The 57,671-nt window shown below is 62.5% G+C and carries 40 protein-coding genes and 1 other RNA gene (1 of these 41 running past the window's edge); 24 read left to right on the top strand and 17 right to left on the bottom strand.

Annotation, left to right across the window (positions count from 1 at the left end):
- Positions 1-315: 315 nt before the first annotated feature.
- Positions 316-4,794, top strand: a complete 4,479-nt coding sequence (locus VJZ71_12325) for a LamG domain-containing protein (protein ID HKQ48848.1) — start codon at positions 316-318, stop codon at positions 4,792-4,794.
- 58 nt (positions 4,795-4,852) lie between these two features.
- Here VJZ71_12325 and VJZ71_12330 read toward each other — a convergent pair whose 3' ends face one another.
- The 4 genes from VJZ71_12330 to VJZ71_12345 form a co-directional block, all read right to left on the bottom strand.
- A complete protein-coding gene (locus VJZ71_12330; protein ID HKQ48849.1) occupies positions 4,853-6,433 on the bottom strand; it encodes a DUF3971 domain-containing protein in 1,581 nt (526 codons plus the stop codon).
- A gap of 26 nt (positions 6,434-6,459) precedes the next feature.
- Positions 6,460-6,711 (bottom strand): 50S ribosomal protein L27, encoded by a 252-nt coding sequence (rpmA, locus tag VJZ71_12335; GenBank protein HKQ48850.1) that lies wholly within the window; start codon positions 6,709-6,711, stop codon positions 6,460-6,462.
- Positions 6,712-6,799: 88 nt separating this feature from the next.
- Positions 6,800-7,507, bottom strand: a complete 708-nt coding sequence (locus VJZ71_12340; protein HKQ48851.1) for a hypothetical protein — start codon at positions 7,505-7,507, stop codon at positions 6,800-6,802.
- Between the two features lie 187 nt (positions 7,508-7,694).
- The gene (locus VJZ71_12345; GenBank protein HKQ48852.1) at positions 7,695-9,674 is read right to left on the bottom strand and encodes a DsbA family protein; all 1,980 of its coding nucleotides are present in this window, start codon (positions 9,672-9,674) and stop codon (positions 7,695-7,697) included.
- A gap of 182 nt (positions 9,675-9,856) precedes the next feature.
- On the opposite strand from VJZ71_12345, the gene rnpB reads away from it, so the two are divergent.
- The 10 genes from rnpB (at position 9,857) to VJZ71_12395 (ending at position 21,241) form a co-directional block, all read left to right on the top strand.
- Positions 9,857-10,278: RNase P RNA component class A (rnpB, locus tag VJZ71_12350), an RNA gene on the top strand.
- Between the two features lie 96 nt (positions 10,279-10,374).
- Positions 10,375-11,763: a metallophosphoesterase gene (locus VJZ71_12355; GenBank protein ID HKQ48853.1), complete on the top strand. Its 1,389-nt coding sequence runs from the start codon at positions 10,375-10,377 to the stop codon at positions 11,761-11,763.
- Positions 11,764-11,965: 202 nt separating this feature from the next.
- Positions 11,966-13,000, top strand: a complete 1,035-nt coding sequence (locus VJZ71_12360) for a hypothetical protein (protein HKQ48854.1) — start codon at positions 11,966-11,968, stop codon at positions 12,998-13,000.
- Positions 12,997-14,469 carry an MBOAT family protein gene (locus tag VJZ71_12365; protein ID HKQ48855.1) on the top strand — a complete coding sequence of 491 codons (1,473 nt, stop codon included), beginning with the start codon at positions 12,997-12,999 and terminating at the stop codon, positions 14,467-14,469. Before VJZ71_12360 ends, VJZ71_12365 begins: the two co-directional genes overlap by 4 nt.
- Positions 14,470-14,553: 84 nt before the next feature.
- Positions 14,554-15,051 (top strand): DinB family protein, encoded by a 498-nt coding sequence (locus VJZ71_12370; GenBank protein ID HKQ48856.1) that lies wholly within the window; start codon positions 14,554-14,556, stop codon positions 15,049-15,051.
- A 158-nt stretch (positions 15,052-15,209) separates the two neighbouring features.
- Entirely contained in the window at positions 15,210-18,932 is a 3,723-nt protein-coding gene (locus VJZ71_12375; GenBank protein HKQ48857.1) for a chemotaxis protein CheB, read from the top strand.
- 11 nt (positions 18,933-18,943) lie between these two features.
- Entirely contained in the window at positions 18,944-19,603 is a 660-nt protein-coding gene (locus VJZ71_12380; protein ID HKQ48858.1) for a response regulator transcription factor, read from the top strand.
- Between the two features lie 181 nt (positions 19,604-19,784).
- The gene (locus tag VJZ71_12385) at positions 19,785-20,150 is read left to right on the top strand and encodes a DUF2934 domain-containing protein (GenBank protein HKQ48859.1); all 366 of its coding nucleotides are present in this window, start codon (positions 19,785-19,787) and stop codon (positions 20,148-20,150) included.
- A gap of 24 nt (positions 20,151-20,174) precedes the next feature.
- A complete protein-coding gene (locus VJZ71_12390; GenBank protein ID HKQ48860.1) occupies positions 20,175-20,771 on the top strand; it encodes a hypothetical protein in 597 nt (198 codons plus the stop codon).
- Positions 20,772-20,797: 26 nt separating this feature from the next.
- Positions 20,798-21,241 carry a hypothetical protein gene (locus VJZ71_12395; protein ID HKQ48861.1) on the top strand — a complete coding sequence of 148 codons (444 nt, stop codon included), beginning with the start codon at positions 20,798-20,800 and terminating at the stop codon, positions 21,239-21,241.
- A gap of 645 nt (positions 21,242-21,886) precedes the next feature.
- Here the strand turns inward: VJZ71_12395 and VJZ71_12400 are convergent.
- A complete protein-coding gene (locus VJZ71_12400; protein ID HKQ48862.1) occupies positions 21,887-22,582 on the bottom strand; it encodes a hypothetical protein in 696 nt (231 codons plus the stop codon).
- A gap of 367 nt (positions 22,583-22,949) precedes the next feature.
- Between VJZ71_12400 and VJZ71_12405 the strand changes: the two genes are divergently transcribed.
- Positions 22,950-23,663 carry a hypothetical protein gene (locus VJZ71_12405; protein HKQ48863.1) on the top strand — a complete coding sequence of 238 codons (714 nt, stop codon included), beginning with the start codon at positions 22,950-22,952 and terminating at the stop codon, positions 23,661-23,663.
- An 89-nt stretch (positions 23,664-23,752) separates the two neighbouring features.
- On the opposite strand, the gene VJZ71_12410 is transcribed toward VJZ71_12405, so the two are convergent.
- Together VJZ71_12410 and VJZ71_12415 are read right to left on the bottom strand one after the other, a co-directional pair.
- Positions 23,753-25,483 carry a DNA topoisomerase VI subunit B gene (locus VJZ71_12410; GenBank protein ID HKQ48864.1) on the bottom strand — a complete coding sequence of 577 codons (1,731 nt, stop codon included), beginning with the start codon at positions 25,481-25,483 and terminating at the stop codon, positions 23,753-23,755.
- Positions 25,484-25,838: 355 nt separating this feature from the next.
- Entirely contained in the window at positions 25,839-26,510 is a 672-nt protein-coding gene (locus VJZ71_12415) for a hypothetical protein (protein ID HKQ48865.1), read from the bottom strand.
- Positions 26,511-26,767: 257 nt separating this feature from the next.
- Here VJZ71_12415 and VJZ71_12420 point away from each other — a divergent pair, with 257 nt between their 5' ends.
- Together VJZ71_12420 and VJZ71_12425 are read left to right on the top strand one after the other, a co-directional pair.
- Complete coding sequence (locus tag VJZ71_12420; protein HKQ48866.1) at positions 26,768-28,045, top strand: tetratricopeptide repeat protein; 1,278 nt, start codon at positions 26,768-26,770, stop codon at positions 28,043-28,045.
- A gap of 13 nt (positions 28,046-28,058) precedes the next feature.
- Positions 28,059-29,753 carry a tetratricopeptide repeat protein gene (locus VJZ71_12425; GenBank protein ID HKQ48867.1) on the top strand — a complete coding sequence of 565 codons (1,695 nt, stop codon included), beginning with the start codon at positions 28,059-28,061 and terminating at the stop codon, positions 29,751-29,753.
- Between the two features lie 3 nt (positions 29,754-29,756).
- On the opposite strand, the gene VJZ71_12430 is transcribed toward VJZ71_12425, so the two are convergent.
- The 4 genes from VJZ71_12430 to VJZ71_12445 form a co-directional block, all read right to left on the bottom strand.
- Positions 29,757-30,773: a sialidase family protein gene (locus VJZ71_12430; protein HKQ48868.1), complete on the bottom strand. Its 1,017-nt coding sequence runs from the start codon at positions 30,771-30,773 to the stop codon at positions 29,757-29,759.
- 189 nt (positions 30,774-30,962) lie between these two features.
- Positions 30,963-32,342: a DUF1501 domain-containing protein gene (locus tag VJZ71_12435; protein HKQ48869.1), complete on the bottom strand. Its 1,380-nt coding sequence runs from the start codon at positions 32,340-32,342 to the stop codon at positions 30,963-30,965.
- 32 nt (positions 32,343-32,374) lie between these two features.
- The gene (locus VJZ71_12440) at positions 32,375-33,919 is read right to left on the bottom strand and encodes a DUF1800 domain-containing protein (GenBank protein HKQ48870.1); all 1,545 of its coding nucleotides are present in this window, start codon (positions 33,917-33,919) and stop codon (positions 32,375-32,377) included.
- Positions 33,920-34,082: 163 nt separating this feature from the next.
- The gene (locus VJZ71_12445; protein ID HKQ48871.1) at positions 34,083-34,829 is read right to left on the bottom strand and encodes a YebC/PmpR family DNA-binding transcriptional regulator; all 747 of its coding nucleotides are present in this window, start codon (positions 34,827-34,829) and stop codon (positions 34,083-34,085) included.
- A 229-nt stretch (positions 34,830-35,058) separates the two neighbouring features.
- Between VJZ71_12445 and VJZ71_12450 the strand changes: the two genes are divergently transcribed.
- From VJZ71_12450 to VJZ71_12465, 4 genes are all read left to right on the top strand, one after another.
- Positions 35,059-36,441: a DUF1573 domain-containing protein gene (locus VJZ71_12450; protein ID HKQ48872.1), complete on the top strand. Its 1,383-nt coding sequence runs from the start codon at positions 35,059-35,061 to the stop codon at positions 36,439-36,441.
- A 109-nt stretch (positions 36,442-36,550) separates the two neighbouring features.
- Positions 36,551-37,066, top strand: a complete 516-nt coding sequence (locus VJZ71_12455; GenBank protein ID HKQ48873.1) for a rhodanese-like domain-containing protein — start codon at positions 36,551-36,553, stop codon at positions 37,064-37,066.
- Positions 37,063-37,599 (top strand): MauE/DoxX family redox-associated membrane protein, encoded by a 537-nt coding sequence (locus tag VJZ71_12460; protein HKQ48874.1) that lies wholly within the window; start codon positions 37,063-37,065, stop codon positions 37,597-37,599. The genes VJZ71_12455 and VJZ71_12460 overlap by 4 nt, the downstream gene beginning before the upstream one ends.
- A 47-nt stretch (positions 37,600-37,646) precedes the next feature.
- Positions 37,647-38,015 carry a cupin domain-containing protein gene (locus VJZ71_12465; GenBank protein ID HKQ48875.1) on the top strand — a complete coding sequence of 123 codons (369 nt, stop codon included), beginning with the start codon at positions 37,647-37,649 and terminating at the stop codon, positions 38,013-38,015.
- Positions 38,016-38,042: 27 nt separating this feature from the next.
- On the opposite strand, the gene VJZ71_12470 is transcribed toward VJZ71_12465, so the two are convergent.
- Both VJZ71_12470 and VJZ71_12475 read right to left on the bottom strand, forming a co-directional pair.
- Complete coding sequence (locus VJZ71_12470; protein ID HKQ48876.1) at positions 38,043-39,866, bottom strand: response regulator; 1,824 nt, start codon at positions 39,864-39,866, stop codon at positions 38,043-38,045.
- Positions 39,867-39,879: 13 nt separating this feature from the next.
- On the bottom strand, positions 39,880-46,686 hold the full coding sequence (locus VJZ71_12475; protein ID HKQ48877.1) for a HAMP domain-containing protein: 6,807 nt from the start codon (positions 46,684-46,686) through the stop codon (positions 39,880-39,882).
- Between the two features lie 609 nt (positions 46,687-47,295).
- Between VJZ71_12475 and VJZ71_12480 the strand changes: the two genes are divergently transcribed.
- A complete protein-coding gene (locus tag VJZ71_12480) occupies positions 47,296-48,114 on the top strand; it encodes a 6-carboxytetrahydropterin synthase (protein ID HKQ48878.1) in 819 nt (272 codons plus the stop codon).
- 148 nt (positions 48,115-48,262) lie between these two features.
- A complete protein-coding gene (locus VJZ71_12485; GenBank protein HKQ48879.1) occupies positions 48,263-49,576 on the top strand; it encodes a homoserine dehydrogenase in 1,314 nt (437 codons plus the stop codon).
- Positions 49,577-49,580: 4 nt separating this feature from the next.
- Here the strand turns inward: VJZ71_12485 and VJZ71_12490 are convergent, their stop codons facing one another.
- From VJZ71_12490 to VJZ71_12500, 3 genes are all read right to left on the bottom strand, one after another.
- Positions 49,581-51,254, bottom strand: coding sequence for a beta-N-acetylhexosaminidase (locus VJZ71_12490; protein HKQ48880.1), 1,674 nt, complete (start codon positions 51,252-51,254; stop codon positions 49,581-49,583).
- A 53-nt stretch (positions 51,255-51,307) separates the two neighbouring features.
- Positions 51,308-51,985, bottom strand: a complete 678-nt coding sequence (locus VJZ71_12495; GenBank protein HKQ48881.1) for a hypothetical protein — start codon at positions 51,983-51,985, stop codon at positions 51,308-51,310.
- Positions 51,986-52,102: 117 nt separating this feature from the next.
- Entirely contained in the window at positions 52,103-53,674 is a 1,572-nt protein-coding gene (locus VJZ71_12500; GenBank protein ID HKQ48882.1) for a cellulose synthase family protein, read from the bottom strand.
- Positions 53,675-53,875: 201 nt separating this feature from the next.
- On the opposite strand from VJZ71_12500, the gene thyA reads away from it, so the two are divergent.
- The 3 genes from thyA to VJZ71_12515 all read left to right on the top strand — a co-directional run bounded on the left by thyA (position 53,876) and on the right by VJZ71_12515 (position 55,688).
- Positions 53,876-54,715, top strand: a complete 840-nt coding sequence (thyA, locus tag VJZ71_12505; protein ID HKQ48883.1) for a thymidylate synthase — start codon at positions 53,876-53,878, stop codon at positions 54,713-54,715.
- Between the two features lie 8 nt (positions 54,716-54,723).
- A complete protein-coding gene (locus VJZ71_12510; protein ID HKQ48884.1) occupies positions 54,724-55,233 on the top strand; it encodes a dihydrofolate reductase in 510 nt (169 codons plus the stop codon).
- An 89-nt stretch (positions 55,234-55,322) separates the two neighbouring features.
- Positions 55,323-55,688: a hypothetical protein gene (locus tag VJZ71_12515; protein ID HKQ48885.1), complete on the top strand. Its 366-nt coding sequence runs from the start codon at positions 55,323-55,325 to the stop codon at positions 55,686-55,688.
- A gap of 22 nt (positions 55,689-55,710) precedes the next feature.
- Here VJZ71_12515 and VJZ71_12520 read toward each other — a convergent pair whose 3' ends face one another.
- Complete coding sequence (locus VJZ71_12520; protein ID HKQ48886.1) at positions 55,711-56,565, bottom strand: hypothetical protein; 855 nt, start codon at positions 56,563-56,565, stop codon at positions 55,711-55,713.
- 585 nt (positions 56,566-57,150) lie between these two features.
- On the opposite strand from VJZ71_12520, the gene VJZ71_12525 reads away from it, so the two are divergent.
- Positions 57,151-57,671, top strand: the 5' portion of a protein-coding gene (locus VJZ71_12525) for a prepilin-type N-terminal cleavage/methylation domain-containing protein (protein HKQ48887.1). The gene runs 184 nt beyond the window's last position; the window shows 521 of its 705 coding nt (coding positions 1-521); its start codon is at positions 57,151-57,153; the stop codon falls past the right edge of the window.

Here is a 57,671-nt window from a genome sequence, read left to right on the forward strand (position 1 = left end):
GGCTGCGGGGCGAGGAACAGGAGGGCAGGAGAACAGGTGAGCAGGAGACAGGTGAGGTCACAGGCTCGAGACTTGAGGCTTGAGGAAGAGCCAGGGGCGGGGATTTGGCGATCCTTAGTACTGGCGGGGGAAGGGGTTAGAAAAAACAAAAAATTTCGCAAATCACCCGTTGCGCGGGCGGGGGTAGGGGGACTGCTGGGAGAGCGAAGATGGGGTTGCGCCTTTGGCAAGTCCAGCCCGCTGATGGTCCGGTCCTGGTGGCGACGCTGCAATCGCCCGACCGAGTCATCTCGACCCTTGAGATGGAGTTGAGAGATGAAGAGCGAATCCAAAACTAGTGGCGGTCGGCGGAAGCTGGTGTGCGGGCAAGCGGTTCTTGGCGTCGCGATGGTGCTCTCCCTGTTTTCCTACGCTGCACCGATGGCGCGGGCCGTGGATTGCAATACCAACGGGATCGAGGATGCGTGCGACATCGATTGCGGGACGCCGGGCGGGGCGTGCGATGTGGCAGGATGCGGCTTGAGCGAGGATTGCAACACCAACGGTGTGCCGGATGAGTGCGATCCGCCACCGTCTGACTGTAACTCCAACGGAATCCCGGACTCCTGCGATCTTGCGGGAACTAACAACAGCCTGAGCTTCGACGGTATTAATGACGTCGTGCGCGTCCCGAGATCCGCCGGTCTTGAACCCGCAAGCGAATTCACGATCGAATTGTGGATCCGCCCGGCCGGCGTCGGTCCACAGAGCAGTCGGATCTTCCGTACCACAAACTCCTTCGGCTACATCCTTGCGTGGCAGCAGGGGAACGATCGGCGCCTTCAACTCCGGTTGGACCAACCCCAAGGCGGCCTCATCCTCAAGGACAACGTGAACACCTCGACCTATATAGGCCAATGGATGCACGTCGCGGCCGTTTATTCGGCAAGCCAGAACAAATCGTGGCTTTATGTGAATGGCGTCGTCAAGGCCCAAGGAGGATCCGTCGGAACGCTGTCCTACAGCAACGGCGATCTTCAGATTGGGAATTGGAATCCGCTGGTGAATAACGATGAGGGATTCCCGGGACAAATCGATGAAGCCCGCCTTTGGAATGTCGCCCGATCAGGCGCGGAGATCAACACCTGGATGAACCATTCGCTGCGCGGCAACGAGACCGGCTTAGCTGGCTACTGGCGGTTCACTGAGGCTTCCGGCCAATCGGCGCTGGATTCAACGGCTTTTGGCAACCATGGAACGTTGGGTGAAACGCCGGGAGCGGATGCCAACGATCCGAGTTGGCAAACCAATGGCTCGCCTGTTAGTGAGACGGACTGCAACAACAACGGCGTTCTCGACACCTGCGACCTGTGGGATCTTGGAGGGCCGGACTGCAACCTGGACCTCATTCCCGATTCCTGCCAAGTGGCAGGGAACGACTGCAACAGCAACGGCGTCCCGGATGACTGTGAAGGCGACTGCGATGCAGACGGAACGTCGGATGCGTGCGAAATCCAAGCGGGAGCGGCCGACTGCAACTCAAATGGGCTGCCCGATATATGTGACGCCGTTGCGCTCAATACCGCCCTGGATTTCGATGGTGCCAACGATTACGTGAACATCGGAGACCATGCGGTTCTCAATCTTTCCAACGGCTTTACCCTCGAAGCCTGGGTGCGGTCGGATTCGATCGCCGGGGTCCAACGGGTAGTTTCCAAGGGCATTTCGGGAGTCAACGGCTATGGATTCGGCCAGGTTGATGGCAAGCTTACGTTCGTCACCTATGGCATTTTCGATTACACGACTTCGGGCGTGTATCTGACGGCGGGCACGTGGTCACACATCGCGGTCGTCTTTGACGGCTCCAATGACGCGCACTTCTACGTCAACGGGCAGTTCGCACAGTCCGTCAACGGAAATAGCGCTGTTTCGGCAGGCCCCAACCCCTTAAATATCGGGCGGACGGGACCGTTGAATGCGCAGTACTGGAACGGAGCGATCGACGAAGTGCGAATCTGGTCCGTGATGCGGACCGCGCAGGAGTTGGCCGACGCTCATGCGCTTCGACTGGCCGGTACGGAAAGCGGCCTCATCGGATATTGGAGACTTGACGAAGGGGCGGGCCAAATCGCGAGCGACTCAACGGCGAATGCACTCGATGGTATTTTGGGGAGCGACGCCAATTCCGCCGGGGACGCTTCCGATCCACTGTGGACGATGCCAGGTGGGCCGATCCCCGCTGGGGATTGTAACGACAACGGCGTTCTCGATGTTTGCGACATCGATTCGGAGACGAGCAACGATTGTAACATGAACGACATTCCAGACGAGTGCGAGTCGCAAGCGGACTGTAACAACAACAGCATACAGGACATCTGCGAGCCAGGCGGTGATGATGATTGTGACGGCGACGAAGTCACCGACTTGTGTGAAATAGATGCGGGCGCGCCAGACTGCAACACCAATGAAATACCGGACAGTTGCGACACCTTAAACCCCAATCGCGCTTTGAATTTTGATGGATCCAATGACCTGGTGCGGGTGCCTCACTCCGCATTACTGGATCCTGCGAATAATCTAACGGTCGAATGTTGGATTCGCCCAGACTCCGTTGGGTCGTACAACAGCCGTATCGTCCGGAATCAAAGCGGACAAGGATACCTCCTCTCGTGGCGCCAAGAGGGAGGGAGCCGTCTGCAACTTCGAATCGACAAAAGTACAGGGAGCCTCGCCGTGACCGACACGGTCGATACCAATACGTATTTTGACACATGGATTCATGTGGCCGGCGTCTATTCGGCCACCAACAACTTTGCCGGTCTCTATGTGAACGGCGTCCTAAAGGCCTCCACGACGGCAAGCGGACCGCTTCTTTACTCCAATGCCGACGTGGCCATAGGGAACTCCACGGCTGCGAGCGAGGGATTTGACGGCCTGATCGACGAAGTGCGAATCTGGAACGTGGCCCGCACCGGTACGCAGATTGCGGCGAACATGAACCGATCGCTTATCGCTCCCCAGAATGGGTTGGTCGGCTATTGGAGGTTTGACGAGGGCAGCGACCAAGTCGCCGCGGACTCCTCGGGCCTGGGTCAAAACGGAATACTCGGCAGTACGACGAGCGCTGACACGAACGATCCGAGCTGGGTATCTCCCGGGACAGGATCCGCGTCGGCGGCCGATTGCGACGGCAATGACGTTCCGGATACGTGCGATCTCGCCGGCGGCGCGACCGATTGCAACACCAACGGCGTCCTCGACGCCTGCGAAGCGGACTGTAACGGCAACGGCATCGCAGACGAATGCGACCTGACCGGTGGCGCGCCGGATTGCAACAGCAACGGCTCGCCCGATGCATGCGATATTGCGAACGGGACGAGTACAGATGTGAACACCGATGGCATTCCGGACTCCTGCCAGCCCGACGTTCATGTCGCGCCGGTCGTGACGCTGATCAATCCGTCCTCCACGACGGAAACGCGCACCAGCCTTCCCACTTCCGCGAGCGCGATCGTGCGCGGAGGCACCTATTACGTGGAGATCTGGGCCAGCGATGTCGGAACGACGAATACGGGATTGACGGGCGTTTATGTCGATCTGGCGTTTTGCTCCCAATCGACGGCGAACGCGGTATTTCACGGAAACACCTACACGGTTTTCTCCAGTGGAACGATTTCGAGCGGCCTGGTCGATGAATTCGGCGGCTCGACGGTTGCCGGCGGCATTGGCAACGAGCCGCAGTGGGTACGAATTGGTTGGATAGAAATGACCTCCGGGTCCGAGACGGCGTCCTGTACCCTTACCCTTCAACCGAGCGCTTCCGGCGTTGCGGCGTTCGGTCGAGGCGACGTCGATTGGACCCATGTGATTCTGGATTCCGTGGACTTTGAGATTCAGGCTCCGTTGAAGACGTACGATCTGACCGGCAATGGGTTGATCAACGTCGGCGACTTTTCGTTGTTTTCGCCCTCGTGGCAGTTGGGAGTGCCGCCGGCGAATACGGCGCATGACTTTGACTGCGATGACATTGTCGGCGTCGGCGATCTCAGTTGGTTTGCCACGGGTTGGCTGAAGAATACGTCGGATCCTTCGATTCTCTATCCGCCGTGCCCGCAGAGTTTCGCGGCGCTTGAACGGGCTACCGTCAGCACCGATATCGACATGCGGCTTGTGGTACGAACGACGCCAAGCGGCTCGGACATCGCGGCATCCCTGCCAACATCCGTGTCCGGCGTACCCTTGGGCAGCCATTATTACGTCGAGCTCTGGGCGAGCGACGTCGGCGACATCAACACAGGGCTGACGTCCGGGTACGTCGACGTCGGGCTTCCGCCCGCGGGGACGACCGTCGCGAACGTGTTTCATGGGAGCACGTTTACGCTCTTTCCCACCGGCACGGCCGGCGCGGGCGTGGTCGACGAACTGGGCGGGTCCGCATTGCCCGGCGGTACCGGCGTGCAACCGCAATGGACTCGCGTGGCATACGTTGAAATGGTCGCGGATAACACCGCTCCTACGGTCGTGTATGGGCTGGCGCCCAGTGCCACGGGCGTTGCGGCCAAGGCGCGCGGGACAATTCCGTGGGACCAGATCGCGCTCACGGGAGCAACGCTCCGGCAGGGACTACGTGGCGACATCGATGGGGATGGCGACGTGGACGCCGTCGACCTGGACCTCTTTGTCGCAGTACTCCTGGAGACGAGCCTGGAAACGTCCTACCGAATCGCGGCGGATTTCACCGGCGACGGCATGGCCAATGGCCAGGATATGCAGGGATTCATCCCGTGCTACATCGGCGGCGGGAGTTGTCCGTGATGGATTGATCCTTAAGACGAAGAATCGCTGGGCGGCCGCGCCGGCGAACACGCCGGTATCAGCCGCCCAGTTTCTGGTCCAGGACCATTATGCGCACGGTCGGGTTGCCCAGGCGACCCTCGACCTTGTAGGTCACGAGCTTGTCGGTCACGAGGCTGAGGAGGTCGCCGGCTTTGCCGAGCAGCGACTGGAGCTTTTCGAGCGGGCCGGCGCTCACACGGAGGTCGAGCGTGCCGTCGTAACGGACCAGGCCGTCGCCGCGCGCGGCCAGGAGACCGGTGACGATGTCGAGCCGCTCGATGCGCACGCCCGGGGGGGTGAATTTGAACGTCGCGTCGGCCTTGTCGGCCGGGGCCATGACCGACGGGATATTGATTTTCATTACGTCGGCCAGGGCGGAGATGAGCGGCAGGCCGACGAGCCGTCCATCGCGGATGTGCATGTCACCCGCGCCGCTAAGCGAGGCGGGGAGCCGGGCCAACGACGCCTCGACTTTTCCGGACGACGAGACGCGGCCCTTCAGGCCCTGATCCGAGGTCGCGGAGTCGCTTCGCCACTCGGCGAGATCGAGGTCCTTGATCGTCCATTGGGCGACCGCCGGCCTGTCGGTCGCGGCGAGATCGACGCGGGCCTGCGCGGTGAGGTCGCCCTTGAGCAGCCGGGCGGCGAGCGATTTCAGCTCCACTTTGCGCTCCGCCATGGCCACGTCCATGGTCAGCGAATCGATGATCAGGCGGCGCGGCGCCAAGACGAGCCGGAAGTTTTTCAGGGCCACCTGCATGGATACGTTGCCGGAGAGCGGGTCCGAAAGGGGGATGCGGCCGCGCAGGCGGATGTCCAACTCGCCCTGGGCGTCGTACTCCTTGAGGATCGCCTGCAGATCCGACGGGAGGGTCGAAAGTGACTGCGGTCCGACTTGAAGAGTGATCCGGCCCTCGTCCAATTCGGCGATGCCCGTATCGAGATTGATCCGGCCGCGGAGGATGAGGTGCAGATTCGTCCCGCGATCGATGGTGAAGTCGAACTTGTACCACCCTGCCTCGGCCGCCGCGCCGCCCGGATCAAGCTTGAGCTGCGTGGTGATGCCGTCGATCTGCATGGGCGGGCGACCGCCGCCCGGGTCGTAACGCACGCCGACGTCGCGCAGGTCGACGAGCCGGAGATGGAGGACGTCGCTCAGACGGAACACGGCCGGCGACTGCCCGTCGGCGCGGATGGGCGCGGACGTGTCGGAGGACTTGATGATCGGCGAGAGCCCGCGGAGGCCGCCCGATTTTTCATCGCGGATCAGGTTGATGCGACCGCGCTCGATGGCGATTTTTTCAACGACTATCGGCTTATCGAGGCTCGGCGTTTCGGCCAGGGAGAAGTCGAAGCCGTCAAGGTCGAGCACTTTTGTCCCGTCCGGCGCCGTGAGGGCGGCCTTTTTCAACGAGACGGCGGTGGGGGCGGTGTAATCCAGGTCGGTAAAGGAGAGCTGCGGAACGAGGAAGGTGTTGACGATGGCGACGACCTGTCGGCCGATCCACTGCTCGAGTTCGCTCGCAGAGCCGAAATAGAGTTTGCCGGCGATGATCGCGACGAGCGCCGCCGCAGCGCCGAGCCCCAGGGCCCATTTGAGCCAGCGACGAAGATTCACGGGATTATCCGTGGACGGCTGAGCCGTCAGTTGTTGGCCGGGGCGGGTTCGATGGAGATTCTGCTGCCTTTGAAGACGACCTTGCCGTCGCGGAGGGCGAAGAGGGTGTCGTCGCGACCGCGGCCGACGTAGAGGCCGGGGGTGAAGGGCGTGCCGCACTGGCGGACGAGGATCGTGCCCGTCGTGACGGTCTGACCATCGAAGCGTTTGACGCCGCGGAACTGGGGATTGCTGTCGCGTCCGTTGCGTGTGGAGCCTTGTCCCTTTTTATGTGCCATGTCGAAATACCTCTTGCGTTCACCGTCCGCTGCGGAGGGCGGATGCTACATTACAGTTTTCGTCGCCCACGAGGGGTGACGCTACAGTTTACCTCATGACCCAGGTCATTCGGCCCAGGACCGGTGCGGCGGTGCGACGGGTATTCGCATCGCCGGGGACAGTATAGGGCATCGCCAGGGTTTTGCGAAGGACGAAGAGCTTGGGGTTGGATTCGTCGTCGGAGGCGGCTTTGCCGGCGTCGGCGGCCGGTTGGCGCGAGGAATAGACCGGGTTCGCCTTGGCGATTTTCTCGCCGGAGAGGCCGCCGAAGTAGATCGTGAACTTGCTGACGCGCGGGCTTAAGTCGGGAAAGACGGCGACGCTGGTAATGGCGTTGTCCTTGCCCTGCAGGAGGCGGCTGATGGCCTTGACCGGCGTGACGAGGAACGGGTGGGTCCGGGCGTAGCGGTCGGCGATGGCCTGATAGACGCGCGTGGGGACGCCGACGATCGCGGGATCGACGGAAACGTTGGGCGCCTGGTCGGGGCGGGCCGCGGCCTGTTCGGCGGTCAGCTCGCTTTCGATTTCGTTCACGCGGACGATCTCGGGGTGGAAGTCGACGTCCTGACCGGTGTTGTTAATGACGGTGTAGAGCAGGTACCAGTAGGTCCGGCCGTCGACCTGGATGCGGGTCGGCGTGGCGGGTTGAAGGGTTAACTCCCAGGCGGTCGGGATCGGGCTGGGGGCCGGCTCGGCGCGGAGCGTGGCGATGGTCGACCAGACGATCGCGGCCATTATGCCGATGCAGATCCGCATGCGGTTTTTCACGAGGGCAGCCTGCCTTTCAGGGGTCGATTTGCCCGGGCCTTCGGCATGGGAAGGCGACGACGAGCAAGCCCCGTATTTTATCGTATCCCTGCGGGGGCCGTCAACGCGGGGTTTTTTTGCATAAACAGCCGGGAGCGTCTGTTGTCCGATGATGCGTCCGCTAATTGCAGCCGCTCTAATTCTGTGCAGGCGGAGGGGCGGACGTGACCGGCGAGCGGGCCGCCTCGGCCATGATCCGCTCCAGGACGTCCTCGCCCTGCACCTGCCAGCGGGGGACGAACTTCCCATTGATAAAAATGCAGGGGACGGCGAACAGACTGAGCTGTTTTCCGTAGTTGCAGTCTTCGATGATATGCTCCCGGACCGAGGGACTGTCCATGGTGATGAAGAAGGCCTCGGGTATAAAGCCCATTTCCTGCACGGCCTTGCGAAGGGCATCTTCGGAGAAGTCCGCCTGGTGTTTCATCAGCCAGTCGTGCATCTTCCAGTATCCCTCGACGCCGCCGAGGATGCCGGCCGCTTCGGCGGCCTGATGCGCGCGGCAGGCGTTCGGATGCTTGGTGAGGCCGGCGGCAGGGTTGCAGGCCTGGTTCACGGGATAGTGGCGAAAGACGTATTGGGCGTCGGTGCGACCGGCAATGAAGCGGCGGACGAGTTCATCGGCCTTGGCCGTGTTCGGCTCCTGATAGTCACCCCAGATGGCGATATGCAGGGCCGCGCCTTGAACGCCCAGCGGCCAGGGTTGGCTGTCGTCGCCGGAGAACTTGAACTCGTTTTCGCGCCAGTCGGAGACGTACTTTTCGGAGGCGGGCGGGGGTTGATCCAGCTCGGCGGTCATGGGCGGCGGACTCGTTGCCGCCAGTGCTTCGACGGCGCGGGTGACGGCCTGCGGCGCGAAGACGCCCTTTAGTTCCACGCCGTTGATGAAGACCATGGGCGTGTAGTGCAGCCCGAGCCAGATCCCTTCCTGAATGTCGGACTTCACGAGGTCGAGCATGGGCTGGCTCATCATGATGGAATTGAACTGTTTTTCCTCCTCGGGGCTGTAGCCCAATTCCCTCAGGCCGGCGGAAAATTGTACGTTCGTGAAACCGCCCTTGTTGCGGAACAACCAATCGTGCATCTGCCAGAAGCCGTCGTTTCCGCGAAGGAAACCGGCGGTCTCGGCCGCCCGGGCCGCCCAGCAGGCGTTGGGGTGCATGTTGTTCTTTTCGAAGTTCGGGTTGCAGTCCGCACACATGGGGAAGTGCTTGACCGAGAGAGAGACTTCGGGGCGGCGCTCGAGGATGCTGTGGATGTCGCGTTCCGTGTTGTAACAGTCGGGGCATTGATAGTCGGTCAGGATCACTATGCGGATCGGGGATATTTTCGGCCCGCGAAGGTATCGGCCGGTGAAGCCGCCTTTCCACGGGCGGTCGATGGCGGGAGCGGTGGTCACGGAGGTGGATTCCGAGGAAGTCTGGTTCGATGGTTCGCCGCCTGCCGAGGACTTGATGATCTCTTTGGTGGAATCGGCGAGTTGTTTTTCCTGCGATTGCTGGACGGCCTTGTTCTCACGTTCGCGAATTGCGCCAAGGGCCGCGGAAGCGAGGAGGAACACGACGCCGACGGTGGCGATCGGCCGCCAGATGGACAGCGGCGTGCGGCGGCATTTTTCGAGGACGATCCAGAAGGCGAAGTTGGCGGCGTGTGTGCCGAGACAGTAGACGCAGAATTTTTGTTCGACGATGAGGACGATGACGTAGAGGACGGAGAGCAAGACGCCGAGGCGAACGAGATAACGCAACGGGTCGGCGACACCGCCTTTGGAGCCGAGCCAGGCGAGGAGGAGACCGGAGAAATAGGCCAGGCCGACGAAGGAGATCGGCCACTGGGTCCGCGGGACTTTGCCCCACGGGCCGGCGGCCACCTGGTCGCAGGCGCCGCCCTTCTGACAGCCGGGGAGGCTGATACCCTTGACGTGGCTGAGGACGAGCATGACGGTGCAGAAGATGGCGATCGCCAGGAAGATGATGCCCGCGATGTAATAGCTGTCGGGGACGATGGTCGTGGAAGCGGTGTGCGGCGCGGGTGTTTCCGTCGCGGTGTTGTCGCGTCGGGGTTCCGGTGGTTGACGGGGAGCCGTCTGCTTGCGGTGCTTGGTGCGTTTCGACATGGGCCTTTCTCTTGCCTCTGATGACTCGATGGCTATTGTGGTGCCGAACTGTCAAATATAACGCCTGAGGGGGCGACGATCCATGCGAAGGTACGTCCGCGAAGGCACCGAACCCCGGATGCTGCGGTTCCCGCATGTCGTTTGTTACAGATTGTTTACACGACTACAATACGATCGACAGCAGAGTGGGCCAGGCGGTCGCTCGGGGGCTTCGCGCTCCCGGGAGGAAAGTCCGAACTGGACAGGGCACGGTGATGGCTAACGGCCACCGGCAGCGATGCCCGGGAAAGTGCCACAGAAAAGACACCGCCGATGGATGGAAACATCTCAGGCAAGGGTGAAATGGTGCGGTAAGAGCGCACCGCGCGGTTGGTGACAACCGTGGCAGGGTAAACCCCACCGCCAGCAAGCCCACGTAAGCGGCGAGAGGATGACGGCGTAACGTCTGGGATCCCAGGCGCCGGCGTTCCGCGAGGCGGCCCGTCTCGCACCACGCCGCGGGTAGGGTGCTTGAGCCGATGGGTAACCGTCGGCCCAGAGAAATGACCGTCATCGCGGGAGCGATCCCGCGGGACAGAATTCGGCTTACCGGCCCGCTCTGCTGTCATTTTTCTTCGAAGTGACTATTATCCCCGGAAGCGGGTTTCCCCGAATTCCTTAGTCCGATTGAACCGGCGTGATTGCCGGGCCGTAGAGACGTTTGATTCCTCAAAGAGCCGTGGAAAACGCCCAACCAGAAGTCCATATCCAACGAAAGCCCTCCGATCGGGTTTATGCCGCCATTCATTGGACGTGCATGGCGATCATCGGCGCGATCCTGCTAAACGGCCTCTTGATCTCGCGGTGGTGGCCGATGCCGCGACCGGTCGGGTTTCGGGTGTTCGTATTCATGTTGCTGACATTCAATGTGTTGTGGTGGTCGATCGCTGATCGGCGGATCGCCCGGCACATCGCGTCGGCTCGGCTGGCGCGTTGGCTGCGTTGGGGGATCGTCGGGTTTTGCGGGGCACTAAATTTACCGATTTTTTACGGGCTCGTGGTCGGTCGGGTTCCGCCGCTCGTTTCGAATCCGACGTGGTACACCGCGGCAGTGACGCTGTGGCACGTGGCCCTGCCAATGGCGCTGCCCCTTGTCGCTTCGGTTCGGCTGGCCGCGCTGGGCGCTCAGGCGCTGGCGCGTCGCACATTTACCGAGCCAACGGCGGCGAGCGTCCGTGAGAATGAAGTGTTTGATCCCACGCGCCGGGCGCTGCTGAAAACCGCGTTTGCTTCCGTACCGGTGGCCATGCTGGCCGGCGGGACGGCCTGGGGGCGCTGGCAGATCGGCGGATTCAATGTCCATCGCCACGCGCTGGCGGCGCCGTGGCTGCCGGATCGACTCAAGGGGCTCACGATCACGCAGGTCAGCGATCTGCACGTCGGCCGGCTCTATCGGCCCGACATGCTCGCGCACCTGGTCGAGCAGGTGAACGGCTTGAAGAGCGACATTATCGTGGTGACGGGCGATGTCGTGGACAGTTCCAACCAGATGCTGCCGCCGGCGATTGACGCGCTAGGGCAATTTACTTCGCGCCATGGCACGTACCTTTGCATGGGCAATCACGACGAGTTCGACGACCGGCTGGAGTTCATTCGGGCCGTGCGCGAGCGGCTGCCTCTGCTCATCAACGAGCGGCGGACCCTGGAGATCGGCGGCGAGCGGTTGACGCTGGCGGGCGTGGATTATGCGAACGAGCCGGAGCCGACGCGCCGCCGGGCCGGCGATATCGCCAACGTCGCGGAAACACTGAAGGGACACGACGCGCAAAGCGACGGGCCGGTGATTGCCCTCGCGCACCATCCGCATACGTGGGACATCCTGCAATTGCACGGCGTTCCATTGACGCTCTCCGGTCACACCCACGGCGGTCAGATCATGATGACACCGCCGGGCGGGGTCGACCTCGGATTGGGCCGGGCCCTGTTCCGCTACATCCGAGGCTTTTACCGAACCGACGAAAGCACGCTCTTCGTCAACAGCGGCGTGGGGAACTGGTTCCCAATTCGCATTAACGCGCCGGCGGAGATCGTGCAGATTCAACTCGTTTAGACGGCTTCGCCCTTCATCTACCGCCGGCAGGGGCGCCGACCGCTACGGGGGATTCCCGCGATTATTGCGCGTTCCGCCTGCCGTTCTCCCACGGCGAATACCACCGATATAGGGACTGGGAATTCGCTGAATCGGGACCCCGCGCTTGCCTTCGTTTTGGGATCGCCATCGACGTCGCGTCGTTCTTTGCGCTTTCTGCGCGATGAGCCTCCTCGCCGTTGAGATGATCGTCCGCCGCTCGCTTCCGGCGTTGCAGGCTTACGACATCGCGATCTACCAGCGCGCTCAGGACGGATTGGGGTCCGCGGACCGGCCGGAAATCATCCTGATGGGTTCGTCGCGGGCGCGCTTCGCACTGGACCCCTCCGTCTTCGAGGAGATTCTCGGCCGCTCGGCGTACAACGTCGCGCTCTCCGGATCGAAGGTCGTTGAATGGTCGGTCCTCGTCCGGAGACTTTTCGAGGATTACACGCCCCGCGCCGTGGTGATTGGAATCAACGCCGGCGAGGTCCGCGCCGAATACCTTCCCACCGAAGCCGCGCTGCACTTGTTCGAGTTCGACGACTTAAGGGAGTCCATTTACACGGATGGTTTTTCGCTCGACGTCGTGGGCGCCTATGCGCGTCGCTCCCTCGGTCCGTGGTGCAAGACCTACGACCACCGGTACGAGATCCTCTCCTGGGGACAGGAACGGCTCGCGGCGGTCCTGCCCAAGCACGCCCAACTCGCCCGGGAACTCCGCGAGCGCGCCGCGGCGCCTCGGCCTCCAAGCGGGTATGACCATCCCTGGAGTCACGGGCGACGGCTCAAGGATCTTCTCCAGAAGGAGATGGACGATTATCTTTCCGAAAGGGAATTCCATATTCCCCACCATCGGCCGGATGCCTCAACTTTTGTCCGTCTGAACAACCTGCTCCACGAACTCCAAGGCCGGGGTATCCGCGTCGTGGTCGCCTACATCCCCAACAGTCCGCGAACGGAAGAGCGGTGGCGGGACGTCGAGGCGCGGATGATCGGCCAGATCGCGCGGACGTGCCGAGCCCAGGGCGTCCTTTTCCTGCACTGGGATCAGGCACAAATGCCGCGGTCGGATCAGGACTATCTAGACGAAACGCACGTCGGCTGGCCGCTGGCCTGCGAACTCAGCCGCCGCATTGCTGAACAGATCGAGTCGTTGGCCTTGCTGGAAGACCCGACGCCCTCCGCCCGGCTGGCGTCCAGCGAGGTGGAACCGTGATTTTCTCCAGTTGGCTCTTCGCCTTCTACTTCGTCGCCGTCTTCGGCGTCTACTGGGGCCTGCGCACGCGGCGAAGTCGCCACGTCTTCCTCTTGCTGGCCAGTTGCGTTTTTTACATGACGTGGAATCCGTGGCTGATCCTGCTGATTTTCGGCACGATCGCGATCGACTATGCCGCCGCCCTGATGATCGATCGATCCGACCGGACGTCGCGGCGCAAGGCGGTCTTGCTGGTCAGTCTGGTCTCCAACCTCGGCGTTCTCGCCGTCTTCAAGTACGCCGACTTCTTCATCCTCTCCTTCCGCGATCTGCTGCAGACGTTCGGGTTCCACAGCGATCTGCAAACGCTCTCCATCCTCCTCCCGGTCGGCATCAGCTTTTTCACTTTTCAGTCCCTCAGCTACACGGTCGACGTGTATCGACGCGTCATCCCGCCGGTCCGGTCGTTTGTTGATTTTTCCCTGTTCGTGATGTTTTTCCCGCAGCTCGTCGCCGGGCCGATCGTCAAGGCCCGCGACTTCCTGCCTCAGCTCGAGACCATTAAGCGTTTCGACTGGCGGCGCATCGACGCCGGGATCGTCCTCTTCATGATCGGTCTCACCAAGAAGCTGCTCATCGCCGACCAGCTCGCCACGCTCGTCGATCCGGTCTTTGCCGACCCGACGCGCTATTCGACGCGCGATCTGTGGCTGGCGATGTTCTGCTACGGGGGCCAGATCTACTGCGATTTCTCGGGATACACGGACATGGCTATCGCCTGCGCCCGGATGATGGGCTTCGAACTCTTCGAGAACTTCGCCAATCCGTACCTGGCGACGAGCCTCGTTGACTTCTGGCGGCGCTGGCACATCTCGCTCTCCACGTGGCTGCGCGACTACCTCTACATCCCGCTCGGCGGCTCGCGCTTCGGAAAATGGCTCACCTATCGCAATCTCATGATCACGATGCTGCTCGGCGGGCTGTGGCACGGCGCGAGTTGGACGTTCGTCATCTGGGGCGCGATTCACGGCCTCGCGCTCTCTATTAACAAGGCTTTCGGCAGACGAAGCGACGCGAACCTCTCCGGCGCCGGGCCAACGCGCTATCTCCGCACGGCTTCCTGTTGGGCGTTGACACTTCTCGTCGTCCACATTGCCTGGGTCTTCTTCCGCTGCCAGCCGGTCACGCCGGTCGGCGCGCCGGAGCCCGAGCCGACCGTCGTGGCGCTTCAACGCGCGGCCTACTTCGTCACGCACCTTTTCGTCGCCGCCGAGCCCGACCGGCCCGTTTGGATCATGAACAAGATCCCGATGGTTCTCGCGCTCGCCCTGATGTTCGGGATGCAGCTTTACGATGAGTGGACCCGCCACGGCCGACCGGGGTTGCGCCTGCCCGCCCCCCTCGCGGGCATCGGCTACGCCGCATGGCTCTTTGCGCTGCTGATCCTCAGCCCCGCCAACACCAGCCCATTTATCTACTTTCAGTTCTGATTGCATCCGTTCGGCGCACCTCTGCCTTGCCAGGCGATCCCGTCAGTCGTACGATTGCGGCCGCATTTGATGCAAGAGAAGAACATGTCCACGCTTGATCTCCTGATCGAACGACTGCAAACGGCCCGGAAATGGACATGCAACCTCCTCGCCGATTTTGAGGAGGCGCGGTGGTTTGATCCGCCGGCGCCGGGCGTGGGGCATGTCGCGTGGCAGGTGGGCCATCTCGCCGCGTCGCAGGTTGTGCTGGTTCACGTGCGCTGTTTCGATCGCACGTACACAGATCATTTGTCGGCGGCCTTCCGCGATCAATTTGGACGCGGGTCCACGCCGGTGGCCAACCCCGCGGCCTATCCGGCGATTTCCGACATCCGCGCCGCGTTTGACCGTATTCACCAGGAGGCCGTCGAACTGATTTCCGGGATGAGCCCGGACGAATTGGATTCCCCTACGACAGGCGAGCCCCATCCGATGTTCAACACCCGGGCGGAAGCCATCGGCATGGCGGCGATGCACGAGTCCTTTCACGCAGGCCAGATTGCCCTGATCCGCCGGCTGGCCGGCAAAGCGCCGTTGCGATAAATTCGTGTTAAGGTGCGCTTGGTTTCCCATTCGTCGGGGTGAACCGGGCCGTTCCACCTGTCCCTACGACTGTTCCCATAGGCATCTCCGCGCCAAGGGCGTAGAATTACCCGACGGCATTTGCACTTCCCGCCGCTCCGTCGATTTGGATCGCGAAAATGAGTTCCCAGAAGAGAACCCGGAAAAGGAAGGCACAACCTCGGCGCGTCAAGCGGCCGGCGACCGCCCAAACGGCCGCGAAGGCGACGGGCCCGACCCGTTCGCAAAACCCGGGTCACGTCTGCCCCATCGTCGGCATTGGAGCATCGGCCGGAGGTTTGGACGCGCTCAAGCAATTCTTCCAGGGCATGCCGCCCGACAGCGGAGCGGCGTTTGTCCTGATCCAACATCTGGATCCGACGCACGAGAGCCTGACGGCGGAATTGCTGGGCGCGCAAACGCAGATGAGCGTGGTCCAGGTCCAGCGGGCGATGGCGGTCGAGCCCAATCACGTCTACGTTATTCCCCCCAACAAATACCTGAGCGTAAAAGACGGGACGCTTCGCCTGACGGAGCCACTCGAACAGCGCTGGATGCGCATGCCCGTCGATTATTTCCTGCGCTCGCTGGCACAGGACTGCAAGGAGCGGGCGATCGGCATCATCCTCTCCGGCACGGGCACGGACGGCACGCTGGGCCTGAAAGAAGTCAAGGCCAGCGGAGGTCTGACGATCGCGCAGGAACTGGGGACGGCCCAATACGATGGCATGCCGCGCTCGGCCATCGCCTCGGGGGCGGTGGATCAGGTGCTCGCGCTCGCGGACATGCCGAAGGTCCTGGTCGGCTATATCGGCCACCCGTATGTCTGTCCACGGCCGGCGCCGGAGAAGTCGGCGGCGGAGGGCGACGAGGACAAGCTAGACGCGGTGATTGCGATCCTTCGAACGCGGGCAAAATTCGATTTTGGCTCCTACAAGAAGGGCACATTGTCGCGGCGCATTCACCGGCGCATGAGCCTGCGGCACATCGACCGCATCAAGGACTACGTTGACGAGTTGCGCCGGGACCCGGCCGAGGTCTCCGCGCTTCAAAAGGACTTGTTCATCAACGTGACGAGTTTCTTCCGGGAGCCCGAGTCCTGGGACGCCCTCCAGGAACAGGTCATTGCCCCGTTAGTTCGAGAGAAGGGCCGGAACGACGCGATCCGTGTCTGGGTGCCGGGCTGCGCCACGGGGGAAGAGGCGTTTTCCATCGGCATGCTGTTGATTGAGGAGTGCCAGCGGGCGAAAAAGGCCTGTCCGTTGCAAATCTTCGCGTCCGATGTCGATGCCGACGCCCTGGACGTCGCCCGGAACAGCCTTTATCCCGAGAGCATCGCCGCGGATGTGCCTCCCGAGCGACTGCGCCGGTTCTTCGTCAAGGGCGAACATTCCTACCGCGTGACCAAGGAACTCCGCGAAGCGGTCATTTTTGCGCAGCAGAACGTCCTCTCCGACCCGCCCTTCTCCCGGATTGATCTCGTCAGTTGCCGGAACCTGATGATTTATCTGGAGCCGGAGGTGCAGAAAAGAATCCGTCAGTTGATTCACTTCGCCCTGAACGATCGGGGCTACCTGATCCTGGGTTCGGCGGAATCCATCGGGGCGCGGGACGATCTGTTTCGGCCGGTGTCGAAGAAGTGGCACATTTATCGGCGCATCGGCGCCGCCCGCCCTGATCAAACCCCATTTTCGCTGGACTCGTCACGGCGCGCGCCCGCGCTGCCGGCTTCGATCGCGCCCGCCTCCACCGGCGCCCGGCTCCTCGCCGCGCAAAAGATCATTCTCGACCGCTACGCGCCGGCCTGCGTGGTCATCAACCGGAAGTATGAGATCCTTCATTTTTCCGGCCCGACGCAGGACTACCTCTTGCAGCCGCCGGGCGCTCCGACTCAGGACCTTTTGCTCAAGGCGCGAGAAGGACTGCATACGCGGCTTCGCGGGGCTGTTCACAAGGCCGTGAACGATAATAGGGCCGTCATTGTTCATAACGTCCGTGTTCGGCGGGGCAAGTCGCTTTACCCGATCAAGATCCGCGTCGAACCGGTCCACGGCGCCCAGCAGCCGGACGGACTGCTGCTGGTCTCGTTCGAGGACGAGACCGTTCCGCCGGTGGAGCCGACCACGAAGCCGCCGGCTCGCCAGGGACGAAAACGGACCGTTCCTGCGCCGACAGTCACAGCCGAGGATTCCCTGGTTCATCAATTGGAATCGGAGTTGCGGGCGACGCGCGAAGACCTGCAAAGTACGATTGAAGAACTGGAAACTTCGAATGAGGAGTTGAAGGCCTCCAACGAAGAGGTGATGTCGGCCAACGAGGAGCTTCAGTCCACCAATGAGGAACTGGAGACGTCCAAGGAAGAGCTTCAGTCGGTGAACGAGGAGTTGGCGACGGTCAATACCCAACTGGAAGCCAAGGTGGGAGAGCTGGAGACGACCAACGATGACTTGAACAATCTGCTGGCGAACACGGAGTTGCCGGCGTTGTTCCTCGACACGGAGTTTCGCATCCGGCGCTTCACGCCGGCGATGACGCGCCTGGTGCGGCTCATCCCGTCCGACGTGGGACGGTCTGTCCGCGATTTTTCATCAATTCTGGTCAGCGAGGAACTGCTTGGCGCCGCGCAGAACGTCCTGGATCGGCTCACGCCTCATGAGACGGAGATTGAAAACGACGGCCACTGGTGGGTCCGCCGCATCCTGCCGTTTCGAACGGAGTCCAACCGTATCGAAGGGGTGGTGATCACGTTCCTCGACTTCACGCGCCGGAAGAAGGATGAAGAGAAGATCTGGCTGCTCAATCGCCAATTGGAGGAGCGGGTCAACCAGCGAACCGTGGAACTGGAGGCGGCGCACTCGCGTTTGGAGTCGATCCTCGCCCACGTCGCCGACGGAATCATCACCTTCACCGAAGACGGCGCGATCGAGTCCTTTAACGCGGCGGCGGAAGAGATTTTCGGCTACGAGGCATCGGGCGTTGTGGGGAAGAAGATCGACCAGCTCCTGCTGTGGCCCCGGAGCGCCGGATTCATGACCGACCTGCTCGCCCGCGGCCAGGCGTCCGTCAACCGCGACATCTCGGGCCGGCGCAAGGATGGAACCCTGGTGCCGCTGGACCTGCTGGTCAACGAAGTCCGCATGGGCACGCAGCGGCTGTTTATTGCCAGCGTGCGCGACCTGACCGACCGGAAGCGGAAAGAAAAGGAAATGCAGGATTTGGAAAAGACGCTGGCGACGCTCTCATCCGCCGAGCGCCAGCGCGTGGGGCTGGAATTGCACGATCATATCGGCCAGCTGCTCACCGGGACGGCCATGCTCGCCCGGAGCATGGAGCAGCGACTGCAATCCATCTCCTCGGTGGACGCCGGGAACGCGGCCGCCATGGTGGACCAGCTTCAGGACGCCCATCGGCGCATTCGCGATCTGGCCCGCGGCCTGGCCCCCATCACGGCGACGCACAAAGGATTGCCCGACGCCTTCGCCGAATTGGCGCGCAACACGGAGGCGATTCACGGCATTCCCTGCACCTATCAAGGTGTCGAAGACGTGGTGATTGATTGGCTTGAGGCATGCGATCATCTGTATCGCATCGCCCAGGAAGCGGTGACCAATGCGGTGCGACATGCGCGGCCGAGGCACCTGTGGATTTCCTTCCAACGCAATGGCGACGGGCTTACCTTGTCGGTTGAAGATGATGGCGAAGGCCTGCCCCTCAATGTGGAGAACTCTGACGGCATCGGCCATCGAATCATGCGCTATCGGGCGGAGCTGATTGGAGGCCGCCTGGACATTGGACCGGGACGCGACGGTGGAACACGAGTACGCTGCGTGTTTCCGCTCAAGCCCGCGACGTCGAAAAAGTGAGAAGACGAACCATGGCGAAGTCCAAGACTCGAATTCTGATCGTGGACGACCATCCGGTTCTGCGGCGCGGTCTCTCCGAGTTGCTTCGGCAACAGGCGGACCTGGAGGTGTGCGGACAGATGGAGGGCGTGGCGGAAGCGGTGCGCTTCTGTCGCGCGGAGAGTCCGGACCTTGTGCTGATTGACATGTCACTCAAGGATGGCCACGGGCTGGATCTCATCAAGGAACTCAAGACGCTACGGCAGCCGCCGAAAATGCTGGTGATCTCGATGTACGAGCAGGCCTCGTACGCGGAGCGGGCGCTGCGGGCGGGGGCCCGGGGCTATCTGCCTAAATCGGAGGCGGCGGACGAGATCATCGCGGCGATCCGCACGGTTCTGGCGGGCGGGGTCTATGTGAACAAGCACATGACGGAACAACTGCTGCACTCGATGGTGGGGGGCCCGTCGGGCGCCGGCCGCGCGCCGGAGGACGTGCTCTCGGATCGCGAGCTGCAGGTCTTCGAATCGCTCGGCCAGGGGCTGGGCACGCGCGAGATCAGCGAGCGACTATCCCTGGGATACAAGACCGTCGATTCCTACCGCCAACACATCAAGCAAAAGCTCGGGTTGACCGACGGCAATGAACTCATCTTCCGCGCTATCCTCTGGGCGCACGGCGACAAGCGGTAACAACGCGAACAGCCGTTGGGATTAGTCCCAATGGAAAAACCTCCGTTATTTACGACGATTACGGCACCGATAATCCGAAGTCGCCCGATTGCGAGCGCGCGGGCGACGCGTTGAGATAAGGATCGTGTTCGGGATGGCTTGAGCGTAACGGAGTTTTGGAAACGCCCGCGGGGGCCCAGGCATGACTCCGGCAACGGAGTGCGTCCGTTCCCGCTCCAAAGGAGAGGGGGCGTCTGAACAGACCGTTCAGGCGCCTTCTCCTCCCGTTTTGCCCGACCCGACGCAACGCGGTGAGGACATGGCCGTGGATGAAGTATTACAGAAGCTGAGAAAACGGTCGGACCGCATCCTTCCGCCGGCGCCAACGACCATCCCGTCTGTTCCGGATCAGGAAACGATCCGGGCGCGGGCCTATGAGATTTATGAGCAGCGCGTCGCGACCGGGCGGTTTGGCGACGCGGGTTCCGACTGGCAACAGGCGGAAGCTGAGTTGACGACGGACAAGGCCCCAATTTCAGTGCGACCGGACAAGATCGGTCGGGCCTGAAACGAAGGAGACCTTGGGCGCAGCATGAACCCCGTATTGATCATCGAAAGCGACGGCCGTCGCGCGGAGCTGCTTTGCGACGTGTGCCGCGACCTAGGCCTGCCGATTCGCCACTCGTTCGACGCAATGGAGGGACTTTTGCATGCGGCGGACGAAGCGCCCTCGCTAGTGGTCATCGACGAGGCGGATGACAAGGTCGGGGCGATCTCGATTTCCCGCGAACTTCGCAGGTACAACTACCTTTGCGCGATCCCCGTCGTGGTCGTCTGCAAGGGGCCGACGCTGCGCTCCCGCCGGGGCGCGATCGTTCGCGGCGCGGATTGCGTGGTCAATGGGCTCGGCTCGGCCGATTTCGAGGATCGCCTGCGCCGGGCGTTGCGCCGCTGGGTGGTGCAACCGCGCGCCGCGACGACCTGGCGACCCCGACGGTCCTTTACCGTCGGCGAGATGTTCTGCGAGGGAAACCTTTTCCGCCGCCGCGCGACTGGCGGGGACCTTTTCGAATTGTCGATCAACGGCGGCTCGCTCTGGCTTCAACCGGTCACCTGCGGCACGGGTCGTCTGTCCTTCGATGATCCTATCGCCCTGATCGATCGGTTCGATTTCGTACCCTGGGCCTAAAGGCCCGGGAATTCGGGGACTGCCGAATGACGCGCGTGCTGATCATCGAGAGCGACCGCGCCCGCGCCTACCGGCTGTCGGCGATGTGCCGCCGGCTGGGCCTTCAGCCGCACCTCTCGCCGGACCCGCTGCACGGATTGATGCGGGCCCTGCGCGACAAGCCTGACATTATCCTGGTGGATGCGAAGGACGACTGGGCCGGGACGCTTTCGTTTCCAGATGCGCTTCGCCGGGATGGCGTGCTGTCGTCGATTCCGGTTATTGTTTTGGGGGGGGAACCGGACGGGCGGGCGACGTCATGGGCCACTATCTATGGCGGAAATGGTGAGGGCCGGCAGTTGGAACACCAGATTCGAGCGGCACTGGCCGCAGGCGGAGGATCGATGGGGCCCTTGGAGGCGGGCCTTTCAGACCGCCCCGCGATCCTGCCGAACATAGTGCGGGATCCGCTCAACAAACCCCTCGATTAATCGCATCGCCTCCAGCAATTCATCGCTACGGTACCGCGAGGGGCGAACCGTCAGAATTGTGTTGCCGCCAAGTTGCCAATCCACGGGATGCGCCGCCATCAGGTACTCCATCATCCGAGGGTGAATCAAATCGTATGCGAATCTCCTGTCTGCGCTGGTGACATGATATTTGCGACTGAAATCTTCACTCTCAAATCTGATGTCGCTCATGCCTGCGAGCGAAGCAATCTTGTCGAGGGGCGATCCCTGGCGAATACGAGTCAGAGGAAAACTGCCTGGGAGATTCGCCGCTACGACGCCAAAGCCCCCTCTCGGGTTCGTTTCGCAGCCCTCGGAGTTGTTCCAATAGTCAAAAACCGCCCAATCAATCCCTTCGCGCCGACCCCAAACGAGATTGGCGGAGCGACGACTCCGGCGATCGCCACGATTGAAGTACGCAAAGTCCGCGTATCGCTCGTGGTGACTTCGGGTGGCGGGCGAATACCAAAACCCATGTTGTACGGCAAAATCTGCGAGCTTTCTTCTGCGTCGACGGATCCTACGTTGAATGGCAATCCCGCCAAGAATACCGAGAACGAAACCGAGAGCGATACACACCGCCGCGAATGCTTCGTTGGATTCCCGAAGATCGATGTACACGGTATATCAACCCACGTACCGGTCCTGTCGAACGTAGTGCGGGATCCGCTCGACAAACCCTTCGATCAAGGACATCAGGCCGGATAACTCCTCGGCCTTGTAGCGGCGCGAGCGGGTGATCATGGCGACGCGGCCGCCAAGCTGCCAGTCGGCCGCGGGCGAGGCCATGAGGTATTCCATCATTTTTGGATGGATCAAATCGTAGGCGAACTTCCGGTCCTCTGCGCTGACGTGGAATCGCCTGCTGAATTCCTCGCTCTCGAAGTCGATGTCGTCGAAGCCCACGAACCCGGCGAGCTTGTCAAAAAAATGCTCCTGGCGGATGCACATCCGTGACAGCACCACGTCGATCCGGGCGACGACGATGCCGTAGTGATGCGTCTGCTGGTTCTTGCCGCTGCCGGTCGTGTATTTGTAGTCGAACATCTCCCAGTCGATGCGGCCGCGCCGGCCGTGAATTAGGTTGTGTGATCGCCGGCTATGACCGGCATCGAACGGCTTGAAGCCCATGTATTGTTCGTGATGATCTCCGGCATAGGGGCTGAAGGAAAAACCGTGTTGCAGGGCGAAGGCCGCGAGATCCTTGCGGCGCTTGGCCGAAGCGAGAAAAGCGCCGACGACGATGGCGAGCGCGACCAGGCCGGCGAGAAAAAACGCGCCGATGGGCAATCCGTCCGACTTAACTGCCAGTAACTCCGTCATTGCCATTCCCGAGCAATCAGAATTTTTCTGCTTGCGCGCCTCGGAATCCGTGTCAATTCGGGTGGCACGGTCTCGCAGCAGCGAGGCCGTGGTGCGCATGACCAACACGGCCTGCCCGCTTCGCGGTCAGACCGTGCCACCCGTGAATGTGTATGTTTAATCTGGGACACCGCAATAATCATGCTCCGATAATCGCGCCGGGACGCGGTGAATGATACCTATAAATCTTGACTCCGCACGTCGGTTCTGATAAATTCGACGTATCCAGTCCATTGGGCGGCGGTGCATTCCATCGCCGATTCCAGCGTGCCCGCCGCGTCGTCGGCGGATAAGGGTCGAAGACATCAAACCTTTTTCGGAGGCATCCATGAACGATTCCTTAATCCGATTCAATCACCGCGCGAAGGCCATCTTATGCTTGACGCTGGTGGTCGCGATGCACGTCGTGGTCGGCTGCGGCGGGGCGCCGTCGTTGTTTCCCGAATCGGGGAATCTCATCCCCCTGACGCCCGACCACCCGATGGCCCAGGCGCTGGCGGGCACGCCGTTTTCCAGCGCAACGGCCGTTGAGGTGAACGCGGCGACGAATCAGTTCCGTCTGGTATTTCCCGACGGCGCGCAACAACAGATCTCCGGCACATTTTCATTCGACGGCGGCAAGGCGTATGTGAGCCGACTCACGGTGGCGGAGGGGGCGATGTCGGCGACAGTGTCGTTCGCCGCGAACCAGCAGATCACGAGCATCAACACTTCGGCGGGCCCCAGTTGGGCGCGCCCGGGAGAGGATGTGGCCAAGGTGAGTCTCGCCGCGTCCAATCGGCCGAACACCGTCGATTCCTTTCTCGAGGCCAATGCGGACCTGATGGAGGCCGCGCAGGAATTCGATTCGCAGGGTGTCGTCACGTCGCCCATCGGCGGGCCCGCGAATGAAGGCGCGACCGGCGGTCAGACCGTCAAGACCGGCACGGCATTCGGACCGCTCGCGTTCGTGTTCGCGATGATGATCTTTATCCCTCTCGGCATCGGTGCGACGATCATCTTTCTTATCGAGTTGGTCGTGGCCGCGACGGCGCTTGTCTGATCTGCCGAACCTCAAGCGCAGGGGGTTTGAATTCACAAGAGCCCGGGCCAAGCTTGGCCCGGGCTTTTTTTGCGCGTCAAGAGCTTCGTCTATTTCTTGAAAAGCGGCCCCGGGGCGGCGTCGGCATTCTGTTCGACGACAATGGTGTTTTCGCCGTATTCGCTGCCGGGGACATCCTTCGACGCCTTGCCCTTGGCGCCGATCAGCTCGACTTTTTCATCCGCCCGTGCGGTGACGCGCTTGGCAACGGCCATCAGGTCGGCGGTGAGCTTCTCCTTGTTGATCCGCGTGATCTCGTTGCAGGAATTGACCAATTCGCCGATGTATCGTGTGAAGATGCTCCGCCGGTCGGTCTCGTAGCGCTGTTTCTTGCGGCGGTTTAGATAGGCCTGGAGCTTGCGGCCGCAGTCCTGTACGGCGAGCTTGATCTCCTTGCGAATTTCGTCGTAATCGGCGATGGCTTCCTTGCCCTCGCTGGTGAACGGGACCCAGACGCTGGCCATGTGGACGAGGATTGCCAAGGGGCCCTGCGGGAGGCTGCCCGAGGGCTGCGAGAGACCGTAGCGCCGCCAGTCGATGTCGAGGACGGCCTTGTAGATGCAGCACGCGGAGAGTTGGTAGAGCAGTGGCACGCGGTTGGCGTAGCGCATGAGCTTGGCCTGCGTCGGCGCGCGGGCTTCCGTCACCACTTTGCCACGGCGGACGACGGCTTCATTCGCCGCCGCATCCTGCTCCGTTGCCGTCGGATCGGGGCCGAGTTCACCGCCGTAGGCGAGACCGACCTCGATCTGAAAGGGATTACCGCGATAGACCGCCGGGCTGCGCGTCGCCGCGGTGAAGAATTCCGCCTTCACGCCCTTGAGCAAGCCCGCGAGGATCTGGTCCGGGCCGATGGGCGAGAGGCAGTCCGTCGCCGGTGCGCGGATCGGCGTCTCCTGCATCGCTTTGTAGAGCGTCTCGGCTTCATGCGTGCCAATCCGTGTCGGCCGGGCCTGGCCCGTAAGCCCTGCTTGCTTGCAGATCGTCGTCGCCGTCGCCGAACTGATGCGGCTGAACTCCTTGTGCAGGAATTGGGCGAGCGTGCGATCGCGCGTGTCCTTGAGCATCTTGATCAGGACGCCCAGCTCGATGCCGTAGGGATGCGGCTTGATCTCGACGGCCGGCGGCGGGACGGTCTCGCTGGCGCGAGGAAACTCCATGCCGATGCCTTCGGGATCGACGAATTCGAACCGCGCGTGCGGGTTGGCGATAGCCGTCAGTTCGAGGTACTCGTCGACCGACGCCCGGCCCTTCTGATACGTGGCGACGAGTTCGATCTTCACTTCCGTACCGTGCGGCCAGTCGACCTTGACCGTCGTGTCCTTGACGATCTGCGGATCGTTGGTCTTGGTGTTGATCTGCAATTCGTAATAATGTGCCTCAGAGCGACCGGTCCGCGAGGTGATCCGCACGCTCTTGCCGGTCGTGAGCAGGCCGTACATGCCGGCGGCGGAGATGCCGATGCCCTGCTGGCCGCGGCTCATCTTGAGGCGGTGGAACTTCGAGCCATAGAGCAACTTGCCGAAGATGTTGGGAATCTGGTTCTTGACGATGCCGGGGCCGTTGTCGCGGACCGTCACAACGTACCGCTCGGCGTCTGTCTGCTCGATCTTGACGAAGATGTCCGGCAGGATGCCCGCCTCCTCGCAGGCGTCGAGGCTGTTGTCCACCGCCTCCTTCACCGTCGTGAGCAGGGCCTTGCGCTTGTTGTCGAAGCCGAGCAGGTGGCGATTCTTGGCGAAGAACTCGGAGACGCTGATCTCCCGCTGGGATTTGGACATCGATTCGGCGGTTGCGTATTTTCCGCGCGGCTTTCGTGAACGCGGAGCCGGCTCCGGTTTTTTCCCGGCAGACGTCTTGGCTTTGGCCGCAGCAGCTCGCTTCGGCTTATTTTTTGTTGGCATAGTCACCGCCCGGCCGGAAGATGTACCCTCCGGCGTGAACAGGAATTGCAACTGATCTTTCTCTTTTCGCTTCGTTTTGGGGAGTGCCTGTGTCGCGGTCGCCATCCGTGGCTCCATTCACCGACGAGGGTTTAAACCTGGTCCATTCTAATCATCGGTATTGCCCTCACAAGTCCTTGCCGACGCGAACCGGGTCCTCAGGACGGGCTGTTCGATCACCGCCCAGGGCAGATTAGGGCAGGCGCGTCCACTGCGTGTCCTTGTCTTCAAACTCAAAGACGTCAATCGATGGCGCCTCGGTACGAATCCTCTGAAAAACGCGGGAGCGGATAAATCTTGCCGTTCCCTCGTCGTCGGCGTACGAGTCCCATCGCGCGACGAAACCGTCCGGCCGGACGTAGAGCACGTGCATCACGCCGTATCGCTCGTTCGGCGGCGTTGCAACGACCTCACACTTGTGAACGTCGACATCTTCAACCCCAATAGAGCGGCCCTTGCGGATTTCAAAATCGAAAAGGCCGACTCTTCTGGAATCCGGGCCCAGCCAAGTGTCGAGGTATCCGCCCATGGAGCATGTGTGCTGTTCGATTCCCTCCATCAACTCAATGCTTTCTTTCCGAACCGGCGGAGTAAACCGCTCGACGTGGCGCCGCTGAGGATATCCAAGATATGACGGTTTCCATTCTTCATAAATCTCTTCTCGTCGTGTTCCCACCCAGATCAGCTTATCTCCCAGGTAGACACGTGTCTTGTACCGGCTCGGCGTCATCGCCATTTCCACCCGCCGAATTCCCGCCGCATCTTTCGTGGTCGCTTCAAACGAAAAGAAACTGCATCGCTCGTACGCTTGCCGGACCCGTGAGGCCAGCGCGTCCGTTTTCAGTGCATTCTCTTCATCCGTCAATTTGCATCGCTGAATCCAAGGGTCAAAGGCCGACGTGGGCTGTTTAGGCGGATGAGCCGAGCACCCCGAATTGGCGGCGGCACCTGAAGCGGCCGCGAGGATACTCGCAGCGACCGGCATAAAGTGATTGATACTCACATCGCCATTTTAGCCGTTGAAAGTCATTAGACGTAATCCGATTAAGGCATGCGGACGATACCTCTGATGGGTCCGATTGACGCTGGGAAGTGTTCATTTTCGGACCCGAAGGTAGCGACATGTTTGCCAAACATGACCGAAAATCGCATTCGCCGGCCCACGCCGCGGCACTTTACCAGCAGGGTCTCGAGGCCTTCGAGACCGGCCGGTATGCCGAGGCCATCGAAAAGCTCGCGGCGATCGGCGAGGGGCCGAATCTGCCCGCCACGCTGGCCCGGTACTACCTTGGGCAGGCCCGACTGCAACAGGGCCTGATCGATCTCGCCGGGCGGCGTTACGCCGAAGCCGCCGCGCACCTGGCCGAGGCACGGCGAGTCAATCCGGAATCAAACGACCTCTCATCCTATCTTGCCCGTTGTTACCTCGGCCAGGGTCGATTCGATCTGGCCGTTGTGGAGATGGAGCGATCCTATGCGGACGGCGATCGCGAAACGTGGTTGCCCGTTCGGCTGGCTCACGCCCTGGCACGCGACGGCCAGTTCGCGCGGGCGGTCGAGACGCTCGAAGCCGCGATTCGCACGGCCCCGTATCAGGCCGAGTATCACTATCAACTCGGCGTGCTGCACGCGTCGGCGGACGACTACGCGGCCGCGCTGAAGTCATTGACCGAAGCGGTTCGCCTTGCGCCACTTCGCTCCGACATTCATCGACAACTCGGCCTGGTGCACGGCGCCCTGAACGACGCCGACCGGGCTGTCCGATATCTGGCCACCGCCCAGCGGCTTCGCCCACGGGACGCAAACACGGCGATGCTGCTGGCGTTGGCCATTCAGGCGGCGGGCGGGCCCTTCGAGGACGTGGCCATCGCGCCCGCGCCGGACCGCACCGCAGCGGATACGGAGGGCCTCGAACAACTCGGCGAAGTGCTCGTTGCGGACCCCGACTTCGTCGAGGCATTTCTGAGTCTGCCGTCGGCGAACATCGATCCCGCCCTCTTCACCATGCTCGCCGCGACGATCGAGAAGGCCCTGGAGCGGCACCCGACCTATGCCGATCTGCACTACCACTGTTCGCGCGTGTACGACCGGCTGGGGCGAACGGATGCCGCGATCGCCCAGGCCGTCCGCGCGGTGCGTATCAATCCTCGCTACGTGCAGGCACTGATTCAGCTTGGCCGACTGTATTCACAAACGAGCCGGGACGAGGAGGCCATCGATCGGCTGCAGGCGGCCATCGAAAGCGGGGGCGACTATCCCGATGTTCACTATCTGCTCGGCGAACTGCATCGGCGGCGCGGCGAGCGCGAGCTGGCCTGCGCCCGGTATCGCCGGGCGCTTGAAATCAATACGAACTACACCCGCGCGCAAGAAGCGCTGGACGCGGTGCTGACGGCTTAGGGGGAAGCGCGGCATGTCGTACTTACTCGAACTTCTGGGCCGGGGCTTGATCGCCCATCTGGTCGGCGCATTCGACACCGTCTTCGGCAAGGATACAGACGAGACGCTGAACGACCTGCAACATCGGGCGGCGCAGCATCCGAACGACACGGCGTTGCAGGTCCGGCTGGGAGGTCGGTACCTCCGCGCCGAGAATCCGGCGGCTGCCAAGGACCTCTTTGCGTCGATTCTCGCGCGCGAGCCGGGGCACGTGCCGGCGCGGCTGGGCCTGGCCTGCGCCTCGGACGAACTCGGGCAGCTCGACGCGGCGCTGGACCACCTGCGCATCGCGCAGAAGACCGAACCGGCGAGTCCTGCGGTCCTCTTTTGTCTGGGCTTCTGTCATGAACGGCGCGGCGGCGAGGCCCAGGCCGAACAGTATTACCAGGACGCCCTGCGAATCTCTCCGACGCTGCGCAACGCCCACGAGCGGCTCGCGGCGATGGCCCTGCGGGCCGACCGGCTCGATGCGGCGATCGGGCACTATCAGACGCTGTGCGAACTCGACCCGCAGCACACGGATCTGCACCTGTCCCTCGCCAACCTGCTCGTCAAGGCGCGGCGCTTTCCGGAGGCGATTGCCCGGTTTGAACACGCCCTGACGCTGGAGCCCGACAACTGGACCGCGCACAACGACGCGGTGAGCGCCTACGAGGAGGCCGGACTGGTGCGGGAGGCAATCGAACATCTGCACCAGATGATCCAGCGTGAACCCGATGCGGCGGATACGCGCCTACGGCTGGGAGATCTGTACGCGAAGATCGGCAACGACACGGCGGCGACGGTCCATTACGAACGTGCCGTCCAGCTTTGCTCCGATTATCTCGAAGCAAACGTCAAGCTCGGCACCCAGCACCTTCGCGCCGGTCGCTTCGCGGATGCGGCGAAGTGGTTCTCGCGGGCCCTGGAGATTAACGACCGGCTGCTTTCCGCGTATGTCGGCATCGGAGTGGCACAGCACGCTCAGGGTTCCGAAAAGGACGCGCGGGCTTCGTTTGAGATGGCCCGCAACATCGAGCCGAACAGCACGCTGCTGTTTTCAGAGGTGGCGCGAATGCACCTGAAGGCCGCGGCCAGCCAGGAGGCCCATCGCTACCTCAACCCGGCGACGCCGCACGGCGCCGCTCCGCCGGAGCAGCGACCGGACCTTATCGCGCAACAGGTCGATCGCTTGAAAGAGGCGATCGCGGCGAACTCGAACCATGCCGACCTGCACTATCGCCTGGGTCTGCTGTATCGCAACCGCGGTCAGGTCGAAGACGCGATCAACTGTTTCCGCCAGGCCACGACGATCAACCCGTCGTATATGAAGGCGCTGATCAAGCTGGGGCTGGCCCTGGGGGAGATGGACCGACTCGACGAGGCGGTCGCCGTTTTCCAGCAGGCGCTGGAGGTGCGACCGAACTATCTCGATCTGCATTACCAAGCCGGCCTGCTCTTTGCGCAGCGACAACGGTTCGAAATGGCGGTCGAGCATTTTGAGCATGCGGCGACGGGCAACCCACGAAACGTCGCCTTTCAGGCGAACCTTGCGCTGGCCCTTCAGAACATGGGGTTGATCGATCGCGCCCAGGCGACGTGGCAGGTGGTCAGCGACTTGTCATCGGCCGATTCGCCGCAGGGCAAGGCGGCCCGCGCTGCGTTGGCCGGCCATCGTCAAGATCAATAGCCCTTACGGCGCCGCCGCCAGCCAGGCCTCGTTCAGCGTCACGTGCCCGATGTTCGCCCGATTGTTTGAATAGACAATGTGAATCAGCCCGTCACCGGTCTGCACCGCCGCTGGGTAGGCGAAGTCGCCTTGCCCGTTGATGACGACACGCGGCGGCAGCCAGGTCTGTCCGTCGTCGTCCGAAAGCGTCGCCGAGAGCGGCCGGCGCAGGGTCGCGCTGTCGTTGAAGACCAGTAGCAATCGGCCGCTGTGCAGCTTCAGTAGCACTGTGGGGCTGGCAGGGTTGGCAAAGCCGGAGTTCATCGGCGAAGACCAAGTCCGGCCGGAGTCGTCCGACGCCATCACCCATAAGAACTCCTGCCCGGTGTTGCGCATCACGGCAAGGAGCCGACCGCTAGTCAGTCGCACGGTCGACGGCTGAATATTGCCGTGGGGCGGCTCGGTCGCGACGTTCGATCGCAGCGTCCACGCGAAACCATCGCTCGAAACAAAAAAAAACGAACGCAAGAAGAAATCGTCATAGGCGGGCAGGAGCAGTTCGCCCTCCGTCGTCCGCACCGGTGGATAACGCACGTTTGAGCCGAGCGGTCCGTCGAGCGCCGCCGGCGCCGACCACGTCAGCCCGCGATCTACCGAATGCTGCCACTCGATCCGCGCCGTGCTCCAGCCGAGTGGGGCGACGGCGCTGAACAGCCACACGTTGTCTTGCTCGCTGTAGAGGACGGGATTTCCCTCCGGCTCCGCGCGGTCAAGATGAAGCGCCGGCGTGCTCCAATCGACCCCGCCCGGCGCGCGACGCGCCATGAAGATCGCCGAATCATCGAGTTCACCGGGTCCTTTGTAGGAATACCAGGCGGCCAGCAGTTCACCGTCCGGCAGTGCCGCAATCGTCGGCGCGTGACTGCCGATCCGCCCCTCGATCGCCTCAAAGACAAGCCGCGACTCCAAGACGACGTCGCCGGCTGTTGCAAATCCATCGCTGGGCCCGACATTGAACGCGAGGGAAATACTTGAAACCACGAAAGTATTGAGAGAAGCGGGACATCCGGCGAACAAAGAGCAGAGCGCAACGCTAAGCAAAACGGGGGCGACGTTACGACTTGGCGAAACCCCTGCCATTCTTCGAAATCGACCCATAGACCGTCATCCGCGACCGACGACGAATCCTAACCGCAAGAGAGAGTGAGCGGGTGAAACTGAATGGGGAGATTATCGAATAATCCCGCGGAACGTGGGCGTAAACCCAGGAAAGACCGTGGGCAAAGAAATATTACCGGCACGCTTGACCAGGATTTCGGCCAGGACATCGCGATAATCGGTCGTGATCGCCAAGTCCAGCTGCTCATTGAGTTGATCGGGGTGGAGACCCGGCCACGACGTGAAGATTTGGCCCCCGTTGACGTTGCCGCCCATAACGAACATGGCGCCACCGGTCCCGTGATCGCTACCGCCACTGGTGTTCGGGGCGAGTTGTCGGCCGAATTCCGACATGACGACCATCGTGAATCGACCCAGCATGGCTTGCATGTCGAGGTAGAACGCTTCCATGCATTGCCCCAGAGTGATCATAATGCTGTGCAGATATCCGGCGGTTGCCCCCTGGCCGACGTGCGTATCCCACCCGTTCAGGTCGATGCAGGCGGCTTCCATCCCCACTTGCGCTTTGGCGACGTCGGCGACCATGCGAAACGACCGTCCCCAAGGGTTGTTTGGATACGCCGGAGCGCCGGTTCTAAGCATGGTGCCCGCCGGGTCGTCTGACATTGAGCCCATTCCGGACATCATCCCGTCGCCCGACATCGAACCGCCAAGGTCAGAGAAACCCGAAACCGCGAGCTGATCGCCCCGGTTCGGCCAGTCGGCGTTGTTGAGCGAGTTTAACGCAGTGAGAATATATCCGGCATTGGTTCCCAAAAGCGGATCGGCCCGGAGATACGCCTGCTCGAGAAATTCCCGCCGTTCAACATCCGTGCTCGTACTACCCAACAGCCCATAGGAATCCGATGGCAAGGCCACCGCCGCCGGAGCGCCGGCCAAGGCACGGGCGACGGAGTAATTCATGGTGATGCCGCGCAATCGATCGGCGGCCGAGGAATAGGAGAGAAGATGCCGCGCCAACCAGCCGCTCGAACCCGCCGTGGGGGTGGGAGTGGCCAATTCCATCCGGTCCTGATCGTTGAAATGCGAACGGACACCCGAAGGATTGCCAGCGGCATGCACGACGGCGAGATGTCCGGCGTCGTAGATCGGCTTGAGGCTCGCCAGGGCCGGAGGGAGTCCAAAGAAGCCGTTGAGGTCGATCGCTCTCAGGGGCGCGGCGGAGTCCGGCGCCGGGATGGCGAGGAATCCTCGCGAGCTGGCATAAAAGGGATCGGCAAACGGCACACAAAGGGTGAGACCGTCAGCACCGCCGCGCAGAAAGACGACGATGAGCAAGTCGCGCTCCAGCGGCGCGGGTGACCCCGAGGCGAAGGCGAATTTCGGCATCCACGCCGGGGCGCTCAACATGGCAAGAGCGCCCAGCCGGCCGGCGGCTTGCAGCCACTGGCGGCGTTCCAATGCCTCATACTCGGCGCATCCACAACTCATGTGTGATTCGGATGACATAGCGGGAGGCGACCTCAATAGTATTGGAAATCCGAAAGGGACAGCGCCAATACAAACGACTCGTTGTACTTTCGCAACAAATTATCGGGGCTGCGATTGATGTAAGCGGCGAGTTGCGCCTGGTCCTCCGTGCTCATGCGCCCCCCGAAGAACTTCTGGTTCCACAGGGCAACGACCTGGTCCGTGGTCACGGCCCCCGCCGCCTGCCCCATGTAATACGGCGAGATCGGAATGAAGGTATAGCTTCCGCCGGCCAACAACGTAATGACGTTCCACCGGGAAAGGAGGCCGGGCGCCCAGTAGTCTGACCGCTGAGGAAACCCATCCGGCATCGACCAGGTAAAGGGTTGATGACCCATCGCGGCAGGGATTTGGACCAATTGGGTGGTCGCGGAAACGGTCGCCGCGCTCTTTCGAGCGATGTCCGCGATCAGGTGGAGGGGACGCTTTATCTTTGGCGTCGCCTGGGTGATGGCGGTTTCCTTGAGTATGACGCGTAAGGTGGCCTTGATATCCCCGCCGGTGATGGTAAATCTCGTGGTCGCCTGATTGACCAGGGCTTGGGGTAAATCTTCCGAAATAAAATAGGCAACCAGCTTTTCGACAATATTTCGGGCGGTCGCAGGGTGTGCGGCCAGATAATTCAAGGCCTGTTCGCCGTCGGAGATGCCCCCGCCGGCAGGAAGGGAAAGCCCCATGATTTGCTTGGGCCCGGTATCGTGGAATTCAGATCGAAACTCAAACAGATTGAAGTTCGGGCCGCTGGCGCCAACGGTCCAGCCCGTCATGGCACGGGCCATATCCTGGACGTCGCGATGGGTGTACCCCGCATTCACGCCCACGGTGTGAAGTTCCATGACCTCGCGGGCATAGTTCTCGTTCGGATGGCCGGCCCGGTTTTCATTTCCGTTCAGGTAGACCAGCATGGCCGGGCTGCGTGCCGAGGCCAGCAATAGATCGCGAAAGCGACCCAAGGCGTACGGCCGAATCACTTCGCGATCATCCACCGGCTTGTGATACCAGGCGTTGGTGGCGAACTGGTTGATGTTGAAGTGGTCGCTCCAGAATTCGACCATTTTCTCATGAAGTTGGCGTTTGCTGTACACCGCACGCAGGAGCGCTGCCGCTCCCAATTCGGGCGACCTGTCCCAACCCATTCCGGATATCGTGGTGGCATCGAGCGACAGGGATGTGAACGGCATCAATCGGGCGTTCATCTGCCAATCGTCGATTATTTCAGGATTGAGCTGTCTCTCCAGATACGCGGAGTAGCCGAGGTTGTTAATTTCCGTGATGTCGGCGGGCCTGGTGCCGTAGGTGATGTGGTCCAGAAGGAGCGCCTTCGGGTCCGTAGGAAGCCGCGGCTCCGCCATCGAGCGAAGCGCGGAACTTTCGAGGGCGACGGCCAACTCCCGCGATTCAGTGGCCGTCGAGCCAGGATTCATCCCGGGTGGAAATAGATCCGGAACGCCGGAATTGGCAGCGCAACCGGCAACGCCGACGCCTGCCCCGACCGCGCCCAGAAACTGACGACGATTGAGTGATTGCTTCCTTCGCATGCACCCGAACCCTTCCCGCGGCTTTCAAGGATACCGGACCGGCAGGTCAAAAGCAATTCCCCGGATCTGCCTAAGGGCGGATTTTTTGGAATTCAATCCAAGCGCTATCTCATTCGAGCGCGCGACTCGGATCGAACGCGCGGTATTTGGGGCGGCCGATGTCTTATTCGAGCTGGGCGAGAATCGCCTCCGGCAGGTCAAAATTACTGTACACATTCTGAACGTCCTCGTGCTCCTCGAAGGCGTCGATCAGCTTCAGAACGCGGCCGCCTGTGTCCGCATCCACAGTGATGGTGGAGAGCGGACGCTTGGTGATCTCGTGGTTCGCGATGGGAATCGAGGCGTTCTCCAGGGCCTTTCGGAGGGTCTCGTATGCCGGGACTTCACAGGTGACCTCGAAGCCGCCATCCTCGGAAACGACGTCGTCCGCGCCGGCCTCCAGCGCGATTTCCATCAAGCGGTCTTCCGTGGCATTGGGAGCGCTTATGGAAAAGACGCCTTTGGTCGCGAAATTCCAGCTCACGCAATTCGCCGTCCCAAGATTGCCTCCTCCCCGCTCGAAGATCTTCTTGATTTCCGGCGCGGTGCGGTGCGGATTGTCGGTGAGCGCATCGACGATGAACGCCACGCCGCCGGGCCCATAGCCTTCATACTGAACCGGCTGGTACTCCGCCCCGCCGAGTTCGCCGGTTCCCTTCTTGATCGCCTTGTCGATGGTATCGGCGGGCATGTTGGCGGCCTTGGCTTTTTCAACCGCGTAGCGCAATGAAAGATTCGCCGCCGGGTCGCCCCCGCCGTGCTTGGCGGCGACGATGATGTTGCGGGCCAGCTTGCTCCAAAGCCGCCCCCGGCGGGCATCGGCAACGCCTTTTTTGCGCTTGATATTGTTCCAGCGACTGTGGCCGGCCATAAACTTTCCTTCATTCCTCGTCCGGATTCTAAACCCCGCAGGGGCCGGCGGGTAGTCAAAGCCCACGGCGCCGGGAGGGTCGAAATCGAGTTCCGGCCCATCGTTACTCGCGCGTTACACGAGAGGGTCCCCTTCGGAGGTATATTGAACGTATAACCGCGAAGTGGAATTCAGACGGCGTTCGCTGAAACAGGTTTCCTATTAGGCCAAAACTCTGGAGAAGAAGACCATGACCATTCGACGTATGGCGATCCCCGCGTGGGCGTTTGTCGGGCTCTTGACTATTAACAGTCCGTTATCGGCACAAGAGAAAAAGGAAGAGGGGGCTGCCAAACCGGATCAGCCGGCCGCCGCGCAGCCTGCTCCAACACCCGCCGCACAGCCGGCGCGGCCTGCCGCTCCCAAGCCGCCAGTGATCAAATCCATGCCACAGAATAAGGTCGCCCCGAAGCCGACCGCCGACATTCCCGCGCCGACCGTCACGCTCAAAGCTGGCGAAGTCCCCGCCATCAAGTTTGACACGCCGGTTTATGACTTCGGGAGAATCCGCGCCGGCCAGGACGTCATCCACGACTTCTGGTTCACCAACACCGGCACCGGCCCGCTGGAACTTCTCCGCGTGCGCCCCTCCTGCGGCTGCACGCAGGCCGGCGCGCACGACAAGATCGTCCAGCCCGGACAAACCGGCAAGATTCCGATCAAGATGTCCACCGGGCATGCCGCCGGCCCCGTCAACAAAACGGTCATGGTCAGCACCAACGTCACCGGCGAAGGCTCCAACATCACGCTCCAGATCAAAGGCGAAGTGTGGCAGCCGCTCCAGACCACACCGACGTCCGCTTCGTTCGGCCGATTGACCGCCGAGAGCATGAAGTCCGCGACGCTCGAGCGAAAGCTGACGATCGTCAATAACACGGAAGCGAAGGCCGCGTTGACCGACATCAAGAGCAGCACCCCGTCCTTCAAGGCGGACGTCAAGGAGCTGGAACCGGGCAAGAAGTTCGAGCTGACGGTTGCGGTCGTGCCGCCGCTCCCGCCGGGCGTGATTTCGGGTACCATCGAGATTGCCACGGGCGTGGGCGACATGCCCAAGTTGCAGGTCCCGGTCAGCGCCTACGTGACCGCCGACGTCGAGATTACGCCGAACCAACTGACCCTCGCGACCAACCGCCCCGGGGCGATGCAGCGGCAGTTCTTCGTCCGCAATAATTCGGCGCGTTCGCTCAAGATCACCGATCTCAAGGCCTCCAACGAGAAGTTGAAGGTTGCCATCCTCGAAACCCAGCCCGTCGGTATGGCCTATCGCGTCAGCCTGGACATACCGGCCGATTACCAGATTCCGGAGAAGGGTGACACGATCACGTTCAAAACCGACAACGACACCATGCCGATGGTCACCATCCCCATCAAGTCGACCCCCGCGATGACGGACGTGACGGCGCAATTTAACGCGCCCGGCGCCACCAAGGTCGTGACGCCGATTACCGAGAAAGACGTCGCCGTCCTGCAGGCGCAACCGAAGAAGGACGACCATGCCGGTCACGATCATGCCGCGCCGGCACCGTCCACGCCGCCCACTCCGGCCGGGACACCGACTAATCAGAAGAAATAGTCGGCGGCGAAATCGTATCGATCCACCCCGGGCGGCGCTGGCCATGGCGGGCGCCCCCGGGGCCTTCCCTTTGCGAGGTTCAGGTGCCGGGATGCTTCGCGATCTGCGAATGAGTCTGTTGATCCTCCTGCTCAGCAGCGCCGTGGGCGTAGCGGCAAACCTTGTTCGCCCTAAACCGCTGACTTGGATTCGGAGGGAATTGCCGAAGCCGGTCGCCCCCGCACCCACGACGACTGCGCCCGAAACGCCTGCCGCGTCCGCGCCGTCCGCTCGACCCGACGTGGTTTCGATCGACGAAGTGTTGCAACACCTTTCCGCAGGTTCGGCGACGATGGTCGATGCTCGCGAGACCAATGAATATGTCGAGGGGCATCTCAAGGGCGCCTTCAACATGCCCTCCAGCGCCGCCTTTAAGGCCGGTGAAGTTCTGGCCGGAATGGTCCCTCCGGACGCGAAAATCATCGTCTATTGCGGCGGCGGCGACTGCGAGGCCAGCCACAACGTCTCCGACGCCCTGAAGCGCGACTTCGGCTTTACCGACGTTTTCATCTACGAAAAGGGATGGGAGGAAATCGAAAAATCGGGGCGGTTTACGGAATTCGTCGTCACCGGGGAGCAGCCATGAGCTACGCCTCTGAGGCAACACCGCCTGCCGCCATCCAGCCATCAGCGCATGAGTACGTCACGCGGCCGACAGAAGCGAGGCGGAGCGGGACGTGGCGACTCATCGCCCATTTTTGCGCACTGGCGGTTGGCGGGGTGTTTCTCTTCGCGGCGCAATCGAAGATCGTCGAGCCTCGGCAATTCATTATCGATATCAAGAATTACCGCATGGTGCCGGAGGCCTATCTTCATCTGGTGGCCCTGCTCATGCCCTGGTGGGAGGTCGGAGCGGCGCTGGCCCTGATCTTCCCCCGGACCCGCCGCGCCGGGGCCATCCTGATTTCCGGAATGCTCCTCCTGTTTATCGCCGCCGTCAGCTACGCGGCCCTCTACAAGGGGTACAACATCTCCTGCGGCTGCTTCGGCAAGGGCAGCGCTGCCGCCGGGTGGAAGACCATCGCGCTCGACACGGGACTTCTCATCGCGACCCTTGTTTCGCTCATCGGGGCCGGTCCGCGACCCTCCGGGGCGGCCGCCGTTCCGCCAAAGGCGTAAAGCCGCTAAATTAGCGGGGCGAAGAGATATCGCGGGAGTCTCCGTCCATGCCATCGCCCAAGCAAGCCGTTCACCATTGTTGGAATGAACTTCCCATCGACCAGCCCATGCCGCTGCTTTCCCGCCGCCGGGTGATCGGTGAGAAGGCGATGATCTCCGAGGTGCGTCTCGAAAAGGGCTGCCGCGTTCCCACCCACGCGCACGAAAACGAACAGTTCACGTGCATTGTTTCCGGCAAGCTGCGCTTCGGCATCGGCGCCGAGGACGCCGCCGATCGTTACGAGGTCGATGTCGCCGCTGGAGAGGTCCTCCATCTCCCCGCCAACCTGCCCCACTCCGCCGACGCCCTCGAAGACACTTGTGTCCTCGACATTTTCAGTCCACCCAGCGCCGTCACGGGGATCGATCGAAGGTAGATCGTCGGTCCGGCCCGCGGAGTCGTACTAATCGTCCTCCTTCAGGGCCTCGTGTCGTTGACCTTTCTCGCTGCGGCCGGCCGGGGAATTCACCATCGTCGGGATCGCGGAGGCCTCGGAACAACCCAACCAGGACCGCGGCACGCCCGTCTGAGAACGGTTCTCGTTTTGCGACCGCCGGGATTGAAGAGACGCGGCGACCAGGGAGAGCAATTCGCCGGAGTCAATCGGCTTGGAAATGTATCGATCGAATCCCGCGGACAATGCGCGGAGTCGGTCCTCGTCGCGGGAAAAGGCGGTGGCGGCAATGGCCGGAATGTTACTGGCGTCTGACGAAAGAGCGCGAATCTCGCTGATCATCTGGTAGCCGTCCTTGCCCGGCATTCCAATATCGCTGACCAGGAGATCGAATTCCGACGACGCCAGTTTCTCCAAAGCGGCTGCGGCGGAATTGGCGGACTCGATGATCGCCCCGCGATCTTCCAACATGCGCACCATCAACGTGCAAGAATCCGGGTCGTCATCGACGACGAGCACTCGCAACCCGGCGAAGCAGGATTGACTCGACACGTCCACCGGTCCCGGCGCGCCGGGATCGCCGCGGTCACCGTTCTCCCCACAATACGCCGGTAATCGGACGACGAATTCGGCCCCGCGATCCTGGCCGGCGCTGGACGCGTGGATCATCCCGCCGTGCAATTCGACCAGGTGCTTGGCGATGGAAAGCCCGAGTCCCAGACCGCCGTAATGCCGGGTGATGGAACTGTCCGCCTGGCGAAAGCGGTCGAAGATGTGGGGCAGCATCGCGGCATCGATGCCGATGCCGGAGTCGCTGACGCGGAGTTCAACTTTGGATTCTACCCGAGCCAGTTCGATCTTCACCCGACCGCCCGTGGGGGTGAATTTGACCGCGTTGGACAACAAGTTGCCGATGACTTGTTGGAGCCGGCCGATGTCGCCGCGGACCGGGGGCACGTCGGGATCGATTTGCTTGTGCAGGGAAATCTGCCTGGAGTCGGCGCTGAGTCGCACGGTTTCGAGGGCCGCTTCGGCCGCGGTGGCCAGGTCCACGGTCCGCTGATCCAAACGGACCTTACCGGAAAGAATACGACTGACATCCAGCAGGTCATCGATCAGGCGTGCCTGTCCCAGGGCATTGCGCTCGATGATCTCCAGCCCATGGCGAAGGGACGCGGGATCTTCGTCGGTCCTTTGTTTCAGCAACTGCGACCAGCCGAGTATCGCGTTGAGCGGTGAGCGCAGCTCGTGGGAGAGCATGGCGAGAAACTCGTCCTTGGCCCGGGCAGCGCGCTCAGCCTCCAGCCGCGCGGCGCGTTCACTATCCAGGGCGATGTGCAGTCGTTCTTCGCTTTCGCGGAGGCGGGCGGTGGACGACTCTAGCGCGCTGGTCCGCTCGGTGACGCGCTGCTCCAGATCGATGTTAAACCGCCTCAGTTCCTCCGTCTTGCGATAGAGTTCGGAGAAAATCCTGACCTTGGCGCGCAGAACCTCCGGAATGATCGGCACCGGAACGTAGTCCACCGCGCCGCTGTCATAGCCGTGCAGCCGGTCAAAATCGCTCAGGTGGACGGCCGATACCAGGATGATGGCGGTCTTGTTAAACCGCGGGTGTTCTCGAATCATCTTGGTCAGCTCAAACCCATCCATGTCAGGCATGCAGACGTCGACCAGGATGACGGCGAAGTCCTCGTTCATGAGCACTTTCAAGGCATCCCGGCCTGAATGGACGGCGACGAGGTTCTCGCCCATGCCGGCGAGAATGGACTGATAGCTGAGCAGTTTGGCGGGCTGGTCGTCCACCAGCAGGATGTTCACCTTTCCGTCGTACATGTCTCTCTCCAAATCAACGATGCAGCCAGGAACGAATCGAGGCCAGGAGCTGCTCCGTGTTCACCGGTTTGGCGAGATAATCCGAGGCGCCGGCCTCCAGGCACTTCTCGCGATCGCCTTTCATGGCCTTGGCCGTGAGGGCCACGATGGGGAGGCGCCGGAAGCGCGGCTCCTGTCGAATTGCCTGCATGGTCTGATAGCCGTCCATCTCGGGCATCATGATGTCCATGAGCACGATGGCGACATCCGGGGTGTCGTGGAGCATCGCGATGGCCTCGCGGCCGGTGGTCGCGGTCAGGACGCTCATTCCCCGTCGCTCCAGGACGCTGCTCAGGGCGAAGATGTTGCGGACGTCGTCGTCCACGATGAGCACTTGCTTTCCGGACAGGTACTCGTCGGAGCCGTAGAGTCGGCTCAGCATGTCCTGCTTGGCGGAGGGAAGGTCGGACACGACACGGTGCAGGAACAAGGCTGTCTCGTCGAGGAGGCGTTCGGGCGACTCCACGCCTTTCACCACCACGCTCCGCGCCAGCGTGTGCAGCCGGGCGTCCTCTTCGGGCGACAGCTCCTTGCCGGTGAAGACCACGACGGGAAGATCGTGGAGCGTGTTGTCGTCCCGGATCGTTTCCAGGACTTCGAAGCCGGTCATGTCGGGCAGGCGCAGGTCGAGCACGGCGCAGTCGAACCCGTTGTTGCGCAACTCGTTGAGGGCATCGGCGCCCGTGCCCACGGCGGTGATGTCGATATCCGAATGGCCGAGCAGTTCTGAGATGCTCATCTGTTCGGCGACGTTATCTTCCACGACCAGCAGGCGCTTGCGGCGCGGCCGGGCATACTCCTTGATCCGGGCCATGGCCTCCTCGAGACTCTGCGTGGTGGCGGGCTTGGTGACGAAGGAAAAGGCGCCCTGAGTGAGTCCGTGCTGCCGATCTTCATCCAACGTGACGATCTGCACGGGGATATGGCGCGTGGAGGGGTCCTGTTTCAGTTGGCTGAGGACAGTCCAACCCAGCATGTCTGGCAGGAACACATCCAAAGATACGGCCGTTGGATGATAGTCACGAGCCAGAGCCAGGGCCTCGGCCCCGCGCGCGGCGATGAGGACCTTGAATCCTTCGTCATGGGCCAGGTCGGCCATGATCCGCGCGTAGTGCGGATCATCCTCGACGATAAGCAATACGGTATCGCCGGGCTCAAGGACTTCACGATCGTCCGGAACCGTTTCAATGATGGTCTCAGCCAGGCGCAAGGTCGGAGCGGCGTTGCGCGCGGAACCGGATTCCTCCCGGGGGCGCGCCGGGGTCATGGGCCCCACGTATTTAATGGGCAGGTAAAGCGTAAATGTGCTGCCGACGCCGGGCGAGCTGCGCAGATGGATTTCTCCACCCAACAGACCGGCCAGTTCGCGGCTGATCGCCAACCCCAGTCCGGTTCCGCCGTACTTTCGGCTCGTGCCGGCATCGGCCTGCTGGAAGGCCTCGAAGATGATCTTCTGCTTATCCGGCGCAATGCCGATGCCTGTGTCCGCAACTTCGAAAGCGACGACGCCGCTGGCTGTGCTCAAAACGGGATGGCTGGGGCTCCATCCGCCGGGGGCGGCGGAGATGCTGAAGCGTACGCCGCCATGCTCGGTGAACTTGAACGCGTTGGAGAGCAGGTTCTTCAATACCTGTTGCAGCCGTTTCGGGTCGGTCTCCATGCTGCGACCGAGGTCCGGATCGACGGACAGGTCGAAGGAGAGTCTTCGATTCTCCGCTTCGTGACGGAAGGAGCGCTGCACCGTATCAACCAAGCCGGAGAACAAGATCTCCTGGGCGTCGACCGTGACCGTGCCCGATTCGATCTTGGACAGGTCGAGGATGTCGGTGATCAGGTTGAGGAGGTCGGTGCCGGCGCTGTGGATGGTGCGGGCGAATTCCACCTGGCGCGGAGTCAGGTTGGTTTCGGGATTGTCCGCCAGTTGCTGGCCCAGGATCAGGATGCTGTTCAGCGGGGTGCGCAGCTCGTGGGACATATTCGCGAGGAACTCCGACTTGTACTTGGAGGTGAGCGCCAGTTCGGTGGCCTTTTCCTCCACGGCGCGCCGGGCCTGCTCGATTTCCTGATTCTTGCGTTCGACTTCGACGTTTCGTTCGGCAAGCTGCTGGGCCTTCTGCTCAAGCTGCTCGTTGGATTGCTGCAGTTCTTTTTGCCGCGTTTGCAGTTCGGTGGCAAGCTTCTGGGACTGCGTCAGCAGACCCTCCGTCTGCATCGTCGCTTCGATACTGTTGAGGACGATGCCGATGCTCGCCGTCAATTGCTCCAGGAGCGCCAGGTGCGAAGGGGCAAATTCGGACAGCGACGCCAGCGCAAGGACCGCCTTGATCTCCCCTTCAAAGACGACGGGGTAAACGACCAGGCTTCGAGGCAGCGCGTTCGACAGAATCGAATCCACGCAGACGGAATTCGGAGGCACGTCCGTCACCAGAATGCGCCGCTTGTCGACGGCGCACTGCCCGACGAAGCCTGTTCCGAGGGAAAGCCGCGGGGGATACCCGTTGTCATGCGCATTGCCGTAGCTGGCCACGAGTCTCAGACTCCGTGCGTCTTCCGTGTCCATTCGGTAGATGACGCCCTGGTGGGCGTCGACGAGCGGAACCAGCTCCGAAAGAAGCAGCTTTCCGACGGTCAGCAGGTCGCGCTGGCCCTGCAACATGTTCGTGAGACCGGCCAGGTTGGTCTTGAGCCAGTCCTGCTCGGTGTTGGTCTCCGTCGTCTGGCGGAGGTTGGTGATCATGGTGTTGATGTTGTCTTTCAACTCGGCGACTTCGCCGCGGGCATCGACCTGGATGGAACGCGTCAGGTCGCCCTGGGTGACCGCCGTCGCCACTTCCGCGATGGCACGGACCTGCGTGGTCAGGTTGGCCGCCAGCAGGTTCACGTTGCCCGTGAGATCCTTCCACGTTCCCGCGGCGCCGGGCACGTCGGCCTGACCGCCGAGCCGGCCTTCGACGCCGACTTCGCGGGCCACGCTGGTCACCTGATCGGCGAAGATCGCCAGGGTATAGGTCATGTTGTTGATCGTCTCGGCCAGCGCGGCCACTTCGCCCTTCGCATTGACGGTCAAGTTCTGCTTCAGGTCGCCGTTGGCCACGGCCGTGACGACCTTGACGATGCCGCGGACCTGCTCGGTGAGGTTGGCGGCCATGACGTTGACGTTGTCGGTCAGGTCCTTCCACGTGCCGGCGACGCCGGACACCTTGGCCTGACCGCCGAGCTTGCCTTCCGTGCCGACTTCGCGGGCCACGCGGGTCACTTCCGCCGCGAAGGCGTTGAGCTGGTCCACCATCGTGTTGATGGTGTTCTTCAATTCCAGAATCTCGCCACGGACGTCGACCGTGATCTTGCGCGACAGGTCGCCGCGGGCCACCGCCGTCGTGACTTCGGCGATGTTGCGGACCTGCGCGGTGAGGTTGCCGGCCATGGCGTTGACGCTGTCGGTCAGGTCTTTCCAGGTTCCGGCGACACCCGGCACGATCGCCTGACCGCCGAGGCGGCCTTCGGTTCCAACTTCGCGAGCGACGCGAGTTACTTCGGCAGCGAAGGAGCGAAGCTGTTCCACCATCGTGTTGAGCGTTTCCTTGAGTTCGAGGATTTCACCGCGTACGTCCACGGTGATCTTTTTGGAGAGGTCGCCGCCGGCAATCGCCGTTGCGACCTCCGCGATGTTGCGGACCTGGGCCGTGAGGTTGCCCGCCATCGAATTGACGTTGTCGGTGAGGTCCTTCCAGGTTCCGGCGACGCCCGGCACTTCGGCCTGGCCGCCCAGACGTCCCTCGGTACCGACTTCGCGGGCCACGCGCGTGACTTCGGACGCGAAGCCATTGAGCTGGTCCACCATCGTGTTGATGGTGTTCTTCAATTCCAGGATCTCGCCCTTCACGTCCACCGTGATCTTGCGGGACAGGTCGCCGCGGGCCACCGCCGTCGTCACTTCGGCAATGTTGCGAACCTGACCCGTCAGGTTGCTGGCCATGAAATTGACGTTGTCGGTGAGGCCCTTCCAGGTACCCGCCACGCCCGGCACCTGCGCCTGGCCGCCCAGCTTGCCCTCGGTGCCGACTTCGCGGGCCACGCGGGTCACTTCGGAGGCGAAGGCGTTGAGCTGGTCCAGCATGGTGTTCATCGTTTCCTTGAGCTGGAGGATCTCGCCGCGGACATCGACGGTGATCTTGCGGGAGAGGTCGCCGCTGGCGATGGCCGTGGCGACTTCCGCGATGTTGCGGACCTGGGCCGTGAGGTTGCCGGCCATGGAGTTGACACTGTCCGTGAGGTCCTTCCACGTACCGGCCACGCCCGGCACGACGGCCTGGCCGCCGAGCTTGCCGTCGGTGCCGACTTCGCGGGCCACGCGGGTGACTTCGGCGGCGAAGGCGTTGAGCTGGTCCACCATCGTGTTGATGGTGTTCTTCAATTCGAGGATCTCGCCGCGGACATCGACGGTGATCTTGCTGGACAGGTCGCCGCGGGCCACGGCGGTCGCGACCTCGGCGATGTTGCGAACCTGTCCGGTCAGGTTGCTGGCCATGGAGTTGACGCTGTCGGTCAGGTCCTTCCACGTCCCGCCCACGCCGCGCACGACGGCCTGGCCGCCCAGCTTGCCCTCGGTGCCGACTTCGCGGGCCACGCGCGTCACTTCCGAGGCGAAAGCGTTGAGCTGGTCGACCATCGTGTTGATCGTTTCCTTGAGCTGCAGGATTTCGCCGCTGACGTCGACGGTGATCTTCTTGGACAGGTCGCCGCTGGCAATGGCCGTCGCCACATCGGCGATGTTGCGCACCTGACCGGTCAGGTTGCTGGCCATGGAGTTGACGTTGTCGGTCAGGTCCTTCCACGTGCCGGCGACACCGCGCACATCCGCCTGGCCGCCCAGCTTGCCCTCCGTGCCAACTTCACGGGCCACGCGGGTCACTTCGGAGGCGAAGGCGTTGAGCTGGTCGACCATGGTGTTCATGGTCTCCTTTAACTGAAGGATTTCACCGCTGACGTTGACTGTGATCTTCTTGGACAGGTCGCCACTGGCGATGGCGGTCGCGACCTCGGCGATGTTGCGCACCTGGCCCGTCAGATTGCTGGCCATGAAGTTGACGTTGTCGGTCAAATCCTTCCACGTGCCGGCCACGCCGGGCACCTGGGCCTGGCCGCCGAGCTTGCCCTCGGTACCCACTTCGCGGGCTACACGGGTTACTTCCGACGCGAACGAGTTGAGCTGGTCCACCATCGTGTTGATGGTGTTCTTCAATTCGAGAATCTCGCCGAGCACGTCGACGGTAATCTTGCGGGAAAGGTCGCCGCGGGCGACGGCGGTGGTCACTTCGGCAATGTTGCGGACCTGGGCCGTCAGGTTGCCGGCCATGGCGTTGACGCTGTCGGTCAGGTCTTTCCACGTGCCTGCTACGCCGGGAACGACCGCCTGGCCACCGAGGCGGCCTTCGGTGCCGACTTCGCGGGCCACGCGGGTCACTTCGCTGGCGAACGATCGCAACTGATCGACCATCGTGTTGATGGCTTCCTTGAGCTGGAGGATTTCGCCGCGGACGTCGACCGTGATTTTCTTGGACAGGTCGCCGCTGGCCACGGCGATCGTCACGTCGGCGATGTTGCGCACCTGGTCGGTGAGGTTGCCGGCCATGGAGTTGACGTTGTCGGTCAGGTCCTTCCACGTTCCCGCCACGCCCGGCACCTGGGCCTGGCCACCGAGTTTGCCTTCGGTTCCGACTTCGCGGGCCACGCGCGTCACTTCCGAGGCGAACGCATTAAGCTGATCCACCATGGTGTTAATGGTGTTCTTGAGTTCGAGGATTTCACCTTTGACGTCGACCGTGATCTTGCGGGAGAGGTCGCCGCGGGCGACGGCCGTCGTCACTTCGGCGATGTTACGCACCTGCGCCGTGAGGTTTCCGCACATGGCGTTGACGCTGTCGGTCAAGTCCTTCCACGTTCCGGCGACGCCGGGCACGATGGCCTGACCGCCGAGTTTGCCGTCTGTTCCGACTTCGCGGGCCACACGTGTCACTTCCGACGCGAAGGAACGGAGTTGGTCCACCATCGTGTTGATGGCTTCCTTGAGCTGGAGGATTTCCCCGCGGACGTCGACCGTGATCTTCTTGGACAAGTCGCCGCTGGCCACCGCGATGGTGACGTCGGCGATGTTGCGGACCTGGCCAGTGAGGTTGTTGGCCATGGAGTTGACGCTTTCCGTCAAGTCCTTCCAGACGCCGCTGACGTCGCGGACCTGGGCCTGGCCGCCCAGCTTCCCGTCCGTGCCGACTTCGCGGGCCACGCGCGTCACTTCCGACGTGAACACGCCCAACTGCTCGATCATCGTGTTGACGATCGTCGCGGAACGAAGAAATTCCCCCTCCAAAGGCCGCCCGTCCACATCGAGCCGGACGGTCTGCAACAAGTCCCCTTGGGCGACGGCGGAGATCGCGCTCGTTACGTCGGTAATCGGGCGAATCAGGTCGTCGATGAGCGTGTTGACGGAGGCTTCCATGGTCCCCCACGCGCCGGAGTGAAGGCCGAAGCGGGCGCGTTGCCTGGTTTTGCCTTCCTTGCCGACGACTTGTCCGACGCGTTCCAACTCGTCGGCCATTCGTGCATTCGTGGCCACGATACTGTTGAACGTGTCGGCGATTTTTCCGGCGAGACCGATCCAGTCGCCCGGCAACCGGACGGAAAAATCACCTTCGTTCACCGCCTGCAGGACGCTGAGCAATTCGCGCGGATCAACGCCTTCCGACATAGTGTCCAGCGTTTGTACCTCGTTTGTCGTATTCATCTTTCGCCTCGTGTGCGGTTTGATCGACGGGTCGGTCAGCGGCCGATGGTGCGTGTGCATCCCTCGCCAGGTCCAAAGTAAATTCGCCCGACTGTGAGAGTATAAACAACCTGCATATCGTTCCGGCGGCAAGTAGGGAATAATCCCATGCTTGGGGGACCACGGAAACCGTTCTCCATCACGTGATGGGGCCGCCGGGGATTACAAACTGTTTATCTGTTGTTAATCCGGCTGCAAGAAGTACGCGTTTATTTGTGACTAGCGGAGTTGAATCCACCGAATGTCGCATCAATGACCCCGGCAAACCACGGAGTTGAAAACCGGTGGAAGAACAGTGGACGGGGATCCCGCCTCGCGAGAGGAAGGCGACGATCCAACAGCGCGGCACAAAGCGCCGCGTGCCAACCATGAAATGGACATTGGCGATTGGCCTACCCTTGGGGGACACCCGGATTTCGATGTGCACGGTTGCTGCCGACGCTCCACCAATGCCCGGAAACGTGGGGCCAGTCACTGACCGTGCAAGGGAGCGGTCGGACCGTATATCATCCGGGGATGGTCCCATTCCAAAAGTCCCCCACTACTCCACCTAAGACACACCTCCGCCTCATGCGTGAGATTCGTTTTTCCATCGACCGCGACTGGGCCCGCGCGGCGCACGGGGACAGCGGGTTCGAGGGGGCGCTGCCGGTCACGAACTCGTGGGGCGGGTGGCCGTCGGGGGTCGGCGTCGCACCCTATCTGGTCCTGCGGATCGTCGTCTCCGGAGTGCCGGACGAGACCACGGGGTACCTGGTCAATATTCAGGAACTGGACATGCTGCTCCGCCGCCACGCCATTCCCATCGCCGCGCGGGAACTGAGCGAGGTCGGCGTCGCGCTAACCGGCGAGGGGCTCTTGCGCGATATCCATGCGGGCGTCGCGGCTCAGGTGCCGGCGCGATGTCGGCTGGAGACGCTTTCGCTCTCCGTGACCCCGTATCTGTCTTACACGATTCATTCTGGAGATCCGGCCATGGTCGAATTGACGCAATGTTTTGAATTCTCCGCTTCTCATCGCCTGCACGTGCCGACGCTCTCCGATGAGGAGAACCGCCGGACCTTTGGCAAGTGCAACAACCCCAACGGTCACGGACACAATTATCAGGTGGAGGTGACCGTGGCGGGCGAGGTCTCGGGCAAGACCGGCAGCGTCCTGCCGCTGCCCGCGTTTGAATCGCTGGTGAAGCGCGAGGTGATCGATCGGTTCGACCATAAGCACCTGAACGACGACACGCCCGAGTTCGCCAACCGGAACCCTTCCGTCGAGAATATCACGCGGGTGGTCTGGGATTTGCTGGAGCCGAAGGTTTCGCCTGCCCGGCTGCGGCGTGTGCGGGTGTGGGAGACGGCGAAGACTTATGCGGAGTATTCATCGCCGCATCCTTAGTTACGGTGAGTGGTTCAGGGGTGGCACGGTCTGACCGCGAAGCGGGCAGGCCGTGTTGACACCACGGCCTCGCTGCTGCGAGACCGTGCCACCCGAATCTCCGAAAGGCGCTTTTGACGATTCGCCCCTTCGGCGTTCTGATTCCCGGATGGCTGACACCATTGGAATCGCCCTCGCTGGATGCGGGACGGTCGGAAAAGCTCTGGCACGGATGCTCGTCGTCGACGCCGAGGCGCTCACGGCTCGTACCGGCATACGCGTCGAAATGCGCCAAATCCTGGTCCGTGACGCCAAGAAGTCCCGCGCCACGGTTTCACCGGCGCTGATCACGACCGATCCCGCGAAGATCCTCGCCGATCCTCAGGTAAAGATCTTCGTCGAACTCATTGGGGGGGCCGATCGTGCCAGAGAGCTGACACTCGCCGCTCTCGCCGCAGGGAAAGACGTGGTGACGGCCAACAAGGCCCTGCTCGCGCATCACGGCGCGGAGCTCTTCGCCGCAGCCCGCCGAGCCGGACGGTGTATCGCCTTCGAGGCGGCAGTCTGCGGGGGCGTTCCGCTCATCGAGTCGATCCGCCGCGGCCTGATCGCCAACGAGATCGACGCGGTTTATGGCATCCTGAACGGGACGTGCAATTTTATATTGACGCGGATGCTGGAGAACCATGCGAGTTATCCGCATGCCCTCGCCGAGGCACAGCGGCTGGGATACGCCGAGGCCGATCCGCGCCTGGATGTGGACGGCGTGGACTCGGCACACAAGCTGGCGATCCTCGCGTCCCTCACCATGCGCCGCTCGTGCGCCCTCAACCATATTCCCGCCCTCGGCATCGCCGACATCGACCTGATCGATCTTACGGCCGCGCGCGAACTCGGCTACGCCTGCAAACTATTGGCCATTGCCCGGCGGCGCGAGGACGGGCTGGAGCTTTCCGTGCGGCCGACGTTTATCCCGCTGGCGCACCCGCTCGCCAGTGTCGGCGGGCCGTTTAACGCGGTCAGTGTTTACGGCAGCGCGGTCGGTCATACGCTTTTCTACGGCCGCGGGGCCGGCGGAGCGCCGACCGCCAGCGCCGTCCTGAGCGACATTATCGAAGTGGCGACGGGGAACGCGGGGCGGACGTTCGCGCAGTTCGCGGTGCTTCCCGACCAGACTCCGCCGGCGACGTATCGTTCTCCGGGCGAGACGATCGCGCCGCACTATCTACGGATCAACCTGCTGGATCGGCCGGGCGGGATCGGCCGCATCGCCACGGCCCTGGGCGCCGAGGGGATCAGCATCGCGTCGATCATTCAGCGCGAGCCTCCGCACGCCGCGGACGGAGGCGTCGTGCCCGTCATCGTCACGACCCATCCGGCGAAGCACCACGCCGTGGAGCGGGCGCTCGCGGCCATCGCGACCTTCGACGCCGTCGTCGGCAAGCCGGTCTGCATCCCGATGCTCGATGGCGACGAGGCGTAGCCGATCAGGCACGGGATTCGTATTCGTCGAGGAGCTTTTGGTAATGGTCGAGGCTGTCGGCAAGGCCGCCGGGCCGGTTGCGCGCGAGCCAGAGCCGGCGGTGCGCCTGCATGATCCGGCGAATGTCGGCCGCGAGTGCCCGCCATTTCGAACGCGGCGTTCGTCGGGACTCCATCGCGGCGAGCGCGCGCCGGCACGCGTGGCCGAGAACGTTCAGCGTAATATTGAATTCCTGTCGAACCAGTGCGTCGTCTTCCCCGCCGAATCGCGCTTTGCGTCGTTGCTTCGCGAGTTCATCCGTCCGTCGGCGCATCCTTCGAACGCGGGCGGGTGTCAGCCCCTTGATGTCCGCGACTTCGTGGAGCGTCGCGTTGATGATGGAAAACAGGACGGTGCGATTATTGAGCGAGATTCCGGAGCCTTCGTGGATGCGGCCTGCCTCGCACCAAAGCTTGCCGCTGAGTCCGGTCGGATCATCATAGACCTGCCGGCTGAGTTCCGCGGCCACATCCATGTCACGATGGCGCTTCGCGCACCAACTCACCGCCGCGCCGTACAGCAGCCCCGGATAACTCACGGGCAGGTACTGGCGATGACCGAAGTCTCCCCAGTCGGTAATAAGGAACCCGCTCGCGCCGTGGCGGAGTCCGGCCTCGGCGGCGCGGTGCAGGTTTTTCAGCGCATTCGTCGTGCGGCCGGAGAAACTGCACCAGCTCGATGTGCCGGGGCAGACGTAAAACTCCAGTCCGGCATCGCGAACCCGGCGGCACTGCCGATCGAAGGGATGCTCTGACTCGTAGCCCCAGATCAGGGCGAGGGCATTTTTCGGAATGCGGCGGACGACTTCCGGATGTTCCAGAACTATGTCGCTCCAGAACATCATTTTGCGACCGCGCCGCCGCACCTCTCCGTACACCTTTTTCAGGTAGTCCAGATACACGGGACCGACGCCGCGCCGCCGGCAGATTTCCCGGCTTCGGCCCTGGCCGAGTTCAAAGGTCTCGTCGCACCCGACGTTGACCAACCGGCTGGAAAAGTGGGGCAGGAGTTGATCGAGGAGCGAGGAAACGAGTCGGATCGACCCCGGATCGATCGGGCACAGCGTGCTGGGGCTGTCGCGCGTCGTTCCCCATGGCGTCTTCCAGGGTCCATTCGTCTCCGCGAGCTTCGCATAATGCGGGTGCTTGAGCCAGCGCTCCATGTGGCCGAAACAGTTCTGATTCGGCACCAGTTCGACGCCCCGCGCACGGCAGTAGCGATCGTACGATTCAATCTGCCGCCCGGTCATCGGCGAGGCCCCGCGCCACACGGTCTCGTGACCGCGATAAGCGAAGGTGTGCTCCATGTAGAGTTGAAGCTGGTTGATCCGCCAGGCCGCCAGCCGGTCCACGAGCCGCCGCAGCGTGGTCATCGTCGGAACCTTGTCGCGGCTGATGTCGAGCATGACGCCGCGGACCGCAAAGTCGGGCCAGTCTTCGAGGTCCAGGCAGGGAATACGCCTCTGACCGGCGCAGAGTTGAACAAGCGCCGATCGGCCGTAGCGCAGGCCTGCCTCGCCGCCGGCCGTCAGTCGAAGCTCGTCGGGGCGGATGCAAATGGAAAACCACTGGTCGCCGCGCGGATGGCGAACTTTCTGCACCCGAACCGCACGGGGCGGCAGTTGGCCGCGCGAGGGCAATTGAATCTCGCCGCGCGAGAGTCGAAGGATCCTTGGTCGGGGGAAGATGGGCGTCAGGGCGTCGGGACCTTTTCACCGGCCGCATCGCCGGCGAGGCGCGATTCAAGCCCGGCAGGGACATAACAAGCGACTTTTGCCAGGGCGACGCCGCCGGTCGACGACGCGTCGGTCGCCAGAAGCGAGAACTCGCCGTTGGTCTCGTCGAAGATTCGCCGTACGAGCGTCAGGTCCTGCGGGGGATGCTGGAGAACGCCGTTGCGGACAATGAAGAGGCTTTCGACTCCCCGATAGGCCAGTTCGATTCGGACTTCGTAGCCTCGCTCGACCGAGCGATGCGTGACCGTCATTCGGGGGCCGATCCTTGCGGTAAAGTCGGCGGTCGATTGACCGCGCGAGGCCCGCGCTTCGATGAGCGCCTTGCAAAAGGCGTCGATGACGGCGGCCTGGGTCGCGGCGGCGCGCTGCTCGGGCGTCGCATCCGGGGCCGTTTCCGAATACCCCGCCATCTCGAACGCCAGCGTCCGCTGCCGATCCGAGGCGGCCGACAGATCAATCTCGTCGCCCGTCGCGGCCGCGCCGTTGTTGTCGCGATCGACGCGGATGCAGTACTCCGGCGTGACCGCAGCCTGAACCGGTTCGCTCGTCTTCGGCCTTTGGCATGCGACGCCGATCCCTGTCAGCAATCCGCAGCATAAGAAGACCCCGCGCCCGCGACAAAGGTTGGATGTCATGGTAATTCTCGCACCGACCGATGAAAGGAAACGACCGCGCCTGACTGGGGGGAGAATGTAGACTCCGCAGACACCGCTGTCAAGCCGCGCGGCCGCTACCGAGGTGAACGATGGGACTCACTTGGATGCGGGAAGTGGCGCAGGGAGCAGGTCCTGTTTGGTCCCCTCCATCGCCGAATCGACGGACCAGTCTTGCGTTCGAGCCGCCTGGTACCGGCCGTAGAAGGTGAGCATCGCCACGTACAGATAGCCGACGGCGAAGAGGCACATGAAGAAAAGCCCGATCCACATCTTCTCGATAACCGTGTAGGCGACGCAGCCGCTGAGATACAACCCCATCGCCAGTTCGCTCCACGCCTGAATCCGCTTGGCGTCGAGGCGGTTCCGGCCGGTCTTGTTCACCCAGCCGTTGTCACCCCGGCCGGCGACACCGAATTTCGGTGTGCGCACAAACTCGGACGACTGCCCCAGCAGGCCCTCGATGGCCGCGCGGGCGTTGTTGAGTGAGACGCCGACGCCGAGGCTGACAAGAAACGGCAGGTATTTCAGGCTCTCACCCCACGTGCGGAAGACCTCCCGCTGACTGGCGACGTAGAACGTGCTTGCCGAGCAGGTGGCGATGAGCACCAGCGAGATATCGAAGATCGCCCGCAGCACGATGTGATTCGCGAACACGTGCACCTTGGTGTAAAGCACGGGCAGAAGGAGCAGGCTGAGGACAAGAATGAGGAAATAGCTGGCCCAACTGGTCAGGTGGAAGAATGCCTCCAGCTTGATCCGCCAGGGCAGGCGCGAGCGGATAATACTGGGCAGGAGTTTCCGGCAGGTCTGCGCCCCGCCCTTGGCCCAGCGGTGCTGCTGGCTCTTGAACGCGTTCATTTCCGGCGGCAACTCGGCCGGGCTCGTCACCTCCGGGAGGTAAACGAACTTCCAGCCCTTCATCTGCGCCCGGTAGGACAAATCGAGGTCTTCCGTGAGCGTGTCGTGGTGCCAGCCTCCGGCGTCGGCGATGCACGTCCGCCGCCAGGCCCCCGCCGTACCGTTAAAGCTCATGAACCGCCCCGAGCGATTTCGCGCGGCGTGTTCGATGACAAAGTGGCCGTCGAGCAGGATCGCCTGGCTTTTTGTGAGCAGCGATTGCTCGCGATTGAGGTGTTCCCAGCGGGCCTGGACCATGCCGATCTGCGGATCGACGAAATGGTCGATCAGGTGGTCAAGGATGTCCGTCGGAGGGATGAAGTCCGCGTCGAAGATGACGATGAACTCGCCCGTCGCCACCTTGAGCCCCTCGGCCAGGGCACCGGCCTTATAACCCTCGCGATTGTCCCGGTGCAGGAAAACCACGTCGTGACCCGCCGCCCGCATCCGCTCGCACGTCGCGCGGGCGATCTCCGTCGTCTCGTCGGTCGAGTCGTCTAGGACCTGGATCTCCAACCGGTCGCGCGGGTAGTCGATTCGGCAGGCGTTCTCAATGACCCGCCGGGCGACAAACTGCTCGTTGTACATGGGCAGTTGGATGGTGACCCGCGGGCGCCCGAGGAAGCAGGCGGTCTTGCGCGGGTTGTTGCGGCGGTACTTGTAGTAGAGATAGACCAGGCTGTAGCGATGCACGCCATAGACGGCGAGGACCAGGCAGACCGCGAGGTGCGTGTAAATCAGGAAATAATGCCAAGTCGTCGGCTCTTGCATGGGTACATTCTCAAGTATGACTGACAAGCAATCAGGCGTGTTTGGCCGCGGCGCAATAACACGATGTCCGTCTGGCCAATGATTTTAGGGACCGCCGACCGGAGCGTCAAACCCGCCGAATCACCTCCGAAATAGGCGGATTGCGGGGCATTAGCGGTCCACCTACACTCCGCGCGTATTGGGTTATCACGGAGGATTATTATGCAGGTCTACCTCGATTTGGTCCGCAAGGTGCTGGATGAGGGTGTCCGCAAGCCTACGCGGACGGGCGTGGACACGATCAGCCTCTTCTCCGCGCACTATCAGGTGGATCTCGCCGCGGGGTTTCCCCTGCTGACGACGAAAAAAATGCAGTTCGCTTCCATGCTCCGCGAGGTGCTCTGGTATCTCTCCGGGGAGAACCACATCCGCAACCTCCGCGAGTACACCAAGATCTGGGATGCCTGGGCCGACGAGCACGGCAACCTCGACACCGCCTACGGTCACTACTGGCGACACTTCCCCAGCGCGACGAAGGACGAACACGACCGCTGGCAGGTCCGCGAGATCGATCAGATTCGCTACGTGCTCGACACGCTTCGGAAGGACCCCAACAGCCGGCGGCTGGTGGTGACGGCGTGGGAGCCGGGCAACGCAATCGCCAGCAAGCTGCCGCCGTGTCACTACACGTTCGCGTTTCACGTCTCTGACGGCAAGCTCAACTGCCATCTGTCGCAGCGCTCCGGCGACGTGGCCCTGGGGATTCCGTTCAACCTCGCGGCCTATGCGACGCTGACACAGATGATCGCGCAGGACGTCGGCCTGGGGCTGGGCCGCTTCGGCCACACGATTATCGATGCGCACATCTACTGCGCCGATCCCGGCGGGCCGATGGCCGAGTATGACCACGTCGCGGGATTGAGGGAGCAACTCACGCGCCAGCCGCTCTCCCTGCCGCGCCTGGAGATCGCCCGCAAGCCCTTCGACGAACTTCGCTTCGAGGATTTCCGCCTCGTCGGCTATGAATGCCACGAGGCGATCAAGTTCAAGGTGGCTGTCTGACTCGCCCCATGCAAACCATCATCATCGTCGCCATGACCCCCGACCGCCTCATCGGCAAAGGGGGCGCGCTGCCCTGGCACGAGCCGGAGGATTTGAAGCACTTCAAGCGGACGACGATGGGCCACGCGGTCATCATGGGCCGCAAGACGTACGATTCGATCGGGCGACCGTTGCCGGGGCGGAGGAACATCGTGATCACAAGAAACGTCGAAACGCCAAAAAGTCAAAAAGTCAAATCAGAAGACGGCACGAGCCTTGACGTGGTTCACTCGCTTGACGAGGCGCTTGAACTCTGCCGGCAGCGCGGCGAGGAGACGGCGTTTATCGCCGGGGGGGCGCAGATTTACGAACAAGCCCTGCCCGTCGCCGACGAGATGATTGTGACGTGGATTCAGCAGCCGGGTCTGACCGGTGACACCTATTTCCCCGCCTGGCGCGAGGAGGATTGGGAGGCGTTGCCGGAACCCGCCGCGGGAGGGCTCAAGATCGTCCGCTACCGCCGCTGCACGCCGCGTTAGGTGCGGTGCTTCAGGCTTCGCCGTTTAGGTTGGGGGATTGATATCAGAGGGGCCGATTTACTATGATGGTGGCGCAGGGAGGCCCGACCATGTTTCGCCGAATCAGAGTCATTGTCGTTCTGACACTCCTTATCGCGGGGACGGTCTATCTCGCGTCACCGCCGCCGACACCGCCACCAATGCGATATCGACTTCCCGACGAAGTCGGGTTTCTGGAGCATCGCGGGAAGCGGTATTTCCTCAACGACTTGTTCGATCCGGCGTTTCGCGCGGCGAGCGACGATCGATTCGTTAAACAATTCGACGAGGGGCTGAAAGTCGCCGACGCACGGACGCCCGACCAGCGATCCTCGGACAAAAAATCGAAAGCAGGCGAGCTACAGCCGCTTCCCTGGGCCGGACGTGGCCCCGACAGGCGGGTCGATGAAGGAGTATGGGCCGGATCAGATCCGTGATTTATCCAGGTGAAGAGTACGATCAGATCTTGGCGGCCGCACTTTCAAACCACTCCCGCCCCCAACTCAATAGCCCGTGAATGAAGAGCGCCCCGACCGCAACCGGCGCGATCGGTCGGCAACTTCGGATGAACGGCACGATCGCCTCTGGCTGATTGTCCAGCGTCACGATCTCGTCATGCTCATCCTTCGCCTCGGCGGTCTGCCACCGCGATCGCACCTCATCGGCCGAAAAGCCCAGTCGCGCCTCGAACAATAGCTCCGGCTGGTGGATCTCCTTGTCGCGGATGAGACCGACGCACACCAAACCGCGCGTCTCGTCCGTCCGCAATCCCAGTTCCTCGGTCAACTCGCGGGCGACGCTGGCGAACGCGTCGATGGTTCCATCCGCTTTCCGATCGCCGGCCTCCAGCGAGCCGCCGAAGGTATGCACGTGACCGGCGTGATAGACGACGCGCGTCGAGCGGCGGCCGTAACAGATGCGACCGTCGCGCGTCAGGAGTGTGGCCGTCGTGCCGATGGGGTTGGCGAAGCGGTGCCAGCCGAACTCGTCGAGGCGATGCCGGTTGTAGAGGTTCGTCCCGACAAAATCGCGGAAGCACGTCGGCCCGACGGTCAGATGAAACCGATCGCCCGCCGGTCCGTTCTCGATCGCGTGGCGGACATACCGAAGCAACTCGCCGTTGAAGAGCATGCGATCGGTCCCCTTGGCAAGGGCGACCTGGCGGCCCCACTCTTCGGCGATCAGTGCTTCGAGCTGCGGGGTCGAGGGCCGGGCGTAGGGCTCGAAATCGACCCCGACGGCCTCCGGGGGAAACTGGCCGCAGGCATCGATGACGAAGGGGAGGCGGTCGGTGGGGGGAGGGTTCGGCGTCATGGGCGTCTGATTATCGCGGGGGGCGTCAAATGACGCGATATGCCGCTTCGCGACCGCTTTCGGCCTCGTCTGGGGCTGGAAAGAATCCCTACAAGAGGACGGTTGACCCCGCCTCGGTGTTTGTATTACAATGTTTTACAGCGATGAAGCGGTCACCGGCGATCTTGGCGCTACTTGTGTTCCTGCCCCTGGCATTGGGGGCCACGCCGCTTCTGCATCATCACGATCATCACGACGCCGCCCCGTGCCAGATCTGTTACCTGGTGAAAGTCGGATCTATTGCGCTGGCAATCGGCTTGGCCGTGCTGTTGATCTCGGCACAACCCGTTCGGCCGTTTTCGCGCCCGAGCGATGCCCGGGTCCACAGTTCCGAACATCACTCGCCCTCCGCGCCCCGCGCCCCTCCTTCCCGCTAACTCGCAACTCCCTGCGCCCGAAGTCTCGTTGAGCGTCTGCGCGCCTTCCCCGCCGATAGTGGTTCGGCGTGGGGCGGCGTGATCCCCTTCGAGATTCGATTCCCGTTCTTCAACGCGCGTATCGGTACATCCTTCATTCGTTTGCGATCCCTCCGGGAGGAGGTGGCTCATGCGTCGACGTGGATTCACGTTGATCGAATTGCTTGTGGTCATCAGCGTCATTGTTGTGCTAGTCGGCATCCTGCTACCGGCCCTGTCGCGCTCGCGGCAGATCGGCCGCGCAGCGAAGTGCCTGGCGAACATGCACAGCCTTTGCGCGGCGGTGCAGATGTACGCCGACAACAACGAGGGTTTCTTGCCGACCGGCGGCTTCGCGCACGGAGGTTCCGTCGATGAGGGGGCGGCGTGGATCAACACGGCGGCGCAGGAAATCGGCTCCGAGCAAGTGGTGCGCTGTCCGGCGGATGAAAGCCCATACTGGAATCAAGTCGTGCCGAACTCCGACCAGAAGCGGCGGATGAGCTACGCCAATAATTACTACATGATGGGGACGATCGAAGGCCGGGAGGAGTTCACGTCGCTTACCCGAATCAAACGATCGTCCGCGACGATCTTCTGGGCGGAACTAACCCAGCAGGGCAGCTTCGCGGCCTCTGATCACGTCCATCCGGAGACGTGGTTCATCAGCCC

It is taken from the genome of Phycisphaerae bacterium (assembly GCA_035275405.1).
Classification (GTDB): Bacteria; Planctomycetota; Phycisphaerae; order UBA1845; family UTPLA1; genus DATEMU01.

Bases quoted from the DNA above. Each gene is read 5' to 3' on its own strand.
- VJZ71_12425 (HKQ48867.1), top strand. From the start codon at position 28,059: ATGTCGTACTTACTCGAACTTCTGGGCCGGGGCTTGATCGCCCATCTG.
- VJZ71_12445 (HKQ48871.1), bottom strand. From the start codon at position 34,829: ATGGCCGGCCACAGTCGCTGGAACAATATCAAGCGCAAAAAAGGCGTT.
- VJZ71_12465 (HKQ48875.1), top strand. From the start codon at position 37,647: ATGCCATCGCCCAAGCAAGCCGTTCACCATTGTTGGAATGAACTTCCC.
- VJZ71_12345 (HKQ48852.1), bottom strand. From the start codon at position 9,674: ATGTCGAAACGCACCAAGCACCGCAAGCAGACGGCTCCCCGTCAACCA.
- VJZ71_12400 (HKQ48862.1), bottom strand. From the start codon at position 22,582: ATGACGGAGTTACTGGCAGTTAAGTCGGACGGATTGCCCATCGGCGCG.
- VJZ71_12395 (HKQ48861.1), top strand. From the start codon at position 20,798: ATGACGCGCGTGCTGATCATCGAGAGCGACCGCGCCCGCGCCTACCGG.
- VJZ71_12440 (HKQ48870.1), bottom strand. From the start codon at position 33,919: ATGCGAAGGAAGCAATCACTCAATCGTCGTCAGTTTCTGGGCGCGGTC.
- VJZ71_12385 (HKQ48859.1), top strand. From the start codon at position 19,785: ATGACTCCGGCAACGGAGTGCGTCCGTTCCCGCTCCAAAGGAGAGGGG.
- VJZ71_12510 (HKQ48884.1), top strand. From the start codon at position 54,724: ATGCAAACCATCATCATCGTCGCCATGACCCCCGACCGCCTCATCGGC.
- rpmA (HKQ48850.1), bottom strand. From the start codon at position 6,711: ATGGCACATAAAAAGGGACAAGGCTCCACACGCAACGGACGCGACAGC.
- VJZ71_12500 (HKQ48882.1), bottom strand. From the start codon at position 53,674: ATGCAAGAGCCGACGACTTGGCATTATTTCCTGATTTACACGCACCTC.
- VJZ71_12370 (HKQ48856.1), top strand. From the start codon at position 14,554: ATGTCCACGCTTGATCTCCTGATCGAACGACTGCAAACGGCCCGGAAA.
- VJZ71_12410 (HKQ48864.1), bottom strand. From the start codon at position 25,483: ATGTCCAAATCCCAGCGGGAGATCAGCGTCTCCGAGTTCTTCGCCAAG.
- VJZ71_12460 (HKQ48874.1), top strand. From the start codon at position 37,063: ATGAGCTACGCCTCTGAGGCAACACCGCCTGCCGCCATCCAGCCATCA.
- VJZ71_12475 (HKQ48877.1), bottom strand. From the start codon at position 46,686: ATGAATACGACAAACGAGGTACAAACGCTGGACACTATGTCGGAAGGC.
- VJZ71_12340 (HKQ48851.1), bottom strand. From the start codon at position 7,507: ATGCGGATCTGCATCGGCATAATGGCCGCGATCGTCTGGTCGACCATC.
- VJZ71_12480 (HKQ48878.1), top strand. From the start codon at position 47,296: ATGCGTGAGATTCGTTTTTCCATCGACCGCGACTGGGCCCGCGCGGCG.
- VJZ71_12495 (HKQ48881.1), bottom strand. From the start codon at position 51,985: ATGACATCCAACCTTTGTCGCGGGCGCGGGGTCTTCTTATGCTGCGGA.
- VJZ71_12470 (HKQ48876.1), bottom strand. From the start codon at position 39,866: ATGTACGACGGAAAGGTGAACATCCTGCTGGTGGACGACCAGCCCGCC.
- VJZ71_12375 (HKQ48857.1), top strand. From the start codon at position 15,210: ATGAGTTCCCAGAAGAGAACCCGGAAAAGGAAGGCACAACCTCGGCGC.
- VJZ71_12325 (HKQ48848.1), top strand. From the start codon at position 316: ATGAAGAGCGAATCCAAAACTAGTGGCGGTCGGCGGAAGCTGGTGTGC.
- VJZ71_12360 (HKQ48854.1), top strand. From the start codon at position 11,966: ATGAGCCTCCTCGCCGTTGAGATGATCGTCCGCCGCTCGCTTCCGGCG.
- thyA (HKQ48883.1), top strand. From the start codon at position 53,876: ATGCAGGTCTACCTCGATTTGGTCCGCAAGGTGCTGGATGAGGGTGTC.
- VJZ71_12405 (HKQ48863.1), top strand. From the start codon at position 22,950: ATGAACGATTCCTTAATCCGATTCAATCACCGCGCGAAGGCCATCTTA.
- VJZ71_12515 (HKQ48885.1), top strand. From the start codon at position 55,323: ATGTTTCGCCGAATCAGAGTCATTGTCGTTCTGACACTCCTTATCGCG.
- VJZ71_12380 (HKQ48858.1), top strand. From the start codon at position 18,944: ATGGCGAAGTCCAAGACTCGAATTCTGATCGTGGACGACCATCCGGTT.
- VJZ71_12420 (HKQ48866.1), top strand. From the start codon at position 26,768: ATGTTTGCCAAACATGACCGAAAATCGCATTCGCCGGCCCACGCCGCG.
- VJZ71_12455 (HKQ48873.1), top strand. From the start codon at position 36,551: ATGAGTCTGTTGATCCTCCTGCTCAGCAGCGCCGTGGGCGTAGCGGCA.
- VJZ71_12520 (HKQ48886.1), bottom strand. From the start codon at position 56,565: ATGACGCCGAACCCTCCCCCCACCGACCGCCTCCCCTTCGTCATCGAT.
- VJZ71_12485 (HKQ48879.1), top strand. From the start codon at position 48,263: ATGGCTGACACCATTGGAATCGCCCTCGCTGGATGCGGGACGGTCGGA.
- VJZ71_12435 (HKQ48869.1), bottom strand. From the start codon at position 32,342: ATGAGTTGTGGATGCGCCGAGTATGAGGCATTGGAACGCCGCCAGTGG.
- VJZ71_12450 (HKQ48872.1), top strand. From the start codon at position 35,059: ATGACCATTCGACGTATGGCGATCCCCGCGTGGGCGTTTGTCGGGCTC.
- VJZ71_12390 (HKQ48860.1), top strand. From the start codon at position 20,175: ATGAACCCCGTATTGATCATCGAAAGCGACGGCCGTCGCGCGGAGCTG.